48 protein-coding genes (2 of these 48 only partly in view) are annotated in these 57671 nt (G+C 58.7%); 29 read left to right on the top strand and 19 right to left on the bottom strand.

What is annotated here, in order from left to right:
* A protein-coding gene (gene acnA / locus D8U69_RS10355; protein WP_130903715.1) for an aconitate hydratase AcnA crosses the window boundary here: on the bottom strand, nucleotides 1-2279 show its 5' portion. Its footprint begins 463 nt before the window's first position; only the first 2279 of its 2742 coding nucleotides appear in the window; the start codon lies at nucleotides 2277-2279; the stop codon falls past the left edge of the window.
* 222 nt (nucleotides 2280-2501) lie between these two features.
* Between acnA and rlmM the strand changes: the two genes are divergently transcribed.
* Nucleotides 2502-3575, top strand: coding sequence for a 23S rRNA (cytidine(2498)-2'-O)-methyltransferase RlmM (rlmM, locus tag D8U69_RS10350; RefSeq protein WP_130907250.1), 1074 nt, complete (start codon nucleotides 2502-2504; stop codon nucleotides 3573-3575).
* Between the two features lie 194 nt (nucleotides 3576-3769).
* Nucleotides 3770-4021: a sulfurtransferase TusA gene (gene tusA / locus D8U69_RS10340; RefSeq protein WP_056857100.1), complete on the top strand. Its 252-nt coding sequence runs from the start codon at nucleotides 3770-3772 to the stop codon at nucleotides 4019-4021.
* Between the two features lie 43 nt (nucleotides 4022-4064).
* Here the strand turns inward: tusA and D8U69_RS10335 are convergent, their stop codons facing one another.
* Entirely contained in the window at nucleotides 4065-5414 is a 1350-nt protein-coding gene (locus D8U69_RS10335) for an MATE family efflux transporter (protein ID WP_130907252.1), read from the bottom strand.
* Nucleotides 5415-5639: 225 nt separating this feature from the next.
* On the opposite strand from D8U69_RS10335, the gene pdxB reads away from it, so the two are divergent.
* Entirely contained in the window at nucleotides 5640-6782 is a 1143-nt protein-coding gene (gene pdxB / locus D8U69_RS10330) for a 4-phosphoerythronate dehydrogenase PdxB (protein WP_130907249.1), read from the top strand.
* 83 nt (nucleotides 6783-6865) lie between these two features.
* Here pdxB and D8U69_RS10325 read toward each other — a convergent pair whose 3' ends face one another.
* Nucleotides 6866-7045, bottom strand: a complete 180-nt coding sequence (locus D8U69_RS10325) for a PA1571 family protein (protein WP_056857010.1) — start codon at nucleotides 7043-7045, stop codon at nucleotides 6866-6868.
* A gap of 251 nt (nucleotides 7046-7296) precedes the next feature.
* On the opposite strand from D8U69_RS10325, the gene D8U69_RS10320 reads away from it, so the two are divergent.
* Complete coding sequence (locus D8U69_RS10320; protein ID WP_177434560.1) at nucleotides 7297-9099, top strand: ABC transporter transmembrane domain-containing protein; 1803 nt, start codon at nucleotides 7297-7299, stop codon at nucleotides 9097-9099.
* A gap of 126 nt (nucleotides 9100-9225) precedes the next feature.
* Here the strand turns inward: D8U69_RS10320 and D8U69_RS10315 are convergent, their stop codons facing one another.
* Complete coding sequence (locus D8U69_RS10315; protein ID WP_056857101.1) at nucleotides 9226-11154, bottom strand: transglycosylase SLT domain-containing protein; 1929 nt, start codon at nucleotides 11152-11154, stop codon at nucleotides 9226-9228.
* 215 nt (nucleotides 11155-11369) lie between these two features.
* Between D8U69_RS10315 and D8U69_RS10310 the strand changes: the two genes are divergently transcribed.
* On the top strand, nucleotides 11370-13286 hold the full coding sequence (locus D8U69_RS10310) for an ATP-binding cassette domain-containing protein (RefSeq protein ID WP_130907247.1): 1917 nt from the start codon (nucleotides 11370-11372) through the stop codon (nucleotides 13284-13286).
* Between the two features lie 95 nt (nucleotides 13287-13381).
* Here the strand turns inward: D8U69_RS10310 and D8U69_RS10305 are convergent, their stop codons facing one another.
* Nucleotides 13382-13822, bottom strand: a complete 441-nt coding sequence (locus tag D8U69_RS10305; protein ID WP_056857013.1) for a universal stress protein — start codon at nucleotides 13820-13822, stop codon at nucleotides 13382-13384.
* A gap of 104 nt (nucleotides 13823-13926) precedes the next feature.
* Here D8U69_RS10305 and D8U69_RS10300 point away from each other — a divergent pair, with 104 nt between their 5' ends.
* The 7 genes from D8U69_RS10300 to D8U69_RS10270 all read left to right on the top strand — a co-directional run bounded on the left by D8U69_RS10300 (nucleotide 13927) and on the right by D8U69_RS10270 (nucleotide 22304).
* A complete protein-coding gene (locus tag D8U69_RS10300) occupies nucleotides 13927-14364 on the top strand; it encodes a hypothetical protein (protein WP_056857014.1) in 438 nt (145 codons plus the stop codon).
* 516 nt (nucleotides 14365-14880) lie between these two features.
* A complete protein-coding gene (gene fadB, locus D8U69_RS10295; RefSeq protein ID WP_056857015.1) occupies nucleotides 14881-17028 on the top strand; it encodes a fatty acid oxidation complex subunit alpha FadB in 2148 nt (715 codons plus the stop codon).
* Between the two features lie 29 nt (nucleotides 17029-17057).
* Complete coding sequence (gene fadA / locus D8U69_RS10290; RefSeq protein WP_056857016.1) at nucleotides 17058-18233, top strand: acetyl-CoA C-acyltransferase FadA; 1176 nt, start codon at nucleotides 17058-17060, stop codon at nucleotides 18231-18233.
* Between the two features lie 98 nt (nucleotides 18234-18331).
* Nucleotides 18332-18568, top strand: coding sequence for a DUF1653 domain-containing protein (locus D8U69_RS10285; protein WP_007986363.1), 237 nt, complete (start codon nucleotides 18332-18334; stop codon nucleotides 18566-18568).
* A gap of 114 nt (nucleotides 18569-18682) precedes the next feature.
* Nucleotides 18683-21310, top strand: coding sequence for a type I DNA topoisomerase (topA, locus tag D8U69_RS10280; protein ID WP_056857017.1), 2628 nt, complete (start codon nucleotides 18683-18685; stop codon nucleotides 21308-21310).
* Between the two features lie 141 nt (nucleotides 21311-21451).
* Nucleotides 21452-21976: a DUF6586 family protein gene (locus D8U69_RS10275; RefSeq protein ID WP_056857018.1), complete on the top strand. Its 525-nt coding sequence runs from the start codon at nucleotides 21452-21454 to the stop codon at nucleotides 21974-21976.
* Between the two features lie 94 nt (nucleotides 21977-22070).
* A complete protein-coding gene (locus D8U69_RS10270; protein WP_046041430.1) occupies nucleotides 22071-22304 on the top strand; it encodes a hypothetical protein in 234 nt (77 codons plus the stop codon).
* 91 nt (nucleotides 22305-22395) lie between these two features.
* Here the strand turns inward: D8U69_RS10270 and sulA are convergent, their stop codons facing one another.
* Together sulA and lexA are read right to left on the bottom strand one after the other, a co-directional pair.
* Entirely contained in the window at nucleotides 22396-22872 is a 477-nt protein-coding gene (gene sulA, locus D8U69_RS10265) for an SOS-induced cell division inhibitor SulA (protein ID WP_130907246.1), read from the bottom strand.
* Between the two features lie 10 nt (nucleotides 22873-22882).
* Nucleotides 22883-23491 carry a transcriptional repressor LexA gene (gene lexA / locus D8U69_RS10260; protein ID WP_056857020.1) on the bottom strand — a complete coding sequence of 203 codons (609 nt, stop codon included), beginning with the start codon at nucleotides 23489-23491 and terminating at the stop codon, nucleotides 22883-22885.
* Nucleotides 23492-23720: 229 nt separating this feature from the next.
* Between lexA and D8U69_RS10255 the strand changes: the two genes are divergently transcribed.
* Together D8U69_RS10255 and nagZ are read left to right on the top strand one after the other, a co-directional pair.
* Nucleotides 23721-24428, top strand: coding sequence for a TetR/AcrR family transcriptional regulator (locus D8U69_RS10255; RefSeq protein ID WP_056857021.1), 708 nt, complete (start codon nucleotides 23721-23723; stop codon nucleotides 24426-24428).
* A 158-nt stretch (nucleotides 24429-24586) separates the two neighbouring features.
* Entirely contained in the window at nucleotides 24587-25597 is a 1011-nt protein-coding gene (gene nagZ, locus D8U69_RS10250) for a beta-N-acetylhexosaminidase (protein ID WP_130907245.1), read from the top strand.
* A gap of 141 nt (nucleotides 25598-25738) precedes the next feature.
* Here nagZ and D8U69_RS10245 read toward each other — a convergent pair whose 3' ends face one another.
* From D8U69_RS10245 to mfd, 3 genes are read right to left on the bottom strand one after another with little or no spacing between them, the layout of a single operon-like run.
* Nucleotides 25739-28432, bottom strand: coding sequence for a DEAD/DEAH box helicase (locus D8U69_RS10245; protein WP_130907244.1), 2694 nt, complete (start codon nucleotides 28430-28432; stop codon nucleotides 25739-25741).
* Between the two features lie 11 nt (nucleotides 28433-28443).
* Nucleotides 28444-29010 (bottom strand): CsiV family protein, encoded by a 567-nt coding sequence (locus tag D8U69_RS10240; protein WP_056857024.1) that lies wholly within the window; start codon nucleotides 29008-29010, stop codon nucleotides 28444-28446.
* Nucleotides 29011-29020: 10 nt separating this feature from the next.
* On the bottom strand, nucleotides 29021-32470 hold the full coding sequence (gene mfd / locus D8U69_RS10235; RefSeq protein ID WP_130907243.1) for a transcription-repair coupling factor: 3450 nt from the start codon (nucleotides 32468-32470) through the stop codon (nucleotides 29021-29023).
* Between the two features lie 363 nt (nucleotides 32471-32833).
* On the opposite strand from mfd, the gene D8U69_RS10230 reads away from it, so the two are divergent.
* From D8U69_RS10230 to sthA, 3 genes are all read left to right on the top strand, one after another.
* On the top strand, nucleotides 32834-34297 hold the full coding sequence (locus D8U69_RS10230; protein ID WP_056857026.1) for a glyceraldehyde-3-phosphate dehydrogenase: 1464 nt from the start codon (nucleotides 32834-32836) through the stop codon (nucleotides 34295-34297).
* A 222-nt stretch (nucleotides 34298-34519) separates the two neighbouring features.
* Entirely contained in the window at nucleotides 34520-35464 is a 945-nt protein-coding gene (locus tag D8U69_RS10225) for an FAD:protein FMN transferase (RefSeq protein WP_241668648.1), read from the top strand.
* Between the two features lie 207 nt (nucleotides 35465-35671).
* Nucleotides 35672-37066 carry a Si-specific NAD(P)(+) transhydrogenase gene (gene sthA, locus D8U69_RS10220; RefSeq protein ID WP_053161582.1) on the top strand — a complete coding sequence of 465 codons (1395 nt, stop codon included), beginning with the start codon at nucleotides 35672-35674 and terminating at the stop codon, nucleotides 37064-37066.
* 42 nt (nucleotides 37067-37108) lie between these two features.
* Here the strand turns inward: sthA and D8U69_RS10215 are convergent, their stop codons facing one another.
* Nucleotides 37109-37831 (bottom strand): glycerophosphodiester phosphodiesterase family protein, encoded by a 723-nt coding sequence (locus D8U69_RS10215; RefSeq protein WP_056857028.1) that lies wholly within the window; start codon nucleotides 37829-37831, stop codon nucleotides 37109-37111.
* Nucleotides 37832-37845: 14 nt separating this feature from the next.
* Nucleotides 37846-38427 carry a PilZ domain-containing protein gene (locus tag D8U69_RS10210; RefSeq protein ID WP_056857029.1) on the bottom strand — a complete coding sequence of 194 codons (582 nt, stop codon included), beginning with the start codon at nucleotides 38425-38427 and terminating at the stop codon, nucleotides 37846-37848.
* A 94-nt stretch (nucleotides 38428-38521) separates the two neighbouring features.
* On the opposite strand from D8U69_RS10210, the gene D8U69_RS10205 reads away from it, so the two are divergent.
* The 3 genes from D8U69_RS10205 to D8U69_RS10195 all read left to right on the top strand — a co-directional run bounded on the left by D8U69_RS10205 (nucleotide 38522) and on the right by D8U69_RS10195 (nucleotide 41771).
* Nucleotides 38522-39772: a lipoprotein-releasing ABC transporter permease subunit gene (locus D8U69_RS10205; RefSeq protein ID WP_056857030.1), complete on the top strand. Its 1251-nt coding sequence runs from the start codon at nucleotides 38522-38524 to the stop codon at nucleotides 39770-39772.
* A 7-nt stretch (nucleotides 39773-39779) separates the two neighbouring features.
* Nucleotides 39780-40463, top strand: coding sequence for a lipoprotein-releasing ABC transporter ATP-binding protein LolD (gene lolD, locus D8U69_RS10200; RefSeq protein WP_177336614.1), 684 nt, complete (start codon nucleotides 39780-39782; stop codon nucleotides 40461-40463).
* A gap of 63 nt (nucleotides 40464-40526) precedes the next feature.
* The gene (locus tag D8U69_RS10195) at nucleotides 40527-41771 is read left to right on the top strand and encodes a lipoprotein-releasing ABC transporter permease subunit (protein ID WP_056857032.1); all 1245 of its coding nucleotides are present in this window, start codon (nucleotides 40527-40529) and stop codon (nucleotides 41769-41771) included.
* A 61-nt stretch (nucleotides 41772-41832) separates the two neighbouring features.
* Here D8U69_RS10195 and D8U69_RS10190 read toward each other — a convergent pair whose 3' ends face one another.
* The 3 genes from D8U69_RS10190 to D8U69_RS10180 all read right to left on the bottom strand — a co-directional run bounded on the left by D8U69_RS10190 (nucleotide 41833) and on the right by D8U69_RS10180 (nucleotide 44438).
* Nucleotides 41833-42276 (bottom strand): hypothetical protein, encoded by a 444-nt coding sequence (locus D8U69_RS10190; protein ID WP_130903724.1) that lies wholly within the window; start codon nucleotides 42274-42276, stop codon nucleotides 41833-41835.
* A 132-nt stretch (nucleotides 42277-42408) separates the two neighbouring features.
* Nucleotides 42409-43758 (bottom strand): heavy metal sensor histidine kinase, encoded by a 1350-nt coding sequence (locus tag D8U69_RS10185; protein ID WP_130907241.1) that lies wholly within the window; start codon nucleotides 43756-43758, stop codon nucleotides 42409-42411.
* Complete coding sequence (locus D8U69_RS10180; protein ID WP_056857035.1) at nucleotides 43758-44438, bottom strand: heavy metal response regulator transcription factor; 681 nt, start codon at nucleotides 44436-44438, stop codon at nucleotides 43758-43760. The genes D8U69_RS10185 and D8U69_RS10180 overlap by 1 nt, the downstream gene beginning before the upstream one ends.
* Before the next feature lie 152 nt (nucleotides 44439-44590).
* Here D8U69_RS10180 and D8U69_RS10175 point away from each other — a divergent pair, with 152 nt between their 5' ends.
* Nucleotides 44591-45139 carry a cupredoxin family protein gene (locus D8U69_RS10175; protein WP_130907240.1) on the top strand — a complete coding sequence of 183 codons (549 nt, stop codon included), beginning with the start codon at nucleotides 44591-44593 and terminating at the stop codon, nucleotides 45137-45139.
* 61 nt (nucleotides 45140-45200) lie between these two features.
* The gene (gene queF / locus D8U69_RS10170; protein ID WP_056857037.1) at nucleotides 45201-46031 is read left to right on the top strand and encodes an NADPH-dependent 7-cyano-7-deazaguanine reductase QueF; all 831 of its coding nucleotides are present in this window, start codon (nucleotides 45201-45203) and stop codon (nucleotides 46029-46031) included.
* Between the two features lie 170 nt (nucleotides 46032-46201).
* Here queF and D8U69_RS10165 read toward each other — a convergent pair whose 3' ends face one another.
* Both D8U69_RS10165 and D8U69_RS10160 read right to left on the bottom strand, forming a co-directional pair.
* Entirely contained in the window at nucleotides 46202-46465 is a 264-nt protein-coding gene (locus D8U69_RS10165; protein ID WP_056857038.1) for a DUF4404 family protein, read from the bottom strand.
* A 118-nt stretch (nucleotides 46466-46583) separates the two neighbouring features.
* Complete coding sequence (locus D8U69_RS10160) at nucleotides 46584-47204, bottom strand: phosphatase (RefSeq protein WP_056857039.1); 621 nt, start codon at nucleotides 47202-47204, stop codon at nucleotides 46584-46586.
* A 197-nt stretch (nucleotides 47205-47401) separates the two neighbouring features.
* On the opposite strand from D8U69_RS10160, the gene D8U69_RS10155 reads away from it, so the two are divergent.
* The 3 genes from D8U69_RS10155 (at nucleotide 47402) to rssC (ending at nucleotide 50084) form a co-directional block, all read left to right on the top strand.
* Complete coding sequence (locus D8U69_RS10155; RefSeq protein WP_056857040.1) at nucleotides 47402-48091, top strand: VacJ family lipoprotein; 690 nt, start codon at nucleotides 47402-47404, stop codon at nucleotides 48089-48091.
* Between the two features lie 329 nt (nucleotides 48092-48420).
* Nucleotides 48421-49605 carry a two-component system response regulator RssB gene (rssB, locus tag D8U69_RS10150; RefSeq protein ID WP_056857041.1) on the top strand — a complete coding sequence of 395 codons (1185 nt, stop codon included), beginning with the start codon at nucleotides 48421-48423 and terminating at the stop codon, nucleotides 49603-49605.
* Nucleotides 49602-50084, top strand: coding sequence for an anti-sigma factor antagonist RssC (gene rssC / locus D8U69_RS10145; RefSeq protein ID WP_056857042.1), 483 nt, complete (start codon nucleotides 49602-49604; stop codon nucleotides 50082-50084). The genes rssB and rssC overlap by 4 nt, the downstream gene beginning before the upstream one ends.
* A gap of 241 nt (nucleotides 50085-50325) precedes the next feature.
* Here rssC and tal read toward each other — a convergent pair whose 3' ends face one another.
* Nucleotides 50326-51252 carry a transaldolase gene (gene tal, locus D8U69_RS10140; protein ID WP_056857043.1) on the bottom strand — a complete coding sequence of 309 codons (927 nt, stop codon included), beginning with the start codon at nucleotides 51250-51252 and terminating at the stop codon, nucleotides 50326-50328.
* A gap of 208 nt (nucleotides 51253-51460) precedes the next feature.
* Complete coding sequence (locus tag D8U69_RS10135; protein WP_056857044.1) at nucleotides 51461-52423, bottom strand: glycosyl hydrolase family 5; 963 nt, start codon at nucleotides 52421-52423, stop codon at nucleotides 51461-51463.
* 292 nt (nucleotides 52424-52715) lie between these two features.
* Between D8U69_RS10135 and D8U69_RS10130 the strand changes: the two genes are divergently transcribed.
* The 4 genes in view from D8U69_RS10130 to D8U69_RS10115 are tightly spaced (at most 40 nt apart) and all read left to right on the top strand, a layout consistent with a single transcriptional unit that may run on beyond the window.
* Complete coding sequence (locus D8U69_RS10130; RefSeq protein ID WP_056857102.1) at nucleotides 52716-53156, top strand: low molecular weight protein-tyrosine-phosphatase; 441 nt, start codon at nucleotides 52716-52718, stop codon at nucleotides 53154-53156.
* 39 nt (nucleotides 53157-53195) lie between these two features.
* The gene (locus tag D8U69_RS10125) at nucleotides 53196-55424 is read left to right on the top strand and encodes a polysaccharide biosynthesis tyrosine autokinase (protein WP_130907239.1); all 2229 of its coding nucleotides are present in this window, start codon (nucleotides 53196-53198) and stop codon (nucleotides 55422-55424) included.
* A gap of 40 nt (nucleotides 55425-55464) precedes the next feature.
* Nucleotides 55465-56547, top strand: a complete 1083-nt coding sequence (locus D8U69_RS10120; protein ID WP_056857046.1) for a glycosyltransferase — start codon at nucleotides 55465-55467, stop codon at nucleotides 56545-56547.
* Between the two features lie 15 nt (nucleotides 56548-56562).
* Nucleotides 56563-57671, top strand: partial view of a polysaccharide pyruvyl transferase family protein gene (locus D8U69_RS10115; protein WP_130907238.1) — the 5' portion only. 4 nt of this gene lie beyond the right edge of the window; only the first 1109 of its 1113 coding nucleotides appear in the window; the start codon lies at nucleotides 56563-56565; its stop codon lies beyond the right edge, outside the window.

Raw genomic sequence — 57671 nt, 5'->3', positions numbered from 1 at the left:
TAGAGGGTGTTGCCACCTTCTTCACCACCCAGCATTTCATTGCGAATACGGATGTTGGCGAAGGTGCCGCGCATCATCACTTCATGATTGCCGCGGCGCGAACCGTAGGAGTTGAAGTCCCGTGGCTCCACGCCTTTTTCGCGCAGGTAGCGGCCCGCCGGGCTGTCAGCCTTGATGTTGCCGGCCGGGGAAATGTGGTCGGTGGTCACCGAGTCGCCGAGCAGCGCAAGCACGCGCGCGCCGTTGACGTCCTTCACCACTGGCGGCGGTCCGCCGATGTCATCGAAGAACGGCGGGTGCTGGATATAAGTCGAATCGTCCTGCCAGACGTAGGTCGCCGCTTGCGGCACTTCAATGGCTTGCCACTGTTCATCGCCAGCAAAGACTTCGGCGTACTCCTTGTGGAACATGGCGGTGTTGACCTGCTCCACCGCGTCGGCGATTTCCTGTGTACTTGGCCAAATGTCCCGCAGATAAACCAGATTGCCGCTCTGGTCTTCGCCCAAGGGTTCGCGGCTGAGGTCGATGCGCACGGTGCCGGCCAGTGCATAAGCGACCACCAGTGGCGGCGAGGCCAGCCAGTTGGTTTTCACCAGCGGATGGACCCGGCCTTCGAAGTTACGGTTGCCCGACAGCACCGAGGCTACGGTCAGGTCAGCTTTCTGGATGGCTTTTTCGATCGGTTCCGGCAACGGGCCAGAGTTGCCGATGCAAGTGGTGCAGCCATACCCCACCAGAGCGAAACCCAGTTCATCGAGGTACTGCGTCAGGCCGGCAGCCTTGTAATAGTCGGTGACCACTTTCGAGCCGGGGGCAAGGGAGCTTTTCACCCAGGGCTTGCGGCGTAGGCCTTTTTCCACGGCTTTCTTCGCCACCAGACCGGCAGCCATCATCACGCTCGGGTTGGAGGTGTTGGTGCAGGAGGTGATCGCGGCAATCACCACCGCGCCGTTTTTCAGCCGCACCGTTTGCCCTTCAAAGTCGTAGTCCACTTCACCGGCCAGATCGGCGTTACCCACCGCCACACCGCCGCCGCCCTCGCTTTCCAGGCGACCTTCTTCCTTGCTGGTAGGTTTTATTTGCAGGCCGAGGAAGTCGCTGAACGCTTGCGCGACATTCGGCAGTGAAACCCGGTCTTGTGGGCGTTTTGGTCCGGCGAGGCTGGCTTCGACACTGGCCATGTCCAGCGCCAGGCTGTCAGTGAACACCGGTTCCTTGCCCGGCAGGCGCCACAACCCTTGCGCCTTGCTGTAGGCCTCGACCAGTTTTACGGTCTCAATCGGGCGCCCGGACAGGCGCAGGTATTCCAGCGTCACGTCGTCCACCGGGAAGAAGCCGCAAGTGGCGCCGTACTCCGGGGCCATGTTGGCAATGGTCGCGCGGTCGGCCAGCGGCAGGTCGGCGAGTCCGTCACCGTAGAACTCGACGAATTTCCCCACAACGCCTTTCTTGCGCAGCATCTGGGTCACGGTCAGCACCAGGTCAGTGGCGGTGATGCCTTCCTTGAGTTTGCCGGTGAGTTTGAAGCCAATCACTTCCGGGATCAGCATCGACACCGGTTGCCCGAGCATCGCCGCTTCCGCTTCAATGCCGCCTACCCCCCAGCCGAGGACGCCGAGGCCGTTGATCATGGTGGTGTGGGAGTCGGTGCCCACCAGCGTATCCGGGAAGGCGTACGTGCGGCCGTCCTCGTCTTTGGTCCAGACGGTGCGGCCCAGGTATTCCAGGTTGACCTGGTGACAAATGCCGGTGCCCGGCGGCACCACGCTAAAGTTATCAAAGGCGCTTTGGCCCCAGCGCAGGAACGCGTAGCGCTCGCCGTTGCGTTGCATTTCGATATCGACGTTCTGTTCGAAAGCGCTGCTGGTGGCGAATTTGTCGACCATCACCGAATGGTCGATCACCAGGTCGACGGGGGAGAGCGGGTTGATCCGCTGCGGATCGCCACCGGCCTTGGCCATCGCCGCGCGCATGGCGGCCAGGTCGACCACCGCAGGTACACCGGTGAAGTCTTGCATCAGCACGCGCGCCGGGCGGTACTGGATTTCGCGGTCGGAACGGCGCTCCTTGAGCCAGGCGGCAATCGCCTTGAGATCGGCGCCGGTTACGGTTTTTTCATCTTCCCAGCGCAGCAGGTTTTCCAGCAGCACTTTCAACGACATGGGCAGCTTGTCCAGATCACCCAGGCTTTTGGCGGCATCGGGCAGGCTGAAATAGTGGTAGGTCTTGTCGTCGACTTGCAGGGTTTTCAAAGTCTTCAGGCTATCGAGGGACGGCATTACGATCACTCCTTTAAGTCCGCACGGCTGCAGACTGAGGGGACGGGCAGAGCATTAAACCTAGCCCTGTTTCAAGTAGCTGGCTAATAACTGGACTCTATGGACAGACCCCAGGTTCCGATCTCGGCTATCATGCGCCGGTTTTCGTGACAGGCTTTGCTGCAGAGCAAGCCTGGGCATCGCGCAGTGGTTGAATGTCTCGCCATCTGCCCAGGAGTAAGAATGAACACCCTATTCATGCATTGCCGGCCGGGCTTCGAAGGCGAAGTCTGTTCGGAGATTTCCGACCTTGCCGCACAACTGAACGTGGCCGGTTATGCCAAGGCCAAGGCCGCCAGCGCCTGCGCCGAATTTGTCTGCACCGAAGAAGACGGCGCCGAGCGCCTGATGCGTGGTCAGCGTTTTGAACGACTGATCTTCCCGCGCCAATGGGCACGGGGTATTTTCATTGATCTGCCGGAAACCGACCGCATCAGCGTAATCCTCGCACACATGGCGGATTTTCCCGTGTGCGGCAGCCTTTGGCTGGAAATGGTCGATACCAACGATGGCAAGGAACTGTCGAACTTCTGCAAAAAGTTCGAAGTGCATTTGCGCAAATCGCTGATGGCGGCTGGCAAACTGGTAGATGATGCCAATAAACCGCGCCTGCTACTGACGTTCAAGAGCGGGCGTGAAGTGTTCGTCGGCCTGGCCGAGTCGAATAATTCGGCGATGTGGCCGATGGGCATTCCGCGTCTGAAGTTCCCTCGCGAGGCGCCGAGCCGTTCGACCTTGAAGCTGGAGGAGGCCTGGCACCACTTTATCCCGCGTGATCAGTGGGACGAACGCTTGCACAGTGACATGACTGGCGTCGACCTCGGTGCCGCACCGGGTGGCTGGACCTGGCAACTGGTCAACCGCGGCATGCTGGTGACCGCGATTGACAACGGGCCGATGGCCGAAAGCCTGATGGACACCGGCCTGGTGCAGCACTTGATGGCCGACGGTTTCACCTTCAAGCCCAAGCAACCGGTGGACTGGATGGTCTGCGACATCGTCGAGAAACCGGCGCGCAACGCCGCGATGCTCGAGGAGTGGATCGGCGAGGGGCATTGCCGCGAAGCAGTGGTCAACCTCAAGCTGCCGATGAAACAGCGCTATGCCGAGGTGAAGCGCCTGCTGGAGCGGATTGCCGATGGCTTCAAGGCCCGGGGCATCAAGGTCGAGATCGGCTGCAAGCAGCTGTACCACGACCGTGAAGAAGTGACCTGTCATTTGCGTCGGATCGACGTGAAGAAACCCAAGTCCCGCTGATTTACGCCGATGGCTTTGTGGCGAGGGAGCTTGCTCCCGCTGGGCTGCGAAGCGGCCCTGAGTTCAGTGGCCTCACGATATCAGGTACACCTCATACACAGGTTTTGCGACGGCTTCGCCGCCGAGCGGGAGCAAGCTCCCTCGCCACAAACCCGGCAATGGGCGACAATGCCGGCAAGTTTCAGGAGTTGATCATGAGTGAAATGCTTGATACGCCGGTTGACGGCACCCTCGACGCCACCGGCCTCAACTGTCCGGAACCGGTGATGATGCTGCACCAGCACATCCGTGACCTGGTCCCCGGCGGTTTGCTCAAGGTGATCGCCACCGATCCGTCGACTCGTCGCGATATTCCCAAGTTCTGCGTGTTTCTCGACCACGAACTGGTGGGCCAACATGAAGATGCAGGGACTTACCTGTACTGGATTCGCAAAAAGTCCGTTTGACGGACAAAAAAAGACCTGCAAAAGCAGGTCTTTTTTTGGGTAATCAGCCCACCGAGCGGCTGAGGCGAATGCGTTTGCGCGCACTGCGGGTCAGCCGTATCGACAGCATCAATGCCGCACAACTCAAACCGGCGATCAGGCCTTCCCACAGCCCGCTCGGGCCGCTGGCCGGGCCGAGCCAATCGGTCAGCCCCAGCACATACCCAACCGGCAGCCCGATGCCCCAATAGGCGAACAACGTCAGGATCATCGTCACCCGCGTGTCCTGGTAGCCACGCAGCGCTCCGGCGCAGATCACCTGAATGGCATCCGAGAACTGATACAGCGCGGCGTAGACGATCAGCATCGACGCAATCTGGATCACTGCCTTGTCGGGCGTGTAGATCGAAGCGATAGGTTCGCGCAGGCAGAGGATCAGTGTCGCCGAAAATGCAGCGAACACCAGCGCTGCACCGAGCCCGACTTTCGCCGCGAACCGCGCCTGCCACGGGTTGCCTGCGCCCAATGCCTGGCCGACCCGCACGGTTACTGCCATGCCCAGCGAGTAAGGAATCATGAACAGTAGCGAGCTGATGTTCAGGGCGATCTGGTGGCCGGCCACGACGGTGGAGCCGAGGCTACCGATCAACAGGGCGATGACCGCGAAGATGCTCGACTCGGCGAAGACTGCGATACCGATTGGCAGGCCAATGCCGACCAGGCGCTTGATCACCGCCCATTGCGGGCGATCGAAGCGCACCAATACGCGAGTACGCGCATAGAACGGCGCCCAGAAAGTCCAGCCGGCCATGCTCAGCGCCATGAACCACATCACGATGCCGCTGGCCCAGCCGCAACCGACGCCACCCAGGGCCGGGGCGCCGAAATGGCCGTAGATCAGCGCATAGTTCAGCGGGATATTCAGTAACAGGCCGCACAAGCCAATGACCATGCTCGGACGAGTCCGGCCCATGCCGTCGCTGTAGCAGCGCAGCACATAATAAAAGGCCATGCCCGGCAAGCCGAAAGCGATGCCATGCAGGTAACCCATGCTGGGTTCGATCAACTGTGCATCGACTTTCATCCAGTGCAGGATCGGCTCGGCCGCGAGCAACAGACCACTGCCGATCAACCCGACACACAGTGCGAGCCACAATGCCTGGCGTACCAGAGGACCAATCTGGTCAAACTGCCCGGCGCCAAAACGTTGCGCGACCTTGGGAGTGGTGGCCAACAGAACGCCGGACATCAGCAGGTAGACCGGAATCCAGATCGAGTTGCCCAGCGCCACCGAGGCCAGATCCCGCGGGCTGACGCGGCCGGCCATCACCGCATCGACAAAGCCCATGGCGGTGGTGGCCAATTGCGCGACCATGATCGGCATAGCCAGGCTGAGCAAGCCTTTGAGCTCCATGCGTACGGGAGTCGTCCGCGCAGGAGCCGCGGCGACGGTGTTTTCAATGACAGGGTTCAATAGCGAAGCGTCCAAAAGGGTTTTGATGCACAGGCGCGCATTCTACGCGTTGACGCAGCGGTCAGGAAAAGACCAGTGTTAGGGATTTGTAAACACTTGCCAGCAGCGTGCTAGGCGCGATGTGCCATCTACGCCTACACTGCCGATCCGCCAAAGGAGCCTGCCATGCTGATTGTTGCCGACGAAAACATCCCCCTGCTCGATGCCTTCTTCGAAGGTTTCGGTGAAATCCGCCGGGTGCCGGGTCGATCCATTGACCGCGCCACCGTCGAACAGGCCGACGTGCTGCTGGTGCGCTCAGTGACCAACGTCAACCGCGCGTTGCTCGACGGCAGCAAAGTGCGCTTTGTCGGCACCTGCACCATCGGCACCGATCACCTGGACCTCGATTACTTCCGGCAGGCCGGTATCACCTGGTCCAGTGCGCCGGGTTGCAACGCCCGGGGCGTGGTCGACTATGTGCTCGGCAGCTTGTTGACCCTGGCCGAAATCGAAGGCGTCGATCTGACGCAGCGCACCTACGGCGTAGTCGGGGCCGGCGAAGTGGGCGGGCGATTGGTCAAGGTCCTGCAGGGGCTGGGCTGGAAGGTGCTGGTCTGCGACCCGCCACGTCAAGCTGTTGAAGGTGGTGATTACGTCAGTGTCGAGGACATCATCGCGCAGTGCGACGTGATCAGCCTGCACACACCGCTAACCAAGCAAGGCCCGCAGTCGACCTGGCATCTGTTTGATAAAAAACGCTTGAACCAGCTCAAGCCCGGTGCCTGGCTGATCAATGCCAGTCGTGGTCCGGTGGTCAACAATGCTGCCTTGCGCGATGTGTTGCTGGAGCGCGAAGACCTGCAGGCGGTGCTGGATGTCTGGGAAGGGGAGCCGGAAGTCGATGTGGCGCTGGCCGAGCTTTGCGTTCTGGCAACGCCGCACATTGCCGGCTATAGCCTTGATGGCAAGCAGCGCGGTACCGCGCAAATCTACCAGGCGTACTGCGATTTCCTCGGGCAACCCGCCCAGGTCCGCTTGAGTGATTTGTTGCCGGCGCCGTGGTTGTCGCAAGTGACCTTGAACGCGCAAAGCGATCCGGCCTGGGCATTGGCGATGTTGTGCCGTGGCGTGTACGACCCGCGCCGCGACGATGCGGATTTTCGCCGCAGCCTTGTAGGCAGCGTGAGCGAGCAGCGTGCGGCATTCGATGTGTTACGCAAGAATTATCCGTCGCGTCGTGAGATCGATGGCTTGCAGGTGCGGATCGAAGGGGATGCACCGGTACTGCGGCAGATTGTGGCGGCGTTGGGCGCGACAATTATTTAAAGATCATCGCTGTAGAGCTGCCACAACAGGCAGGCATAAAAAACCCGGCCAACCAGGGCCGGGTCAAGAAGACGGTGGCTATATCACTTTTTTTCGGCAGGCTTGACCAATCGCTTGTCCAGATCGCGGCAAGCTTTCTGGATCATGTCTTCAGTGATCGGTACTTCGCGGCCCTGTTCATCGATAATCGAGCAACCCAGAGACTGGTCTGGCTGCGTGCGGATCACTTGAATCTTGTCATCGCTGCTGTTTTGCAAGGACATGGCCTGTCTCCTCATCAGGTTGTGTACCCACTCTAAAACCGCCAGGTGACCAGGCTGTGACATCTCCCTGCGATCACTCCCGGACGGCAATATCAGTCCACCAGAAATATCGTGGTGTTGCCACCCGAACTTTAGACCGATAGCGTCTAGCCCCTAGTCTTGATGGACATAATTAACCTGACTCATTGTGATTTACCAAGTTCCACCCCATTGATCGGTGTAAGTTGCTTTTCTCAGTTGCTCTCGCCTGGATGATGCCGATGCTCACTGTTCGCCACCGCCGTGCCATTCGTCTGGCCAGCCGTTTCATCGCGCCCTATCGCTGGCATGCATTGGGTGCCTTGCTGGCGTTGGTCGTCACGGCGGGCATTACCCTGTCCATGGGGCAGGGCATACGCATGCTGGTGGATCAGGGCTTCATGACCCAGTCACCGCATTTGCTCAACCAGTCCATCGGCGTGTTCATGCTGCTGGTATTGGGGCTGGCGGTCGGCACCTTCGCCCGGTTTTATCTGGTGTCGTGGATCGGCGAGCGCTGTGTCGCCGATATTCGCCGGCAGGTTTTCAACCATTTGATCTATCTGCATCCAGGGTTTTATGAAAACAACCGCAGCTCGGAAATTCAATCGCGACTGACTGCCGATACCACACTGCTGCAATCGGTGATCGGCTCTTCGCTGTCGATGTTCCTGCGGAACCTGTTGATGGTCATCGGCGGGATCGTCCTGCTGTTCATTACCAATCCCAAACTCACCAGCATCGTTGTCGTCGCCTTGCCATTGGTGATTGCGCCGATCCTGATTTTTGGCCGACGCGTGCGCAACCTGTCGCGCTTGAGCCAGGACCGCATCGCCGATATCGGCAGTTATGTCTCCGAGACCCTCAGCCAGATCAAAACCGTGCAGGCCTACAACCACCAGGCCCAGGACCAGCAGCGGTTTGCCGTAACCGTTGAAGACGCATTCAACACCGCGCGCAGACGCATCTTTCAGCGGGCCTGGCTGATTACCCTGGTCATCGTCCTGGTTCTGGGTGCAGTCGGGGTCATGCTCTGGGTCGGCGGCATGGACGTGATTGCCGGGCGCATTTCAGCGGGGGAGCTGGCGGCGTTCGTTTTTTACAGCCTGATCGTTGGCAGTGCATTCGGCACCTTGAGCGAAGTGATTGGCGAATTGCAACGTGCGGCCGGCGCAGCGGAGCGGATCGCCGAATTGTTGCGCTCGGAAAATATCATCCGGCCACCGACGACTGGTCTGGTGGCCTTGCCTGCGCGGGTGAAGGGCGAGCTGCTGCTTGAGGATGTGCGTTTTTCCTACCCGTCGCGTCCCGAAAGCTATGCGGTCGATGGCTTGAGCCTGAGCATCCGCTCGGGCGAAACCCTGGCATTGGTCGGGCCTTCGGGGGCAGGCAAGTCGACCGTGTATGACTTGCTGCTGCGCTTCTACGACCCCTCCGAGGGACGCATCCTGCTTGATGGCACTGAATTGACCCGGCTCGATCCTTTGGATTTGCGTCGTTGTTTCGCCCTGGTCTCGCAGTCCCCAGCACTGTTTTTCGGCAGCATCGAAGAGAACATCCGCTACGGCAATCCGACGGCGACGCTCGCCGAGGTCCAGGAGGCGGCAAAAATCGCCTACGCCCACGACTTTATCGAAGCCATGCCCAACGGTTACCAGACGCATCTGGGCGATGGCGGCCTCGGCTTGTCCGGTGGCCAACGCCAGCGTCTGGCGATCGCCCGGGCGCTGCTGGTGGACGCGCCGATCCTCTTGCTTGACGAAGCCACCAGCGCCCTCGATGCGCAAAGCGAGCATCTGATCCAGCAAGCCCTGCCGAGCCTGATGAAAAACCGCACGACCCTGGTCATCGCCCATCGGCTGGCCACGGTAAAAAACGCCGACCGTATCGCCGTGATGGACCAAGGGAAAGTGGTGGCGGTGGGCACGCATCAAGAACTCATTGCCAGCAATGCGCTGTATGCGCGGTTGGCGGCGTTGCAGTTCAGTGATGGCCAGGCAGAACTCGAACTTCCCCCGGTAAGAGCCGTCGAGTGAAGCAAGGCTGCGATCTTTTGATCTTGATTTAACAAAAATGCCCGCATCAATCGATGCGGGCATTTTTGTGTCCAAAGGAGAAGCACGGATCAAAAGATCGCAGCCTCGCCAGCTCCAACAGGGCTATTACTGATCGTCGAAATAACGCTCATGCCAATCCACGATCGGCTGTGGCGAGTTGAGTTTCTGGCCGTAGATCACCGAGTACGACAACACGTTTTGCACGTACTGGCGGGTTTCGTCGAACGGAATGCTTTCCACCCACACGTCGAAGCTCAGGTGGTCGGCACCGCGCAGCCACTGACGAACACGCCCGGGGCCGGCGTTATAGGCGGCGGAGGCGAGGACGCGGTTGCCGTTGAACTGGCTGTGCACCTGGCTCAGGTAGGCGGCACCGAGCTGAATATTCTTGTCCGGGTCGAACAGCTGCTGCGGCGACGCGTACGGAATGCTGAACTTGCGTGCGGTTTCCTTGGCCGTGGCGGGCATCAACTGCATCAGGCCCGACGCGCCGACGCCGGAACGGGCGTCTTCCATGAAGGCACTTTCCTGACGGGTGATGGCGAATGCCCAGCTTGGATGTAAGCCGCGATTCTTCGCTTCACGTACCAGCGTGTTGCGGTGGGCCATCGGGAATCGTATATCCAGATCGTCCCAATACTGCGCTTGGCTGATCGTGCGAATGGCCGGGAAATACCATTTGAGGTCGTAGGCCAGCTTGGCCTGGGCAACCATTTCGTCGCGGTTGAAGTGGCGACTGACGTGGTACCACTCACGACGACCGTCGACAATTTGCCCGCGAGCATGAAATTCCAGAGCCCGGCGTATACCGGGGGTGTTGCGAACCTTGTTGATCAGCGCCTGGCTCATCACCAGCGGTTTGTTGTTCAACGAATAGGCGGATTGCGAACGATCTGCCGCGAGAAATCCGTAGAAGTCACGTTCGCGAGCAAGATTTTTGTAGAGGTTTTGCGGTTCTGGGCTTTGCGGTTGTGCCAGCTCCAGGCTACGGGCCTGCCAGTAACGCCAGCGGTTAGTGGTGGCGAGGTCCTGGGGCAGGCGGCGGGTCAACTGATAAGCGTCGTCCCAGCGAGCCAGGCGCAATAACAGGCGCATACGCCATTCGGACACGGTGTTGTCGCGCAGTTCCGGGTCGTACCTGGTCATCATGTCCAGCGCGCGGCTGTCGAAGCGTTTGGCGAGGGTCAATCCGATTTCCCGGGCGATCGCGACTTTTTCATCCCGGGAGAAATGCATGCTGCTGGCATACCCGTCGAGCAGGTTCATGGCCCTGTCCGGGTCCTGGCGGGCGAGACGGCGCAGGCCGAGGCTGACCACGTCGGACATCGGTTCGTCAGCTGGCGTGAAGCGTGAGGGCTGATTCAACAATTCCGGGTTTTGCGCCACATCGATCAGCAAGCGGCCGCGAGGGGCGAGGGTGGTGAGGCCGTTCACCAGGCTGGTGGCCAGTGGATAGTTGCGCGCCTGAGCGGCGAGCTTGGTGCGTTCCCAACGTTTCTGTTCGGTTAACTGGCCGTCGGCGGCCCACATGCCGAACAGCGCATCACACGCCGCCGGTTGCGATTTCCCGGACAGCCACAGCTTGTTGGCGTTGGCGTAACCCTCGGACTTGAGGTTGTGGCTGATCTGATACTGCGCATTCAGGCAGTCCAACTCAGTGAAGTTGAGCTTGGGGTCGTAATACTTGATGAAAGTCGCCCAATCACCCCGTTCGGCCAGCCAGCGCAACCAGCGCAGTTTCATCCAGTTGGCCTGCGGCAGGTCGCCATGCTCGGCGAGAAATTTTTCGATCTCGGCGTTGCTCGCGGTTTTCAGACGTGCGGTCAGCTCATCGTAGGCGAGATAGGGTTCCAGCGGATAATCGGCCAAGGCCTGGCTGTAACGGAAATACGGGCCGCTATCGCCCTTGGCCAGGGCGCGTTTGGCTTCATCGTAATACTGGCGTTGGGTGGAGAGGTCTACGGCCTGGGCGGATTGAACGGCAGCGGCAGACAGTAAAAAACACGACAAAAAATTGAAAAGGCGACTGCGCATGAGACGTCCGGACAGATAAACCATGACAAGAGTGCTGGCGATGCCCGCACTGAATTATCCGTAGCTTAGCCTTTTGCCAGCAGCGGGTGAAAGCTTTGCGGACCTGTCTGCATCAGTTCGCAACATTTGTTGTGCAGAGTGCTTCGACAGTGAAATTGCCGGCCTTCTGAAGCCTCGATTCAGGTAGAATGCGCGCCCGGTTTTTGGAGAAGCTCATGACCCTGCTCAAATTCAGCGATGTGTCCCTTGCTTTCGGCGCTATGCCGTTGTTGGACAAGGTGTCCTGGCAGATCGCCCGTGGAGAGCGGGTGTGCATCATCGGCCGCAACGGCACTGGCAAGTCCAGCATGATGAAGCTCGTCAAGGGCGACCAGAAGCCCGATGATGGCTCGGTTTGGCGCGCACCCGGCCTCAAGATTGGTGAATTGCCGCAAGAATTGCCAGTAGCCGACGAGCGGACCGTGTTCGATGTGGTAGCCGAAGGCCTGGACGGTGTCGGTGCCTTGCTGGCCGAGTATCACCACCTGAGCCAGAACATCGTCACCGATGCCGACCTGGACAAGCTGATGCACGTCCAGCACGACCTCGAAGCCCGCGATGGCTGGCGTTTGCAGACGCTGGTCGACAGCACGCTGAGCCGCCTGCAGCTACCGGCAGACAAGACGCTGGCCGAGTTGTCCGGTGGTTGGCGCCGCCGCGTCCTGCTGGCCCAGGCCCTGGTTTCCGAACCGGATCTGCTGCTGCTCGATGAGCCAACCAACCACCTGGACATCGGTGCGATCGCCTGGCTCGAAGAGGCGCTGAAGGATTTCCAGGGCGCCGTGCTGTTCATCACGCACGACCGTTCTTTCCTACAGAACCTGGCAACCCGCATCCTCGAACTGGATCGTGGCGGCCTGATCGACTGGAACGGCGACTACGCCAGTTTCCTCGTGCATAAAGAAGCCGAGCTAGCCGCCGAGGCCACTGCCAATGCGCTGTTCGACAAACGCCTGGCTCAGGAAGAGGTGTGGATCCGCCAAGGCATCAAGGCTCGCCGGACCCGTAACGAGGGCCGCGTGCGTGCCTTGAAAGCGTTGCGCGTCGAGCGCAGCGAACGTCGCGAGCGCACCGGTAAGGCCAATATCCAGCTGGAAATCGCCGACAAATCCGGCAAGCAGGTGATGGTGCTCGAGAACGTGAGCTTTGCTCATCCGGGCGGGCCGTTCCTGATCAAGGATTTCTCCATGGTGTTGCAGCGCGGCGACCGTATCGGCCTGCTCGGCGCCAACGGTACCGGCAAGACCACGCTGCTCAAGCTGATGCTCAGCGGTCTGCAACCTACCAGTGGCAAAGTGGAAGAGGGCACGAAGATCGACGTCGCCTACTTCGACCAGTTGCGCCACCAGCTGGATCTGGAAAAGACCGTGATCGATAACGTCGCCGAAGGTCGCGATTTCATCGATATCGACGGCCAGAGTCGTCACGTGCTGAGCTATCTCGGCGACTTCCTGTTCAGCCCGCAGCGTGCCCGCACGCCGGTCAAGGCGCTGTCCGGTGGCGAGCGTGCCCGTCTGTTGCTGGCCAAGCTGTTCAGCAAACCGGCGAACCTGCTGGTACTCGACGAACCGACCAACGACCTCGACGTCGAAACCCTTGAACTGCTGGAAGAGGTCTTGCTGACCTTCAATGGCACCGTGCTGATGGTCAGCCACGACCGGGCATTCCTCGACAACGTAGTCACCAGCACCCTGGTCTTCGAGGGCGAAGGCAAGGTTCGCGAGTACGTCGGTGGTTACCAGGACTGGCTGCGTCAGGGCGGCTCGCCGCGCCTGCTGGGCGTGACCGAGAGCAAGTCTGGCAAGGCCGACTTGAACTCCGCGGTGGTCAAGGCTGAGCCCGCGCCAGTGGTGGCAGCGGTCGAAGCACCAGCGAAGAAAAAACTCAGCTACAAGTTGCAGCGCGAGTTGGAAGCGTTGCCGGGCCAGATCGATGCCATGGAGCAGCAGATTGCTGCTGTTGAAGCCCAGATGGCGGATGCCGGGTTCTATCTGCGGCCGGCGGCTGAAACCGCGGCGGTGATCGCTCAGTTGGCGCAGTTGCAGGCTGAGCTCGACGTGATGGTCGAGCGCTGGGCCGAACTGGATGCCTGATTGATCGTGTAATAAAAAAGCCCGACCTCGGTAACGCGAGTGTCGGGCTTTTCATATGCCATTGAATTGAATCAGTTTCCTGTCTGAGCGAGCTATCAGGATTTGCTTTGCAGGCGTACCGCAAGCACATCGCAAGGCGCGCCGTGGAGCACGTCATTGGCAGTGGACCCCAGCAGCAATGCAAGGCCATGTCGGCCATGGCTGCCCACCACGATCATGTCGCATCCTTGTTCCTTGGCCAGATGGTGAATTTCCTGGCGTGGCTGGCCGTAGGTCAGATGGCTGTACTCCCGGGAAAGCTCCGGATACTTGACGATCAGCCGCTCCAGACGTTCCTTGGCCTGATCGAACTGCTGTTGTTGCAGTTGTGACAGGTCCATCGGCACATCGCCGCCGAAGGCCATGGCCATCGGTTCGACGATATGCACCAGGGACAGCTTCGCACCGTTGCTCACCGACAGCTCGCGAGCGCGGTGGATTACAGGGTCGCACTCTTCGGTTAGATCTACAGCGACCAGAATATGGTTGTAGGGCATGAGGTGCTCCTCCTGAGGGATGCAATATTGGTAAGTATGGCTGGTTTCAAGCGCAGTGGTTCCAAAGTGGCTCAATGCGCTCATTCAAAATCGGGAGTACAGATATGACGGTCTGGATAGTGGTGTCAATCCTGCTGGTGGTACTCAGCCCTCTGGCATGGTTGCGACCATCACGTCATCAGAGCGGTCGGATGGCCCTGCGCATGGAGGCGCGGCGCATTGGCCTGGCCATGCAACTGGCGCCCCAGGAGTGGCCGCACTGGCTCGCTCAGGAACCGCCGAACCCCTGTGCCCAGTACCATCGACCGCGGCGCGGCAGTCAGCCAGCCTGCTGGAGTTATTGGCAGAAAACGCCGGGGGTGTGGGTGAACCAGTGGCAGGAGCTCTGTGAAGATCCTGCGTTGCTGATTCATTTCGAAAAGTTGCCAGGCAACGTTTTCAAGATCGAAGCCGACAAACAAATGATCACTTTGTATTGGGGAGAAAAGGGCGAAACCGAAGTTTTGCAACAAATCGATGCGACCCTCAAGGCGCTCGCCTGACCCCAGGCCCCCGCAGGAGCGATGAGGCAATAAAAAGCCCGACAACATCATCGGGCGGGGGTGGCCAGGCAGGCCGGTAATTTGGTTTGCGCAGATCTTACGCTGGGTATTCACCGCAGCGTTCAAAAATTTTCTATCGAGTCCCGCCAGCGTAGCTTGTTAAACACAGGCTGCGGCGAATTAGGGCGACTTTTCTAATGATTGATCCTATGAATGGCAGCACATGCACCCGCGTGTTAGAGAGCTTCGTCTTACAGAAATGACCGCAAAGTCGAGTTTCAACCCGCATTTTGGGCGATTGACAATTGTCGGAAATTCCGTGAAGGTGGCGTACCCAAATCAAACGGGCGTATGAATTGAGCGTTTGTATTTCAGATCGCTCCTACAGAATCCCGACTATCGCGTTGGCGGGTGTGCCGGGGGAATGGGCGTAGCATCGACGTTTAACGTCCCTGCCGAGCCATTCGCCTGCGTCCGACGTGTACTGTTCAGCTTCCATATCGTGGAGATCAGTTGATGATTTACGAAGGTAAAGCCATCACGGTTAAGGCTCTTGAAAGTGGCATCGTCGAATTGAAATTCGACCTCAAGGGTGAGTCCGTCAACAAGTTCAACCGTCTAACCCTGAACGAACTCCGTCAGGCCGTAGACACCATCAAGGCAGATGCTTCGATCAAGGGTGTGATCGTCAGCAGTGGCAAGGACGTTTTCATCGTCGGCGCCGACATCACCGAATTTGTCGACAACTTCAAGCTGCCGGATGCAGAGCTTGTTGCAGGCAACCTCGAAGCCAACAAGATTTTCAGCGATTTCGAAGACCTCAACGTCCCGACAGTGGTTGCCATCAACGGCATCGCATTGGGTGGTGGTCTGGAAATGTGCCTGGCGGCGGATTACCGCGTCATGTCCACCAAGGCCAAGATCGGTCTGCCGGAAGTCAAGCTGGGCATCTACCCGGGCTTCGGCGGCACTGTGCGTCTGCCGCGCCTGATCGGTGCCGACAACGCCATCGAGTGGATTGCCGCTGGCAAGGAAAACCGTCCGGAAGACGCGCTCAAAGTCGGCGCAGTGGACGCAGTAGTTGCCCCTGAGAAGCTGCAGGAAGCCGCACTTGAAATGATCAAGCGCGCCATTTCCGGCGAGTTCGACTACAAGGCCAAGCGCCAGCCGAAGCTTGAAAAGCTCAAGCTGAACGCCATTGAACAAATGATGGCTTTCGAAACCGCCAAAGGTTTCGTGGCAGGTCAAGCCGGCCCGAACTACCCGGCGCCGGTTGAGGCGATCAAGACTATCCAGAAAGCCGCGAACTTCGGTCGCGAAAAGGCGCTGGAAGTCGAGGCTGCTGGTTTCGTCAAACTGGCCAAGACCTCTGCCGCGCAGAGCTTGATCGGTCTGTTCCTGAACGATCAGGAACTGAAGAAAAAGGCCAAGGCCTACGACGAAATCGCCAAGGACGTGAAGCAGGCCGCCGTTCTGGGCGCCGGCATCATGGGTGGCGGTATCGCCTATCAATCGGCGTCCAAAGGCACGCCGATCCTGATGAAAGACATCAACGAAGCCGGGATCGAGCAAGGTCTGGCCGAAGCCGCCAAGCTGCTGGTTGGCCGTGTTGATAAAGGCCGCATGACCGCTGCGAAAATGGCTGAAGTGCTCAACGGCATCCGTCCAACCCTGTCTTACGGCGACTTCGGTCACGTGGATCTGGTGGTGGAAGCGGTTGTCGAGAACCCTAAAGTCAAGCAAGCCGTTCTGGCGGAAGTTGAAGACAAGGTCAAAGAGGACACCATCCTCGCCTCGAACACGTCGACCATTTCCATCACCTTGCTGGCCAAAGCCCTCAAGCGCCCGGAAAACTTCGTCGGCATGCACTTCTTCAACCCGGTGCACATGATGCCGCTGGTTGAAGTGATCCGTGGCGAGAAGTCCAGCGAGCTGGCTGTTGCCACCACCGTTGCCTACGCCAAGAAAATGGGCAAGAACCCGATCGTCGTCAATGACTGCCCGGGCTTCCTGGTCAACCGTGTACTGTTCCCGTACTTCGGCGGTTTCGCCAAGCTGGTCAGCGCTGGTGTGGACTTCGTGCGTATCGACAAAGTCATGGAAAAATTCGGTTGGCCAATGGGCCCGGCGTACCTGATGGACGTGGTTGGCATCGACACTGGCCACCACGGTCGCGACGTCATGGCTGAAGGCTTCCCGGACCGCATGAAAGACGACCGTCGCTCGGCCGTTGACGTGCTCTACGAAGCCAAGCGCCTGGGCCAGAAGAACGGCAAGGGCTTCTACGCCTACGAGACCGACAAGAAGGGCAAGCAGAAGAAGGTGGCCGACCCGTCGGTGCTGGAAGTGCTCAAGCCAATCGTTTTCGAACAGCGTGAAGTCACTGACGAAGACATCATCAACTGGATGATGATCCCGTTGTGCCTGGAAACCGTGCGTTGCCTGGAAGACGGCATTGTCGAAACCGCCGCCGAAGCCGACATGGGTCTGGTCTACGGTATTGGTTTCCCTCCATTCCGTGGCGGTGCATTGCGCTACATCGACTCGATCGGTGTTGCACAGTTCGTAGCCCTGGCTGACCAGTACGCTGATTTGGGCGCGCTGTACCACCCGACCGCGAAGCTGCGCGAAATGGCCAAAAACGGCCAGAGCTTCTTCGGTTAAGCGCCCCCAACTAGAGTGAGAGTGAACTTATGAGCTTGAATCCTAGAGACGTCGTGATTGTCGACTTCGGTCGTACTCCGATGGGCCGCTCCAAGGGCGGCATGCACCGTAACACCCGCGCCGAAGACATGTCGGCGCACCTGATCAGCAAACTGCTGGAACGTAACGTCAAGGTTGACCCGAGCGAAGTCGAAGACGTGATCTGGGGCTGTGTGAACCAGACGCTGGAGCAGGGCTGGAACATCGCGCGCATGGCGTCGCTGATGACCCAGATCCCGCACACGTCGGCCGGCCAGACGGTCAGCCGTCTGTGTGGTTCGTCGATGAGCGCGCTGCACACCGCCGCGCAAGCGATCATGACCGGCAATGGTGACGTGTTCGTCGTCGGCGGCGTCGAGCACATGGGCCACGTGAGCATGATGCACGGTGTCGATCCGAACCCGCACATGTCGCTGTACGCGGCGAAAGCCTCGGGCATGATGGGCCTGACCGCTGAAATGCTGGGCAAAATGCACGGCATCACTCGCGAGCAACAGGACGCTTTCGGCGTGCGCTCCCACCAACTCGCCCATAAGGCGACCGTGGAAGGCAAGTTCAAAGACGAAATCATCCCGATGCAGGGCTACGACGAGAACGGTTTCCTGAAAACCTTCGACTACGACGAAACCATTCGTCCGGAAACCACCCTGGAAAGCCTGGCGGCTCTCAAGCCAGCGTTCAATCCGAAGGGCGGCACCGTGACAGCCGGTACTTCGTCGCAGATCACCGACGGTGCCTCGTGCATGATCGTGATGTCGGCGCAACGTGCTCAGGACCTGGGCATTCAGCCTTTGGCTGTGATTCGTTCGATGGCAGTGGCAGGTGTGGACCCGGCGATCATGGGCTATGGTCCAGTACCGGCCACACAGAAAGCACTGAAGCGCGCGGGCCTTGGCATCAACGATATCGACTTCTTCGAGCTCAACGAAGCTTTCGCCGCACAGGCCTTGCCAGTGTTGAAAGATCTGAAAGTGCTCGACAAGATGAACGAGAAGGTTAACCTGCACGGCGGCGCGATCGCCCTGGGTCACCCGTTTGGTTGCTCCGGTGCGCGTATCTCCGGCACTTTGCTCAACGTGATGAAGCAAAATGGCGGCAACCTCGGGGTCGCCACCATGTGCATTGGTCTCGGCCAAGGCATCTCCACCGTCTTCGAACGCGTTTAAGCGTCTCGTTGATGGAAGCCGGGGCCAAGTGCCCCGGTTTTTGTTTTTCCGGATTTATTTTGTTTTTATTTTGAAAAAATTTGAGTGAGGGCCAAAGCATGCCGATACAACCAGGGCTCTACCAACATTACAAAGGTCCGCAGTACCGCGTTTTCAGTGTTGCGCGGCATTCGGAAACCGAAGAAGAAGTGGTCTTCTACCAAGCCCTGTATGGCGATTACGGCTTTTGGGTGCGTCCCTTGAGCATGTTCCTGGAGTCCGTCGAGGTTGACGGCGAACAGGTGCCACGCTTTGCTTTGGTGCAGGCCGAAGAAAGCCTTTTTACCAAGCCATAAGCTGAGTGCGCGCAAAACCCTGCGCTTGACCTCACCTTGTTGCCACTATATATAGCGGTGCCGCGTCAGGCGCCAACCGCCTTTCACTTCTCGAATTCAGGAATTTTCTGATCCATGGGCAAATCGCTGGTCATTGTGGAATCCCCGGCTAAGGCCAAGACCATCAACAAGTATTTGGGCAACGAATACGTGGTGAAGTCGAGTATCGGCCATATCCGAGACCTGCCCACCAGCGGTTCGGCTAGCGCCAGCAAAGAGCCCGCCGCCAAGCGCGGCAAGGCTGCTGCAGGCGAAGCGCCGGCCTTGTCGCCCAAAGAAAAGGCGCGCAAGCAGCTGGTTGCCCGCATGGGGGTCGATCCCGAGCATGGCTGGAAAGCCAAGTACGAGATCCTTCCGGGCAAGGAAAAGGTCATCGAAGAGCTGCGCAGGCTCGCCAAGGATGCTGACACCATCTATCTCGCAACCGACTTGGATCGCGAGGGGGAAGCCATTGCCTGGCACCTGCGCGAAGCCATCGGTGGTGACGACAGCCGCTACAAGCGTGTGGTGTTCAACGAAATCACCAAGAAGGCGATTCAGGAAGCTTTCTCCCAGCCGGGTGAACTCGACATCGACCGTGTCAACGCCCAGCAGGCGCGTCGTTTCCTCGATCGCGTCGTGGGTTACATGGTTTCGCCGCTGCTGTGGGCCAAGATCGCCCGTGGTCTGTCGGCCGGTCGTGTGCAATCGGTTGCGGTGAAACTGGTGGTTGAGCGTGAGCGCGAGATCCGTGCGTTCATCCCGGAAGAGTACTGGGAAGTTCACGCCGACCTCGGCACCGCCAAAGGCGCCACTGTGCGTTTCGACGTCGCTCGCGAAAAGGGCGAAGCCTTCAAGCCGCTCAACGAAGCCCAGGCCATGGCCGCGCTGGAGAAGCTCAAGGCGTCCAGCTACAGCATCGTCAAGCGCGAAGACAAGCCGACCAGCAGCAAGCCGTCGGCACCGTTCATCACGTCCACCCTGCAGCAGGCCGCAAGCAACCGGCTGGGCTTCGGCGTGAAGAAAACCATGATGATGGCCCAGCGTCTGTACGAAGCCGGCTACATCACTTACATGCGTACCGACTCCACCAACCTGTCGACCGATGCCGTGGCGATGGCGCGGACCTACATTGAAGGTGAGTTCGGCAAGAAGTATCTGCCGGAAACTCCGAACGTCTACAGCAGCAAGGAAGGCGCACAAGAGGCTCACGAAGCGATTCGTCCATCTGACGCCAATACCGAGCCAAGCAAGCTGTCGGGCATGGAGCGTGACGCTGAGCGTCTCTACGAGCTGATCTGGCGCCAGTTCCTCGCTTGCCAGATGCTCCCGGCGCAGTACCTGTCCACCACCGTGACTGTCGGGGCTGGCGATTTCGAATTGCGCGCCAAGGGCCGTATTCTCAAGTTCGACGGTTACACCCGCGTCATGCCACAAATCGCCAAGCCAGGTGATGACGATGTGCTGCCGGACATGGCCCAGGGTGATGCGATGAAGCTGATCAAGCTTGATCCGACCCAGCACTTCACCAAGCCACCGGCGCGTTACTCGGAAGCCAGCCTGGTTAAAGAAATGGAAAAACGCGGCATCGGTCGTCCTTCGACCTACGCTGCGATCATTTCGACCATCCAGGACCGCGGCTACGTGGCGCTGCACAACCGTCGCTTCTACTCGGAAAAGATGGGTGACATCGTCACCGAGCGTCTGGCCGAGAGCTTCTCCAACCTGATGGACTACGGCTTCACCGCCGGCATGGAAGAGCATCTCGATGACGTGGCCCAGGGCGAACGCGACTGGAAAAACGTGCTCGACGAGTTCTACGGTGACTTCAAGAAAAAACTCGAAGTGGCTGAAAGTCCGGAAAGCGGCATGCGTGCCAACCAGCCGGTGATGACTGACATTCCGTGCACCACCTGCGGCCGTCCGATGCAGATTCGTACCGCGTCGACCGGTGTATTCCTCGGTTGCTCGGGCTACAGCCTGCCGCCGAAAGAGCGCTGCAAGGCCACCGTCAACCTGGTGCCGGGCGACGAAATCGCTGCGGACGACGAGGGTGAGTCGGAATCGCTGGTCCTGCGCGGCAAGCATCGCTGCCCGATCTGCAGCACTGCGATGGATGCCTACCTGCTCGATGAAAAGCGCAAGTTGCACATCTGCGGTAACAACCCGGATTGCGATGGTTACGAAATCGAAGAGGGCACCTATCGCATCAAGGGCTACGAAGGTCCGAGCCTGGAATGCGATAAATGCGGCAGTGAGATGCAACTCAAGACCGGCCGTTTCGGCAAGTTCTTCGGTTGCACCAATCCGACCTGCAAGAACACTCGCAAACTGCTGAAGAGTGGTGATGCGGCGCCGCCGAAGATGGATCCGGTGAAGATGCCTGAGCTGAAATGCGAAAAGGTCAACGACACCTACATCCTGCGCGACGGTGCTTCCGGGTTGTTCCTGGCGGCCAGTCAGTTCCCGAAAAACCGCGAGACCCGTGCTCCTCTGGTCATGGAAATTATCCCGCACAAGGATGAGATCGATCCGAAGTACCACTTCCTGTGCGAAGCACCGAAGAAAGACCCGGACGGTCTGCCAGCGGTAATCCGCTACAGCCGCAAGACCAAGGAGCAATACGTCCAGACCGAAGTCGACGGCAAACCGACGGGCTGGAAAGCGTTCTACGACGGCGGCAAGTGGAAAGTCGAAGACAAGCGTCCGACTGCGAAGGCGTAAATCGTCGGGTACTGAAAAGGCCGCATGACAAACCTAGGGTTTTCATGCGGCCTTTTTGTTTTGTGCTTGCGGTCGGATCGAGTGATCCACGACACTGTCCGACCTGCATCAAGCAATTATTTCGTTGTGGAGGCTGCCGTCATGGCCCACGAACTCTATACCCGTACCAACCAGAAAATTTACTTCGCCGGCCTGTCGCTGGAAGCTCTCGCCAAGGCAGAAGAGGGACGAGCGATGAACTCCCTGGCGCTGATTCAGGCCGGACGCGAATCGGCGCTGTTTCACTTGTATGGGGCGCTGTTGGGGTTGTGCCATGAGATTGCCGGGTTCTATCGCTTGCCTCAAGCCAATGCTTCCCGGGCCGAGTCGTTGCTGACTCGCGAAGTGCTGGACAGCATTGCCATCCCGGAAATGGCCGAGATGGTTGAACTGGCCAACAACCCGGAAACCTGGTTGGCCAAGCTGCTGGCGGCCCACGCGGCGCTGTTTCAACCCCCGCGTGCACCGCACAAGCCTAAAGGCGACGTGACTCAGCCTTTGATCCTGGCGGTAAATCTCGATGAAGAGCAAGCGCCTCAAGAGCTGAGTCGTGAGGAGTTGGAGAGCTGGCGTCAGAATCTGAAGGGGTTGGCGATCCGCTTTCGTGAAGGCCTGAACGAGTGCTGACAGAAACAGTTTCGGGATGGCATCTGGTCAAGATCCCGAGCGAAGCATGGCCGATGCCTATATAATCCCCGCCTTTCGTGGAGAACAAACCTTTATGCCAACGTCCTTTCTAGAAATTGTTGAGTTACCAGACGGCCGTATCGAGCTGCGAAGGGCTGAGGACGAGGGTTCTCTGGTTACTTTGGATTTCTCCGAGGATGCCAAGGCGTTCCTGCAAGGCCAGCATGTAGAAGTTGCCAAGGCGATGTTGAGTGTTGGCGTGCAGATGGCTGGACGCCTGGTGGAAGGTGAATTCGACAAGGAAGAGGGTTCGCGGGTCCTTCATTGATCCCGTCTGTCGGTTTTTCACATTTCGATTCATATCGGCTTCTCTGTCCTTGGAGAAGCCCGGCGCGGCCCGAGTGGGCGCCACTTTCCAGTTAACCCAATCGAATATTCAAACTTTGCGCATCCCCGGTTCGAGCAGCGCTGATCAACTGATGTCGTGACGCTGTACTCAGTGGGTTCAACCAACTGACAACCGTATGACTGCGACCAAGGCGAAGGGCCTCGCAGGTCAGTTGCTGGGCGCTCTGTGTGCCACGTGGTTGCAACAGCAGAATGCGTTCGCGATTAAGTCCGGCATCCCGTAACCAGGCCTGGGTCAGGCTGGCAGGCGGAGCAATCAGTGTGAGCCAGCGGGCATCCTGTTCCTCGCTCAACTCCCTGAGAATCGGCGCCAGAAGGTTCAGGCAGTTCCCGGCAGCACCACGCAGAGACAATTCACTGAAGACTTCAGGGTCGGTGCTCCACGGCGACTCGACCACTTCTTTCAGTATTGGCTCCAGCGGCGGCGCCATGAACGCTTCGAACAGCAGAGGCAGTTGGGCTTGCTGTGGTGTGTGTGGGAACTGCATAAAGCCTCCTTTAGCGGCGAATGACGCCAACACTCAAGCCTTCGATCACCAGTTCCTGATCTTTAAGGTTCACTTCGATAGGCGCAAATTCCGGGTTTTCTGCAATCAGCCAGACCTTGCTGCCATCGCGCTTGAAGCGTTTGACGGTCACTTCGTCACCGATCCGCGCAACCACGATCTGGCCGTTGCGGGCTTCGCGAGTGGTATGCACCGCCAGCAAGTCACCGTCGAAAATGCCGACGTCTTTCATGCTCATGCCATGAACCCGCAGCAGATAATCAGCCCGGGGGTGGAAGAACGCCGGGTTGATGTTGCAGGATTCTTCGACGTGCTGTTGGGCAAGGATTGGCGCTCCGGCTGCAACCCGGCCAATGATTGGCAGGGTAGAATCGTCGGCCTTGGCTTCGAAACCGGGAATGCGAATGCCGCGGGAAGCACCGGGGGTCATCTCGATAGCGCCTTTGCGAGCCAGCGCCTTGAGGTGTTCTTCCGCCGCGTTGGGCGATTTGAAACCCAGCTCCTGAGCGATTTCCGCGCGGGTTGGCGGGTAGCCGTTGTCTTCAAGGCAGCGTTTGATGAAGGCCAGAATCTCGGCTTGGCGTGGCGTCAGCTTTAGCATATTGATCGCTCTGTCTTTTTATACAGTGACTGGGATTATATACAGTGAAACGGTCTTGGCAATGCCCCTTTTTTTACTGCCCGCCAGACGGTCGATAAGCCAATGGATTGAAGCTTTGCCGTTGTATGGTTAAATATCTGACTGACCGTTCCCAAAACGGACTGCCAGGCTTGACAAGGCACAGGCTGAAACGTATGTTTCAAACAAGTGTTTGTCAGGCGGAGTAGCCATGGCCCAGTCGGAAACCGTTGAACGCATCCTTGATGCTGCCGAGCAGTTGTTCGCGGAAAAAGGTTTCGCTGAAACCTCGTTGCGTCTGATCACCAGCAAGGCCGGTGTCAATCTGGCGGCGGTGAACTATCACTTCGGATCGAAGAAGGCGCTGATCCAAGCGGTTTTCTCACGATTCCTCGGGCCGTTCTGCATCAGTCTCGATAAAGAGCTTGAGCGTCGTCAGGCCAAGCCTGAAAACAAGCCGACGCTCGAAGAACTCCTGGAAATCCTCGTCGAGCAAGCGCTGGTGGTCCAGCCTCGCAGCGGTAACGATCTGTCCATCTTCATGCGTTTGCTGGGTCTGGCGTTCAGTCAGAGCCAGGGGCATTTGCGTCGCTACCTGGAAGACATGTACGGCAAGGTGTTCCGCCGTTACATGATGCTGGTCAATGAAGCTGCGCCGCGTATCCCACCGATCGAGCTGTTCTGGCGCGTGCACTTCATGCTGGGTGCGGCAGCCTTCAGCATGTCCGGGATCAAGGCCTTGCGCGCCATTGCCGAGACCGATTTTGGTGTGAACACCTCCATCGAGCAGGTCATGCGCCTGATGGTGCCGTTCCTCGCCGCCGGCATGCGTGCCGAATCAGGTGTCACCGACACCGCCATGGCTACCGCACAATTGCGTCCGCGCAGCAAATCGACACCGGTTGCCGCCAAGGTTTGACCGCTTACGGGTGGGCGCGGCTGCTTACATCCGCTAAGCTAGCCGCCCATGCCGACTCTCGTTCTGCTCCCGCTGCCAAATAATGTCGCCGATCAACCGGGCACTGCCTGCGGTGGCGATTTGGCGCGAGCCGGGTTTATCGTTATCAAGGAATCTCTATGACTGCTGGCCTGCAAGGCTCGTTGATGGTGGACGTCGCCGGTACCTGGCTGACGGCTGAAGATCGCCAACTGTTGCGTCAACCTGAAGTGGGTGGCCTGATCATTTTTGCCCGCAACATCGAGCATCCGCGCCAGGTGCGGGAACTGAGCGCAGCGATTCGTGCCGTTCGTCCTGACCTGCTTTTGGCGGTGGATCAGGAGGGCGGACGAGTTCAGCGACTGCGTCAGGGATTCGTTCGGTTGCCCGCCATGCGTGCGATCGCCGATAACCCGAATGCCGAATTCCTGGCCGAACAGTGCGGCTGGATCATGGCCACCGAAGTCCTTGCCGTTGGCCTGGACTTGAGCTTTGCACCGGTGCTTGACCTTGATTACCAGCGCAGTGCAGTAGTGGGTACACGCTCGTTCGAAGGTGATCCCGAGCGTGCAGCGCTGTTGGCTGGCGCGTTCATTCGCGGTATGAACAGCGCCGGCATGGCGGCCACCGGCAAGCATTTCCCTGGCCACGGTTGGGCTGAGGCGGACTCCCATGTCGCAATTCCGAACGATGAACGCAGTCTTGACGACATCCGTGCCAACGACCTGGTGCCGTTCGCCAGATTGAGCAAGCAATTGGCCGCTGTCATGCCCGCCCACGTGATTTACCCGCAAGTCGATTCCCAGCCTGCGGGCTTCTCCCGTCGCTGGTTGCAGGACATCCTGCGCGGTGAGTTGCAGTTCGATGGTGTGATTTTCAGCGACGACCTGTCCATGGCAGGCGCCCATGTGGTGGGCGATGCCGCGAGTCGCATTGAGGCGGCGCTGACGGCGGGTTGCGACATGGGCCTGGTGTGCAACGATCGTGCTGCGGCCGAGTTGGCCCTGAGTGCCGCGCAAAGGCTGAAGGTCAAGCCCTCCGCACGCATCGCTCGGATGCGCGGGCAATCGTTCGCGAGCACTGAATATCGTCAGGATCCACGCTGGCTGGCTGCCGTCGGAGCGCTCAAAGAAGCTCAATTGATTGGTTGACGACTGAATCGAATAGCCCCCCATCGCTAGCGGGCTCGCTCCCACATTTTGATTTTTGCTTGGCTTTGATATTGAAGCCGACATGAATCACTGTTGGCGCGAACCTTCTCGCGAAGAGGGGGAGTTGAGCTGCTGAAAATCTCAGCGCTTCTCCAGCTTATCCGGCAACGGCGCAAACAACGCTTCGATATCATCGCTCTGCAGTTTCCAGTCCCCAGCCTGACGCCCGTCCAGCACCCCCGCCGCAAGGTCGGATTTTTCCTTCTGCAGGTGCTGAATTTTCTCTTCGACCGTGCCGCGTGCAATCAGCTTGTAGACGAAAACCGGCTTTTCCTGGCCGATACGATAGGCGCGGTCAGTTGCCTGATTTTCCGTCGCCGGGTTCCACCACGGATCGTAATGAATCACGGTGTCCGCTTCCGTCAGGTTCAAGCCGACCCCACCTGCTTTCAAGCTGATCAGAAAAATCTGACGCTTGCCGTTTTGAAAATCTTTCACGGGTGTCCGTCGGTCGCGGGTCTGGCCCGTCAATAACGCATAGTCCACCCCGCGTTTTTTCAGTTCGTCTTCGATGAGCGACAACATTGAAGTGAACTGCGAGAACAGCAGAATCCTTCGGCCTTCCTCAAACAATTCTTCGAGCATTTCCATCAGGCTGTCGAGCTTGCCTGACGTGCTGCCGCGCGTCGGTAGGGTGGCGTCGTTGACCAGGCGCAAATCACAGCACACCTGGCGCAGCTTCAACAGCGCCTCAAGAATGATGATCTGGCTGCGAGCCACGCCTTTGCGGGTGATCTCGTCGCGGACTTTCTTGTCCATGGCCAGGCGCATGGTTTCGTACATGTCGCGCTGGGCTTCGTTGAGTTCGACCCAGTGGATGATTTCGGTTTTCGGCGGCAGCTCGGTAGCAACCTGTTCCTTGGTTCGGCGTAACAGAAAAGGTTTGATCCGACCGTTGAGGTGCTGAAGTCTTACTTCGCTGGTGCGCTTTTCTATCGGTACGCGGTAATCACGATTGAAACTTTTCACGTCGCCGAGCCAGCCTGGCAACAGGAAGTGAAACAGCGACCACAGCTCACCCAAGTGGTTTTCCAGCGGGGTGCCACTCAGGCACAAGCGCTGACGGGCGTTCAGTTCCCGGGCCGCTTGTGCAGCCTTGCTGTTCGGGTTCTTGATGTATTGCGCTTCGTCCAGCACCAGTACATGCAGCGGCTGTGCGGCTAGACGTTCAACATCCTTGGGCAGCAGGGCGTAGGTGGTCAGGATCAGGTCGTAATTCGCCAGATGCTCGAAATGCTTTTTGCGGCTGGCGCCATACAAAGCCAGGACCTTGAGCTGCGGCGTAAAGTGCGCCGCCTCGTCGAGCCAGTTGGGAATCAGGCTGGTTGGCATCACCACCATGCACGGGCGGTCGAGGCGGCCGGCAATTTTTTCGGTGAGCACATGCGCCAGGGTTTGCAGGGTTTTACCCAGGCCCATGTCGTCCGCGAGAATCCCGCCAACCTCCAGCTGCCGCAGCGATTGCATCCAGCTCAAGCCTTCAAGCTGATAGGGGCGCAACGTTGCGTTCAGGCCTTCGGGGACGGTGGCGGTGTAATCCTTGATGTCGCGCAGACGCTGGGCAAAGGTGCGGATCTGCTCGCCACCTTCCCAGAGCAGCGGCAGGTCCTCCAGCGGATTCAGGCGCGTGGCGTCGGCCTTGCTCAGGCGTAAGGTGGTTTCGCCCGGCTCTTGCAGATAGAACTCGCCGAGCGTTGCCAGCACCGGTTTCAAGCGACCGAAAGGCAGGGCGACTTGCAGGGGGCCGTACTCGGAATTCGGCCGGTTTGGAATGTTCACCAGGATCAGTTCGTCGTCACGACGCCGAGCCAGACGTTCCGGGTTGAGAAGCTCGGTGTGCGAGCGCATCAGGTTCAGCAGGATGGGCAGCAGGCTCAGTCGCTCGCCGTTGACGATGATGCCCAGTTCCAGGTCGAACCAGTCCCGTTCCGGTGTTTGCTCGACCGTGGCGTACCAGTCATCCACGGCCGTCAGGTCGAAGCCGAAGTCCTCGTTGATCTGCAGCTCCCAGCCCTGGGTTCGAAGCTTGGGCAGATCGTTGAGGGTGAAGGTCAGCCAGGCGCTGTCATTGACCATCTCGAACAGCTCGCCGGCACTTTCCGGCAGGGCCTTGCTCTGCCGGGTGGCGATTTTGAAGCCGAGGATCCGTAGCTGTTCGCGGTAGGACTGTTCCACTTCCGGCTGACGTTTTATCCGTAGCGTCTGTGTTTCCTGGCGAATCAGGATGTCAGTGTTTTTCTGCCCGCTAACGTATTCGTCCAGATAGCTGAAAGACAGCGCAGCGCGATGCTGGATGTAGCGCTGCATCCGTCCATTGCGCGGCTCGAAGGCACTGAACTCTATGCTCGCCAGCCACAGGCGCGGCACTGGCTGCACGTTGTCCACCATGACTTGCGGCGGGGCCTTGGGGCTACGGTTTTCCAGCACGGCTTGAAGTTTTTCCAGGAGTTCGGCGTCTTTGGCGGCAGCGGGGTAGGCGAGGGTCTCCTGTACTTGCAGCAGTACCGCAGCGCAGTGTTTGCAGTTGCTGTGAACCGGGCAGGAGCAGATGGCATCGACCATCAGCAGGGTGCCTTTGGCCGACTCACGCAGGCGAATGGTCTGACGGTAAACGTTACCGCCAGAGCCTTCGCAAGCCGCGATGATGGTGGCGTCGCCGGCTTCGACGATCCTGACGCGATTTTCCAGTGCGTAGCGGCGGCCACGCTCCAGGCTCTGTTCCTTGAATCGGCTGACCCAGGAAGGTGCCAGGGGTTTGCTCAGGGTCGCGGACATGGGGACTTCAATCAGTCAGGGACGACTTCAGGGGCTTCCCGCGGGGCGGGCGCCGTCAATGAAGTGATCTTGATCAGCAGGCCGAGGTGGCCGGCGTCGAGGAAGTTCAGTTGGCCGTTTTTGGTATGACTTTCCTGTTTCAGGCGTTCGCTGGCGGTCACCAGGCCATCGGCGTTGAACTGATTGACCCAGAAGTCGGCGTCAACATCGGTGAAACGCCCCAGTTTTAGATCGAGGGTGCCTTCGATAGGGAACTGACCGAACTGCTCCTTGCCATCGCTGATCGCCACCTTGACCGGTGTTTCTCCCAGCGTCTGCTGCCATGCTTTATGCATCAGGACGCTGTAGTCGTTACTGGCGGTGAGCTTTTCCACTTCTGGATTGAGGCTCGGCGTGCGAAAGCTGTCAGGGTCGATGCGCTTGGCGCCGGCATCCCAGTCTTCCGGTGCGGCACGGCTGACAATCGCCGGCACGGCGTTTTGACGGACCAGAATCATTTCGACCTGATACAGGTCATCGGCAAACGCCGTAGGTGCGACCAAAGTCATCAGCAGGGTCAGTGAGCGAAACAGGCGCATGCGGCGTCCTTCAAGCAGTTTTCGGAATGAGGCGCTCGAACAGCGCCTCTACAGTATTAAAGCGCTCTTCCGGGCGCTCCATCGGAACCTGGAACTTGAACATCGTGGCTCCTTCGAACTTGTAGCGTTTTGGCTGGCTCTGGATCAGTTTGATCAGGGTCAGCGGGTCCACCGGCGTTTGTGCCGCGAATTCAATGCGCCCCCCTTGTGGGCCGCCATCGACTTTCTTGATGCCCAACAACTCGGCTTGCAATTTCAGGGCGGTGATGCGCATCAGGTTCTTGGTGGGTTCCGGCAGCAAACCGAAACGATCGATCATTTCCACCTGCAAATCCTTGAGACCTTCCTCGTCGGTGGCCGAGGCAATGCGCTTGTAGAGAATCAGGCGGGCGTGAACGTCCGGCAGATAGTCTTCGGGAATCAACGCCGGTACGCGCAAGTTGACTTCCGGGCCACCACCCAAAGGTTGATCGAGGTTCGGCTGCTCGCCCTTGCGGATCGACTTCACCGCGCGTTCGAGCATTTCCATGTACAGCGTGAAACCGACTGCCTGGATCTGCCCGCTTTGTCCGTCGCCGAGCAGTTCGCCGGCGCCACGGATCTCCAGGTCGTTGGTGGCGAGCACGAAGCCCGCGCCGAGGTCTTGGGTGTTGGCGATCGCTTCCAGGCGCTTTTCCGCGTCCGCGGTGATTTGCTGGCGCGGCGGCGTCAGCAGGTAGGCGTACGCCTGGTGGTGACTGCGACCGACCCGGCCGCGCAACTGGTGCAGCTGGGCCAGGCCGAACTTGTCGGCACGCTCGATGATGATGGTGTTGGCGCTCGGCACGTCGATGCCGGTCTCGATGATGGTCGAGGCGATCAGCACGTTGAAGCGCTTGTGGTAGAAGTCGCTCATCACCTGTTCGAGTTCGCGTTCGCGCATCTGCCCGTGACCGATGCCGATCCTTGCTTCCGGCACCAGCTCAGCCAGTTCGGCGGCGCATTTTTCAATGGTTTTCACGTCGTTGTGCAGGTAATAGACCTGGCCGCCACGCAGCAGCTCACGCAGCAGGGCTTCTTTGACCGTGCTCTTGTTCTGCTCCATGACAAACGTTCGCACCGACAGGCGTCGGGCCGGTGGCGTGGCAATGATCGACAGGTCGCGCATGCCCGATACCGCCATGTTCAGCGTGCGCGGAATCGGCGTGGCGGTCAGCGTGAGAATGTCGACTTCGCTGCGCAGGGCCTTGAGCTGTTCTTTCTGGCGCACACCGAATCGGTGTTCCTCGTCGATGATCACCAGCCCCAGGTTTTTGATTTTTACATCGTCGGACAGCAGCTTGTGTGTGCCGATGACGATGTCGATCTTGCCTTCGGCGAGATCCGCCACTGCCGCGTTCACTTCCTTGGCCGACTTGAAGCGGCTCATGACTTCCACGGTCACCGGCCAGTCGGCGAAGCGGTCGCGGAAGCTGTTGTAATGCTGTTGGGCGAGCAGGGTGGTCGGCACCAGAATCGCTACCTGGCGACCGCCATGCACGGCGATGAACGCGGCGCGCATCGCCACTTCGGTCTTGCCGAAACCCACGTCACCGCAGACCAGTCGGTCCATCGGTTTTGGTGCGAGCATGTCTTCGCGCACGGCTTCGATGGTGGTTTGCTGGTCGGGGGTTTCTTCGAAAGGGAAACCGGCGCTGAAGGTGGCGTAATCGGCTTTCGGGTCAGCAAAGGCGTAGCCTTCGCGGGCGGCACGACGGGCATAGATGTCGAGCAGCTCGGCTGCGACATCGCGTACTTGCTCGGCAGCCTTGCGCTTGGCTTTCTGCCAGGTCTCGGAGCCGAGGCGATGCAGCGGGGCGAGGGCGTCGTCGCTGCCGGTGTAGCGGGCGATCAAGTGCAGGTTGGCCACCGGCACGTAGAGCTTGGCGCCCTCGGCGTACTCCAGAGCGAGGAATTCGGCGGCCTGGCTGTCGATTTCCAGTGTCGCGAGCCCGAGATAGCGCCCGACGCCGTGGTCGATATGCACTACAGGGGCGCCTTCACGCAGCTCGGTGAGGTTCTTGATGACGGCGTCGTTGTTGGCGTCGGCGCGCTTTTCGCGGCGCCGACGCTGCATTACTCGCTGACCGAACAGCGGGCTTTCGGCCACCAGCGCCAAGGCTGGATCGTCCAGCAACAAACCTTCATCCAGCGGTGCGATGGTGATTGCCAGGCGTTCTTTACCGGCGACGAAGTCCGGCCAGCTATCGACGGTTTTTGGTCGCAGCTTCAAACGCTCAAGCAGTTCCAGCAGCACTTCGCGACGGCCGGCGGATTCCGCGGTAAACAGCACACGGCCCGGGAACTGATCGAGGAAGCCCGCCAGTGCCGCCAGCGGTTGGGTTGCCTTGGCTTCGATCGCCAGGTTCGGCAACTCCCGGGCGGGGAAGCGTTCGCGGCCAGCGCCGCTTTCTACATCCTGTTGACTGGCCACTACGCGCGGCCAGTTTTTCAGGCGTGCGAAGCAATCTTCAACCGGCAGGAACAGTTCAGCGGGCGGTAATAAAGGACGGGACGGGTCGACGCGGCGTTCTTCATAGCGATTGCGTACGTCGTTCCAGAAGTTCTCCGCGGCTTGTTCGATGCCGGGCAGCGAGAACACTTGCGTGTCCTGGGGCAGGTAATCGAACAGGGTCGAGGTTTCTTCAAAAAACAGTGGCAGGTAATACTCGATACCGGCGGGAGTGATACCGCTGCTCAGGTCCTGGAAGATCGGGCAGCGCCGGAAATCGACATCGAAGCGTTCGCGAAAGCGCGCCTTGAAGCGAGTGACCGCTTCTTTTTGCAGCGGGAATTCCTTGGCCGGCAGCAGCTTGACCGAATCGACCTTGTCGATGGAGCGTTGGTTCTCCGGGTCAAAGGTGCGCAGGGTTTCGATTTCATCGTCGAACAGGTCGATGCGGTACGGCAGTTTGCTGCCCATCGGGAATAAATCGATCAGCGAACCGCGCACGGTGAATTCGCCGTGTTCGTACACCGTATCGACATAGCGATAACCGCTGGCTTCAAGTCGGGTGCGCATTTGCTCGACGTCGAGCTTTTGCCCGACATCCAGCACCAGGCTGCTGCCCAGCAGGAAGGTGGTCGGCGCCAGGCGATGCAGGGCCGTGGTGATCGGCACCACCAGCACGCCATGGCTCAGTTCCGGAAGCCGGTACAGGCTGGCGATGCGCTGGGAAATGATGTCCTGGTGCGGCGAGAACAGATCGTAGGGCAACGTTTCCCAATCGGGGAAATGCAGCACAGGTAAATCCGGGGCGAAGAACCCCAGCTCCTGTTCCAGTCGTTCGGCACTTTGGCTGTCGGCTGTAAGCAGCAGGGTGAAGCGCTTGGCAGCGCTGGCGGCCTCGGCAATGGCCAGGCTCAGGGCGGCACCGGGCAGGTTGCCCCAGTGCTGTTTACCTGCCGCGGCAGGGAGAAGCGGTAGACGCAGAACGGGCACGGAAGGTTGAGCTCCAAGCGTTGCGACAAAGTCGGTAATTGTAGCGGCCCGGAGTGCCGCCTGTCAGTTGCAGACTGTGTCTATTACGCAGGTTTGGTGAAATGTAGTGGTAAAGACAAAATACCGTGGTTTTTTAACGGAAAAATCCAATTATGTAGTGGTAAAACGTCAGGGTGTTACGGAGGGTTACGGACAAGGTAACGATATCTCCAAAAAATTGACTCTTCTGAAAGCCCCGGTTTTACTGGGCTTTAGCGCTGCGCAATTTTTTTGAACAGGAAAATGTTACGGGTCGCACGACAGGCGCGCATTGCTACACGCGTCACTCGGCGGCATAATGTAGCCCCTTTTTTCTGCCCCTACATGTGGAAGGTTCCCGTGACTCAGAAGCCCGACCAGTGTCTTGGTGAATGGATCGACCGTGAAGCACTCGCAGAAGCGATGATTCCGCTTATCGGTCAGCTCTACCGCAATAACAACGTGGTGAGCTCGATCTATGGCCGCAGCCTGATCAATCGTTCAGTCATTGCGATTCTCAAAGCTCACCGCTTTGCTCGTCACCGTCAGTCCGACGATTCCGAGCTGTCCGTCCACGAAACATTCCCGCTGATCAAAGCGATGAGCGAGCTCAAGCTCGGCGCCGCTTCGGTTGACCTGGGCAAGCTGGCGGCCAAATTCAAGGCCGAAGGCAAAGACCGTACTGCCGAGCAGTTCGTTCGTGAAGAACTGGCTGACGTGGTTGGCCAGCAGAACGCTTCCGCCCGCAAAGGCACTGACGTTGTCCTGTACGGCTTCGGTCGTATCGGCCGTCTGCTGGCGCGCATCCTGATCGAGAAAACCGGTGGTGGCGACGGCCTGCGCCTGCGCGCCATCGTTGTCCGCAAGGGCGCCGAGAACGATCTGGTCAAGCGTGCCAGCCTGCTGCGTCGTGACTCGGTTCATGGCCCGTTCGATGGCACCATCACCATTGATGAAGCCAACAACACCATCACCGCCAACGGCAACCTGATCCAGGTTATCTACGCCAAGAGCCCGGCCGAAGTCGATTACACCCAGTACGGCATCGAAAACGCGCTGATCGTCGACAACACCGGTGTATGGCGTGACGCCGATGGCCTGGGCCAGCACCTGGCCTGCCCGGGCGCTGCCCGCGTGATCCTCACCGCACCTGGCAAGGGCGCGCTGAAGAACATCGTGCACGGCATCAACCATGGCGACATCACCCCTGATGACAAGATCATCTCGGCGGCTTCCTGCACCACCAACGCCATCGTGCCGGTGCTCAAGGCAGTCAACGACAAGTTTGGCATCGTCAATGGCCACGTCGAAACCGTTCACTCGTTCACCAACGACCAGAACCTGATCGACAACTTCCACAAGGGCAGCCGTCGTGGCCGCGCCGCGCCGCTGAACATGGTTATCACCGAGACCGGTGCTGCCACAGCGGCTGCCAAGGCATTGCCTGTGTTGAAGGGCAAGCTGACCGGTAACGCGATTCGCGTTCCTACGCCAAACGTGTCGATGGCGATCCTGAACCTGAATCTGGAAAAAGCCACCACGCGCGAAGAGATCAACGAATACCTGCGCCAGATGGCCATGCATTCGGATCTGCACAAGCAGATCGACTACGTCAGCTCTCAGGAAGTGGTTTCCACCGACTTCGTTGGCTCTCGCCACGCAGGCGTTGTGGACGCTGAAGCGACCATCACCCAAGACAACCGCGTTGTACTGTACGTTTGGTACGACAACGAATTCGGTTACAGCTGCCAGGTGGTTCGCGTGATGGAAGACATGGCCGGTGTAAACCCGCCAGCATTCCCGCGCTAAGCTTTAGCTGCAGATGAAAACGCCCCGGCTTTGGTCGGGGCGTTTTTGTTTGTGCAGTGTCTGGAAGGGCAGGCAGGGCAGCCCTTGCAGGGACATGCATAATGATGGGCTCTGGCGCGGTGTCAGGGGATGTCTTCGGGAGTGTCGGGCTTGTTGACAGGTTGGCATTGGGTGCATCTGCTGTTGTTCGGGGCATTAGCGGGCTGCGGTCATGGCGACGCCATGGAAAGCTTTGGCGGCCAGACCATGGGTAGCTCGTATTCGATCAAATACGTTCGTCACGTCGGTATTCCCGCTCCGGCAGAGGTTCGGGTCGAAGTCGAAAAGATCCTGGCCGAAGTGGATCGGCAAATGTCGACTTACCGAAGCGACTCCGATATCGAACGCTTCAACCGGTTGCCCGTCGACAGTTGTCAGAAAATGCCCGCGCCGGTTCTCGAATTGGTTCGCGTCGGCGAGCAGCTGTCAGCGCAAAGTGAAGGTTCGTTCGATTTGACCGTGGAGCCGCTGCTCAATCTCTGGGGCTTCGGCCCTCAGGCTCGCGAGGAAAAAGTTCCAACCGCCCAAGCGCTTGCCGAAGTGCGGCAGCGCGTGGGATATGCCCATCTGCGTATCGACGGCGACCAGTTGTGCAAGGACGCCGCCGTCGAGGTCGACTTCAACAGCATCGCCGCCGGTTATGCGGTGGACACGATTGCCGCAAGGCTCGAGGCGATGGGCATCCACGACTATCTCGCCGAGGTCACGGGTGAACTCAAAGCCTCCGGCAACAAGGCCGACGGTTCGCCATGGCGTATCGCACTGGAAGAACCACGAGATGATCTGCAGGTGGCGGAGCGCATTGTCTCCATCGACGGTTACGGCCTGTCCACTTCCGGCGACTACCGCCATTATTTCGAGCAGGATGGAAAGCGTTATTCCCACACCTTCGATGCCCGCACCGGTACACCGGTCGCACACACACTGGCGTCGGTCACAGTGATTCATCCTTCGGCGTTGATGGCCGATGGCTTATCGACGCTGTTGTTGATACTCGGCCCGGAGCGCGGTTGGGATTACGCGGAAAAACACGGTATCGGCGCATTTTTTGTGATCCGTGCCGATACAGGATTCGTCACACGTACCAGTCACGCTTTTGAACGCATCAACGCTGGAAAAACCGAATGACTGCGGCGCTTCAAGCACTGAAAAGTGGCGTTGTAGTGCAGGCAAAACTAGCCTACGACGCGACCAAGGGTTAATGTGCGCGGCGTTGACGCTTCTATAGACTGTGTCCGGGTTCTGCACTGGCCCCAAATTGTTCCTTCATGCCACAGATTGGCGTGATTTAGCCGCAGGTGCCGATGGCGCCACGGCCTGTTCTGAGGAGTACGCATGGCTGTCTACAACTACGACGTGGTGGTGTTGGGTTCCGGCCCGGCGGGAGAAGGCGCGGCAATGAACGCCGCCAAAGCAGGGCGCAAGGTGGCGATGGTTGATAGCCGTCGCCAGGTCGGCGGCAACTGCACTCACTTGGGCACCATCCCGTCCAAGGCACTGCGTCACTCGGTCCGGCAGATCATGCAGTTCAACACCAACCCGATGTTCCGGGCCATTGGTGAGCCGCGCTGGTTCTCGTTCCCGGACGTGCTGAAAAGCGCCGAAAAAGTCATCTCCAAACAAGTCGCCTCGCGCACCGGCTACTACGCCCGTAATCGCGTCGACGTGTTCTTCGGCACCGGCAGCTTCGCCGACGAGCAAACCATCGAAGTGGTCTGCGCCAATGGAGTGGTCGAGAAACTGGTGGCCAAGCACATCATCATCGCCACCGGCTCGCGTCCGTATCGCCCGGCGGACATCGATTTCCACCACCCGCGTATCTACGATAGCGACACCATCCTCAGCCTCGGCCACACCCCGCGCAAACTCATCGTTTATGGCGCCGGCGTGATCGGTTGCGAATACGCCTCGATCTTCAGTGGTCTGGGTGTATTGGTTGAACTGGTGGACAACCGTGGCCAGTTGTTGAGCTTCCTCGACTCGGAAATTTCCCAGGCGTTGAGCTACCACTTCAGCAACAACAACATCACGGTTCGCCACAACGAAGACTACGACCGCGTCGAAGGCGTGGACAACGGCGTGATCCTGCACCTCAAGTCCGGCAAGAAGATCAAGGCCGATGCCTTGCTCTGGTGCAATGGCCGTACTGGCAACACCGATCAGCTCGGTCTGGAAAACATTGGCGTGAAGGTCAATGGCCGTGGCCAGATCGAAGTCGATGAAAATTACCGCACCGGCATCCAGAACATTTATGGCGCCGGTGACGTGATCGGCTGGCCGAGCCTGGCCAGTGCTGCCCATGACCAGGGCCGTTCCGCTGCGGGCAGTATCGTCGACAATGGCAGCTGGCGTTTCGTCAACGACGTGCCGACCGGCATCTACACCATTCCGGAGATCAGCTCGATCGGCAAGAACGAGCAAGAGCTGACCCAGGCCAAGGTGCCGTACGAAGTGGGCAAGGCGTTTTTCAAGAGCATGGCGCGTGCGCAGATCGCCGGCGAGCCGCAAGGCATGCTGAAGATCCTGTTCCACCGCGAAACCCTGGAAGTGCTGGGCGTGCACTGCTTCGGTTATCAGGCCTCGGAGATCGTGCACATCGGCCAGGCGATCATGAACCAGCCGGGCGAACTCAATACCCTGAAGTATTTCGTCAACACCACGTTCAACTACCCGACCATGGCCGAAGCCTATCGGGTCGCGGCGTACGATGGCCTCAACCGGCTTTTTTGAGCGGCTCCGGCCGGTGGCCTGAGCCGGCCGGGGAGACCGATTTCAGCAATTCTCGAGCGTGGCAGTGGCCAAACCGGGAAAGTCTGTAATCAGGCTGTCAACGCCGAAGTCGGCGAGTCTGCGCATCAGCGCGGGCTCGTTGACTGTCCATACCGACACATGCAGCCCCTGGCGCTGCGCCTTTTGCAGGCGTTCCGGCGTACACAGGGTCCAGTTCAGCGCCAGAATCTCGCAGCCATAGCTTGCCGCGACCTTCAACGGGTCGAGCCAGGCGTACTCGGCCACCAGGCCACGGGAAACGTCCGGCACCAGGTCCAGCGCGGCCTTGAGCACTTCACGGGAGCTTGAGGTGATTGTCACCTTGTCCAGCAAACCATGACGTTGCGCCATTTCGCGGATCGCCAGAACGGTGGTCGCGGCGCGGGTGCGTGAGGCGCTTTTGACTTCCAGTTGCCAATGCTCGAAATCGCATTTTTCGAACAGCTCTTCCAGGGTCGGGATCGGGCACGGCTTGATCCAGCCAGGGCCACCCTTGCGCGCGTCATACGTCACCAGTTCGGCGGCCGTGTGCTCGGCGACCTTGCCGCGCCGGTCGGTGGTGCGTTTGAGCGTCGGGTCGTGGATGACCATCAGCTCGCCGTCCTTGGACAGGTGCAAGTCCAGTTCGCAGCGGCGCACGCCGTGCTTGAGACATTCCTGAAAACTGGTCAGGGTATTTTCCGGTGCTTCGCCCTTGGCGCCGCGATGGCCGTAGATGAGGGTCACGGTTCTTCCTTAAATTAATTGCCTGATTCGAGTTGTTCGCGGGCCAGGCGTCGTTCCTGGGCCTGCTTTTGCAAGATATGCCGGGCCAACAGTTGCCGCTGGGCGTCGGTCAGGTGTTCGAATTCGGTGCCGACGTCAAAACCATCGCCCTTGCGGTCGCAATGAGTGACCCGAGCGCGCAGCAACAAACCCAAGGCTTGTGGCATCAGTACCAGCTTGACCGACAGGCGAGAGCCGGCGGCGATTGGCGTGGGGTGCTGGAAGTCGATGCCACCCTCGGAGATGATCACCGGCTGCGGTTCGCCAATTTGCCCGAGCACCGTCAGGGCGATGACCTGGCTCAGCAAATCGATGCGTTTGTTCTGGGACTTCAGGAACGCGGCGATGTTGCGGTCGCGCTCATTGATCTGGCGCAACAGGTGCTGCGACTCGAATTCGCTCAGGTGCAATTCGCTGAGCAGGTTGAAGAGTGGGGAAGCATCCTGCAACACTTCCTGGCCTGTGGCTTCGGTAGCGGACAGGGGCCGAATTTCCAGTGCGATCGTGTCCTCGATACGGTAGTATTCGCGGCGATCTTCTTCATCTAATGTCGACATGGCGAACCCATGGTAGCGGCGGTGGTCTGAGTGTAAAGCTGGTTATCGACCCCCGCCACAAGGACGTTCCTTTTCCCTCCGAACAAGCCCCGACATGTTCAGACCTCTCTTCGTATTTATCGGCACGCGTTACACCCGTGCAAAGCGTCGCAATCATTTTGTGTCATTCATTTCCCTGACTTCGATGATCGGGCTCGCCCTCGGCGTGGTCGTGATGATCGTCGTGCTGTCGGTCATGAACGGCTTCGATCATGAGATGCGCACCCGCGTGCTGGGCATGGTGCCCCACGCGACCATCGAATCCGGTGAAGCCATCAGCGACTGGCAAAGCCTGGCCGCCAAGGTCAAGCAGAACCCGCAGGTGACGGCCGTAGCGCCATTTACACAAATGCAGGGTTTGCTGACCAACAACGGCAAGGTCTCGAAAGTACTGCTCAATGCCATTGACCCGGCGCTGGAGCGTCAGGTGTCGATCATCGATCACTTCATGCAGCAGGGCAAACTCGACGACCTGGTGCCAGGCGAGTTCGGCATTGTCATCGGTGACAAGGCCGCGGCGAAACTCGGTGCGGCGGTTGGCGACAAGCTGACGTTCGTGGCGCCCGAAGTCACGGTGACCCCGGCCGGGATGTTCCCGCGCATGAAGCGCTTTACCGTGGTGGGCATCTTCCACGTTGGCGCGGGCGAACTCGATGGTTACCTGGGCATCACCAACCTTCAGGACCTGGCGCGCTTGCATCGCTGGAAACCGGATCAGGTCCAGGGCCTGCGCCTGAAGTTCGATGATCTGTTCCAGGCACCGCGTACCGCGTGGAATATTGCCCGGGAGCTCGGCGAGGATCATTTCTACGCCCGCGACTGGACGCGCACCCACGGCAACCTGTATCAGGCGATCCGCATGGAAAAAGCCATGATCGGCCTGTTGCTGCTGCTGATCGTTGCCGTCGCCGCTTTCAACATCATTTCCACCCTGGTGATGGTGGTGAACGACAAGAAGGGCGACATCGCGATCCTTCGCACGCTGGGTGCCACGCCGGGCACGATCATGCGCACTTTCATGGTGCAAGGCACGGTCATCGGTGTGGTCGGCACGGCGATCGGCGCGGTGGTCGGGATCTTCGCTGCGTTGAACGTCAGTGCCGCGATCTCCGCCCTCGAAGGCTTGATCGGGCACAAGTTTCTCAACGCCGACGTGTACTTCATTGATTACCTGCCGTCGCAGGTGCAGAGCCAGGACGTTGTGATGGTCTGCTCTGCGGCGTTGGTCCTGAGTTTTCTCGCCACCCTGTATCCAGCCTGGCGTGCCGCGCGCACCCAGCCTGCGGAGGCGCTACGTTATGAGTGAGTCGGGCATGAGTGAAAAAGCAATCTTGAGCTGCCGCAGCCTGGGCAAGTCCTACGAGGAAGGCCCGGAGTCGGTTGAGGTACTGGCCGGTCTGCAACTGGAGTTGCACCCGGGTGAGCGTGTAGCGATTGTCGGCAAGTCGGGTTCGGGCAAGAGTACCTTGCTCAATTTGCTGGGTGGTCTGGATACGCCGTCAACGGGCAGCGTCTGGCTCGACGGTGAAGAACTCTCGGCGCTGAGCGAGAAGAAGCGCGGTTTGCTGCGTAACCGCGCGCTTGGCTTTGTGTACCAGTTTCACCACTTGCTCCCGGAATTCACCGCGCTGGAAAACGTCTGCATGCCGCTGCTGATCGGCAAGACTGCGATCCCCGAAGCGCGCCAGCGTGCCACGGCGTTGCTGGAGCGGGTGGGGCTGGGGCATCGCCTGGAGCACAAACCGGCCGAGTTGTCCGGTGGCGAGCGGCAGCGCGTGGCGATTGCCCGGGCTCTGGTGAACAATCCGGGTCTGGTGATGCTCGATGAGCCGACCGGCAACCTCGATTCACACACCGCCGAAGGCATTCAGGATTTGATGCTGGAACTCAGCACCTCGATGCGCACAGCGTTCCTGGTGGTGACCCACGACATGAACCTCGCCCGCCAGATGGACCGCGTCCTGCACTTGCAGGAAGGTTGCCTGACGCCCATCTGACGGATTGAAACCCGAGGCCTGAACAGGCCTCGGGTCTTTTATTTTTATACGGTGCCCCAGCGAATGTTCAGACCGTTATCGATCTTTATCGGCACGCGCTATACCCGCGCCAAGCGCCGCAATCGCTTCGTTTCCTTCATCTCGATGACTTCGATGATCGGCCTCGCCCTGGGGGTGCTGGCGATGATCGTGGTGCTGTCGGTGATGAACGGCTTCCAGCGTGAAATGAGCTCGCGCATCCTCGGCATGGTGCCGCACGCCACCATCGTCGGTGTAAACCCGATCGACGATTGGCAGCCGGTCGCGGCGGCCGCGATGAAAAACCCGGAAGTGACCGCAGCCGTGCCGTTCACCGAGATGGAAGGCATGCTGTCCTACAAGGGCACGATGCAGCCGATCCAGGTCAGCGGCGTTGATCCGGCGCTGGAAGGCCAGGTGTCGATCGTCGCCAAGCACATCGTCCAGGGGCGTCTCGATGCCTTGAAGCCGGGTGAGTTCGGCGTCGTGATCGGCGAGATCACGGCGCGGCGCTTTCGCCTGAACGTCGGCGACAAAATCACCCTGATCGTACCGGAAGTCAGCACTGCACCGGGTGGGATTACCCCGCGCATGCAGCGTCTGAATGTAGTCGGTGTGTTCAAGGTCGGTGCCGAGCTGGATGGCTCGATGGCGCTGATCCACCTTGCCGATGCCGCGCAGATGCAGCATTGGGAGCCGAACCAGGTACAAAGCGTGCGTCTGGCGGTGAAGGATTTGTACGCTGCGCCAAAAGTCTCGGGCGATATCGCCACCGGGCTCGGTGCCGCCTACAAGGCCGATGACTGGACTCACACCCAGGGCAGCCTGTTCAGCGCGATGAAAATGGAAAAAACCATGATCGGCCTGCTGTTGCTGATGATCGTTGCGGTGGCGGCGTTCAACATCATCGCCACCCTGATCATGGTGGTGAACGACAAGGGCGCGGACATCGCGATCCTGCGCACCATCGGTGCCACGCCACGGCAGATCATGGCGATCTTCATGGTGCAGGGCACGGTTATCGGTATCGTCGGCACCCTGATTGGCGGTGTGCTCGGCGTGATCGCGGCGTTGAACGTCAGCGAGATGGTTGGCTGGGTAGAGCGGGTAACCGGGCAGCACATCTTCAGTTCCGATGTGTACTTCGTCAGCAACTTGCCGTCCGAGTTGCAAGGTGCTGATGTTGCGTTGATCTGCACCGCGGGGTTTGTCCTGAGCTTCCTGGCCACGGTTTACCCGGCGTGGCGAGCGGCGAAGATCGAGCCGGCGCATGCGTTGCGGTATTCATAAGGATTACCAGTGCAAGCGACGCTCCGGCAGGAGCGTCGCTTGCTGCAAAAGTGTTGCTCAATCAGATTGCTGTTGGCCACTCGCTAATATAAACATCCATGTTGGCAACACCCTCAATTGATTCGTTGATGTTTTTAACAGTAAACGAGCATGTCGCTTTAAAACGTTTACGCACTTGATCCAGTTCCAGTGTCATTGAACCCTCTATGGCACCGAACGACGTCCACTGACTTTCCTTTCTTTCTTGATAGACCAGGCTTGTTATCATTGGCCCAGGAATCGTGTGGGTGCCACTACGAATGTTTGGATTCAAGCCGAAATAAAACAACTGGGCATGCGGGGACGTGGCGTTGTTTTGCGCGGCGGTCAGTATCAACGCGCCTCCAGCAATGATCGTGATGCGAGGTCTGTCGTCTGCGAAAGCACCTCGGTTGCCAAGTTGTGCGTTAAAGTCACTGGCGAGCATTGTCTGAGCTACCAGTGTTGCGGTTGTTTTTTCTTCCATGGTTTTATTCTCGCAATAGGTATTCGTGAACTCTTGGTAAGGAGTGAAAAAACTATATAGCGAGGATGATTTAATGAGGAGCTATCGAGTGGAGTTGTTTGTAATGAACTATGTGTTGGCTGTGCGCAGGCACTATGCGCGCTTGTTGAACTGAATTATGAATGAAGTCGATTGTTGCCTGGATGTGCAGGAGATTTCACCATCGTGCGCATGGACAATTGACTGGGTAATTGCCAGACCCAGTCCTGCGTGTTCACTGTCGTCTTTTCGCCGCGCTGGATCCGCACGATAGAAACGATCGAACAAGCGTGGAAGCAGGGTATCGGGAATACGATCACCGGTGTTTTCAAAACGTAGAATCGAACTGTCAGCCGAGTCGACGATAACCACTCGGATCTGACCGTCTGGCGGTGTAAAACGTAGCGCATTGTCCAGTAGGTTGGAGAATGCCCTGCGCAGCATATTGCGATCCCCCATTATGAGGGCGCGGCCTTCGCGACTTAAACTGATCTGCGCGTCTTCGGCCAACGGCGCAAAAAAATCCAGCAAGAAATCGACTTCGTCGGCCAATTCCAACGGTTCGCACTGGGGCATCAGCAGGCCATGATCGGCTTTCGCCAGATACAACATGTCATTGACCAGTTGCGCCATCCATTGCAGTTCTTCGAGGTTGCTGTGCAGTGCTTCTCGATAATCTTCGATGGGCCGGGGGCGGGTGAGGGTGACTTGAGTGTGAGTCAACAGGTTCGACAGTGGAGTGCGCAGTTCATGGGCGATGTCAGCGGAGAACGCCGATAGCCGCTGAAAGGCGTCGTCGAGGCGCCCGAGCATGGCGTTGAAGTGGTGGGCCAGTTCCGCCAGTTCCGGCGGCATGTTCGCTTCGGGCAGGCGTGCGTTGAGCGATTGTGCCGAAACACCCTTGGCGACCGCACTCATGCGCCGCAACGGCCGCAAACCGCTTTGTGCGGCCCAGGCGCCGAGTAGTGCAGTGGCGAGGGCCGATAGACCCACCGTCAGCCAGATCAGGTGCTGCATGCGTTGCAGGAAATGCTGGTGGTGAGTGATGTCCAGCAACAGAGTCAACTGCGGCGAGTCGGGCTTGTCGGTAAATAGTGGCGCATTCAGGACGCGGTAATCGGTACCGTCGTTGTTGATTGTCGACAGCCCCGATTGTTGCGGGAGATTGTCGGGCAGGCTTGCCGAACTGTCGTACCAGCGCTTGCCATCGCTTCCGGTGATGCGCAGTGACAGGTCAGCCTGGCGGCTCAACTCATCGGCCAGTTTGATTTTGCTGTCACTCGATTGAATTTCGTGTAGCGCGCGGCGCAGGCCAATCAGCTTGCCATCCAGCAATTGCTGGTCGAGTTCAATGAAGTGCGTTTCGCTGGCACGACTGAACAACACCCCGGCGAACAGCGAAACCACAGCCGTGCATGCCGCGAACAACAACGCCAGACGACTGCTCAAGGATAGTCGACGCATCAGGCAGGGCGCTCCTCGAGCACATAACCCATGCCGCGCACGGTGTGGATGAGTTTGTTGGGGAATTCATCGTCGACCTTCAGGCGTAATCGGCGGATCGCCACCTCGATGACATTGGTGTCACTGTCGAAATTCATGTCCCAGACCTGGGAAGCGATCAGCGATTTGGGCAAGACTTCACCCTGGCGACGCAGGAGCATTTCCAGCAGGGCGAACTCCTTGGCCGTCAGATCGATGCGCTGGCCGTTGCGTTCTACCCGACGGCGTATCAGGTCCAGGCGCAGATCGGCCAGTTGCAGGCTGGTTTCCTGGGGCGATGCGCTGCCACGGCGCAACAGGCTGCGTACCCGTGCCAACAGTTCGGAGAAAGCGAAGGGCTTCACCAGATAGTCGTCGGCGCCCAGCTCCAGGCCATGGACCCGGTCTTCCACCGCATCCCGCGCGGTCAGGAACAGGACCGGTGTATCAAGACCCGCACTGCGCACGGCTTGCAAAATCTGCCAGCCATCGCGACCTGGCAGCATCACGTCGAGAATCAACAAGGCGTAATCGCCGCTCAATGCCAATTGCTGGCCTGTGTTGCCGTCGGCCACCAGTTCGGTGTTGAACCCGGCTTCGGCCAGGCCTTGGCGCAGGTAGTGGCCGGTTTTCGGTTGGTCTTCGACGATCAGCAGTTTCATGGGTGGCTCGGGTCAATTGAGAAGGCTTTATACCGTGGGCGTCAACGGCGCGGGCCCACCTGACAAAGTTGTAATCTGGCTGTCAGGTTGCGGGCAGTGATCGCCGTTTAGAGTTTTGCACAGGCTGAACCTTACCTGGTTGGAGTATGACTATGTTTTTGCGCAAAACGCTGGCGGCAGTCGCGGGTTTGATGGCGCTGACTTCGCCCGCATGGGCTGCGCCGGCGCACCCTTACGATTTTGGCCAGCCGGCCTCTGCCGCCAAGGCGACCCGTAGCATTGAAGTGGTAATGGGTGACATGTCGTTCACCCCCGGGAGCATTGCGATCAAATCTGGCGAGACCGTGCGTTTCGTGCTGGTGAATAAAGGCCAATTGCTGCACGAATTCAACCTGGGTGACGCGTCGATGCATGCCAAGCACCAGCAGGAAATGGTGCAAATGCAGCAAAGTGGCATGTTCACGCCTACTGGGGTGAAAGAAATGGACCACGGTGCAATGGCCAGTATGGATCACAGTTCGATGGGACATGACATGAAGGGCGGCATGAAACACGACGATCCCAACAGTGTGTTGGTGGAGCCGGGGAAAACAGCCGAACTGACCTGGACCTTCAACAAGGCCACTCACCTCGAATTTGCCTGCAATATCCCCGGTCATTACCAGGCCGGCATGGTCGGCAAATTGACTGTCAGTCAGTAAGCACTCAAAGGCGCAAGCAAAGGCTGATAGAATCCGCTGATTCTTCAGTCAGGTTTCCGCCATGCATCCCGCAGCCGAACACTCGCCGCTGGGTAAATCCAGCGAATACATCGCCACTTACACGCCGTCCTTGCTGTTCCCGATCCCGCGTACCGCGAAGTGGGCCGAACTCGGCTTGACGGCTGAAACCTTGCCTTACAAAGGCGTCGACTTCTGGAACTGTTTCGAGCTGTCGTGGTTGTTGCCCTCGGGTAAACCCGTGGTGGCGATCGGTGAGTTCAGTATTCCGGCGGATTCGCCGAACATCATCGAGTCGAAATCCTTCAAGCTCTATCTCAACTCGTTGAACCAGACGCCGTTCGCCGACACCGCAACCCTCGAAGCGACGCTGGTCAAAGACCTGTCGGCCGCTGCCGGCAAACCGGTTGGCGTGCGCGTTCGCAGTCTCAAGGATGTCGAAGCCGAAGGCGTCGTGGCGCTGCCCGGCGTGTGCATCGACGAACTGGATATCAGCGTCAGCAACTACGAGCATCCGCGCCCGGAACTGCTGCGGTGTGATGACTCGCGCACTGTTGAAGAGAGCGTGCACAGCCATTTGCTCAAATCCAATTGCCCGGTCACCAGCCAGCCGGATTGGGGCAGCGTGGTGGTGGATTACCGTGGCGCGGCGCTGGATCACGCGAGTTTGCTTGAATACATCGTCAGCTTCCGCCAGCACTCGGACTTCCACGAACAGTGCGTAGAGCGCATTTTCCTCGATCTGCAGCGCTTGCTGAAGCCGGAAAAACTGACGGTGTATGCGCGTTATGTGCGCCGTGGCGGGCTGGACATCAACCCGTACCGCAGCACTGAAGAGGTTCAATTGCCGAACCATCGCCTGGTCCGTCAGTAACGAAACCCTGTAGGAGTGAGCCTGCTCGCGATAGCGGTATGTCAGACACCATTGATGTCGACTGACACGCCGTCATCGCGAGCAGGCTCGCTGCTACAGTGGACTGCATTTCAGGCAGCAGACATTAAAAAGCCCCGCTATCGCTAGCGGGGCTTTTTGCGTTTGGCGGGTCAGATCCCCATGTTGGCCAGGGCCTGGCCGATATTGCGCAAGGTGCCGGCAAGGGTAGGGTGTTCGAGTTCGAAGCGATCGATGGCCAGGTTGACACCGTCGGCGAGGCTGGCGTCCTGGGTCTTGGTCTCGAGTTCGAGCTTGAGTTCGATCTGTTGCATCAGTTCGTGCAGGTTTTCGCGCTCGGATTCGGACAGCGGAGGATTCTGTTCCAATTGCTCGCGCAGGGCATTGAGCTGTTCTTGCAGTTCGCGGGCAGGCATGGCGTTCTTCCTTCTCTCAAATGGCACTGGCATAGACCGCAGCGATGCGCCAAAGGTCTATGGCTGACCTTAAGATTAATCCACTCCTGCGTAACCTGCATGCTTCATAGGGTCGCAATCAGGGCTTTTCGCCTTTGAGCCGGCGCAAGCTGATATCTGCCAGGCAGGTGTCGAGTTCACCGAGATGATCGATCACCGAATGCACCCCCAGGCTAAACAGTTGCAGGGTCGCCTTGCCGCGCCTGATATCCCGTTCCTGCTGGGACAGGGCTTGCCATTGTGCGGGTGACAAGCCGCAGAGCGAACCGCAGGACGCCAGCCCGATGGTCCACAATCCGGCGTTCAGCCCCGATTGCAGAAGACGCGGTTCGCCACTGACCAGCACGCAGCCGTCCAGTCTCTCGACATTCAGTGCCATCAATGCTCGCCAGCAGGCATCTGGAGCCGGCCAGGGGTTGTTTGTTGCAGAGTGTTGCGAAGATTTGATCCATGCCGGCAACGCAATCGCCAGGGATCGGCTGATGGCCGGCGAAAGCTCATCAAGCCATGCGCACGGTATTTGTTGGCGCTGCAAACTGTGCAGGCTTTCGAGGGCGCCCGGAGTGGCTTCGGTGTGCTCGACTGAATGACTGCCGTTCAGACGCGTATGAGCGCCGAAATCCACCAGGCAACCACTGAGCCCGAACAGCACGGCCGTCAGGTTTGGCGCAGATTGAGGCTTGGTTTCGGCGTGCGGCATGTCGACGACCCTGAAATAGCCTCGAGGCTAGCGGGCAGCGATGACAGTTGAGTGACACGGAGGTGAATCGATGACAGCCACACGAATCCCGAGCGCACCCAAGGGGGATGCTGCCTAAAGTAGCCTTTACATCTTATACTAGCGGTCTTTGCGCCCGGCTCAGTCCTAGGCGACGGTACAATCCAAGGAGTTTTTATATGCGCTGGAGCAACCATTTCGCTCAGCTTTGTGTGTGTGCCAGCGCGTTGCTGGTTCCGTTCGTTGCCCAGGCAGCGTCGGAAGACGACCCTTGGGAAAGCATCAACCGTCCGATCTACAAATTCAACGACGTGCTCGACACTTATGCCCTGAAGCCTTTGGCCCAGGGGTACCAGTTCGTGACGCCTCAGTTCCTTGAAGACGGCATCCACAACATGTTCCGCAACGTCGGTGAAGTGACCAACCTCGCCAACGATATCTTGCAGGCCAAACCTGCGGCGGCCGGTGTCGACACCGCTCGTTTGATCTTCAACACCACTTTCGGCCTTCTCGGTTTCTTCGACGTCGGTACCAAGATGGGCCTGCAACGCAACGACGAAGACTTCGGCCAGACGCTTGGTTACTGGGGTGTCGGCAGTGGTCCATACGTGATGCTGCCGCTGCTGGGGCCGAGCACATTGCGTGATGCGCCGTCGAAGTATGTCGACGGTTACACCGGCCCGTACCGCTATATCAACGATGTGCCGGTGCGTAACTCGATCTTCGGTCTGAACATCGTCGATACTCGCGCGAACCTGTTGTCGTCCGAGAAGCTGATCACGGGTGACAAGTACACCTTCATTCGTAATGCGTACTTGCAGAACCGTGAATTCAAGGTGAAAGACGGTCAGGTTGAAGACGATTTTTGATCTTTACCGGTTAAGACAGAAGGCGGCCATCGAGCCGCCTTCTGCGTTTTTGAGCGACTGCGGTCCTTACATTGAGTTTCGGTTCTGGCGGTTTTTATAACTCCCGGTGATTTGACATGGATGGATGTCAAGCGACCATCGGCGTGAGCTTGAAACGCCTCGCGGATGGGAGTACCGTCTGCGCCTTAGAAGGGCACCTCTGGTGTACATGCGAATAGGGCGAATGCTCGAAAACAGTGCAACAGAGAGGCTAGAAGCGAATCCAGTAGTGTGAGCCGGGCTAAAATCCGAGCCGCTACGCCAACCTAATTCTGGCGCCGTTTGCCCACATGCCAAAAACCAGTGCCACGCTGCTGATAATCGATGATGACGAAGTAGTGCGCGCGAGCCTCGCCGCCTATTTGGAAGACAGTGGTTTCAGCGTCTTGCAGGCCAGCAATGGCCAGCAGGGTCTTCAGGTATTCGAGCAAGACAAGCCCGACTTGGTCATCTGCGATCTGCGCATGCCACAGATGGGCGGACTCGAACTCATTCGCCAGGTCACCGAACTCGCGCCGCAGACGCCAGTGATCGTTGTATCCGGTGCCGGTGTGATGAACGATGCGGTCGAGGCTTTGCGCCTCGGTGCGGCGGATTACCTGATCAAGCCTCTCGAAGATCTGGCCGTGCTCGAGCACTCTGTGCGTCGAGCCCTGGATCGAGCGCGTCTGCTGCTGGAAAACCAGCGCTACCGCGAGAAGCTGGAGAAGGCCAACCGCGAACTCGCCGCCAGCCTTAACCTGCTCCAGGAAGACCAGAACGCCGGTCGCCAGGTACAGATGAACATGCTGCCGGTCAGCCCCTGGACCATTGACGAGTTCAAGTTCGCCCACCAGATCATCCCGTCTCTGTATCTGTCGGGTGATTTTGTCGACTATTTCCGGGTGGACGAGCGTCGAGTCGCGTTCTATCTGGCCGACGTTTCCGGTCATGGCGCCTCTTCAGCCTTCGTTACGGTGTTGCTGAAGTTCATGACCACGCGCCTGCTGTTCGAATCGAAGCGCAGCGGCACATTGCCGGAATTCAAGCCTTCAGAAGTCCTTGGTCATATCAACCGGGGGCTGATCAGTTGTAAGCTGGGTAAGCACGTCACAATGGTCGGTGGAGTCATCGACGAGGAGACAGGTTTGTTGACCTATAGCATCGGCGGTCATTTGCCGTTGCCAGTGTTGTACACACCCGACAGTGTTCGTTATCTGGAAGGGCGTGGTTTGCCGGTTGGCCTCTTCAACGAGGCCACCTACGAAGACCACGTGCTGGAACTGCCGCCGACGTTCAGCCTGACGCTGATGTCTGATGGCATTCTGGACCTTTTGCCAGAACCCACACTCAAAGAAAAAGAAGCTGCGTTGCCCCAACGGGTCAAGGCAGCGGGCGGCAGCCTGGATGGTCTGCGGCAGGTTTTTGGATTGGCCACGCTAGGGGAGATGCCGGATGATATCGCCCTGTTGGTGTTGAGCAGGAATCTTCAATGAGTACCGGTAGAATCCAGTTCGCCGAGCAGGACGGCACCTTTGTCCTGAAGTTCGTCGGTGAAGTTCGCCTGACCCTGTGTTCGGCGTTGGATGCGACTATTGATCGGATCTTCACGGCGTTGAACTTCAACGCCATCGTGATCGACCTGACCGAAACCCGCAGCATCGACAGCACCACCCTGGGCCTTTTGGCCAAGCTGTCGATCCTTTCGCGGCAAAAGGTCGGCCTGCTGCCGACCGTCGTCACCACCCACGAAGACATTACCCGTCTTTTGCAATCCATGGGCTTCGAGCAGGTGTTCAACATCGTTGACAAGCCTGTGCCGTGCCCGGAATGCCTGGATGACCTGCCAGATCAGGATCAGTCTGAAGAAGTGGTGCGTATCAAAGTGCTCGAAGCGCACAAGATCCTCATGGGCCTGAACGATTCCAACCGTGAAGCGTTCCATGACCTGGTGAATGCGCTGGAGCGGCACTGATTCCCTGTAAACCTTCAGAACACCGCTGAACTGTGGCGAGGGAGCTTGCTCCCGCTCGGTTGCGCAGCAGCCGTAAAACCTTCGACTATTGTATGCCTGATGCTACTCGGTTGTGGCCTTTGGGGCCGCTTCGCAGCCCAGCGGGAGCAAGCTCCCTCGCCACACATCTCATTTGCCACAGCACCATAAAAAAGGGCGAACCCACCAGGGTTCGCCCTTTTTTGCATTACGCCAACTCAGATCACAGCTTGGCTTGCAGCAGTGCCTCGAGTTTTTCCTGGTCACGAGCAAACTGACGAATGCCCTCAGCCAGTTTTTCGGTCGCCATGGCGTCTTCGTTGGACAGCCAGCGGAACTGTGCTTCGTTGAGGTTCAGGCGTGCTTCACCGGCGTGACCCGGCGCCAGTTTGCGCTCCAGCTTGCCGGTGTCCGCCGCCAGCTTGTCGATCAGGTCCGGGCTGATGGTCAGACGATCGCAGCCGGCCAGTTGTTCGATCTGGCTCAGGTTGCGGAAGCTGGCGCCCATGACCACGGTTTTGTAGTCATTGGCCTTGTAGTAGTTGTAGATACGCGTCACCGATTGCACGCCCGGATCATCCGCGCCGGTGAACTCGTTACCGGTGGCTTTCTTGTACCAGTCGTAGATGCGGCCCACGAACGGCGAAATCAGGAACACCCCGGCGTCGGCACAAGCCGCGGCCTGGGCGAAAGAGAACAGCAGGGTCAGGTTGGTCTGGATGCCTTCCTTTTCCAGGATCTCGGCAGCGCGGATGCCTTCCCAGGTGGAGGCGATCTTGATCAGCACGCGGTCGCGGCCAATGCCGGCCTTTTCGTACAGTTCGATCAGGCGGTGCGCACGCTTGAGCACGGCATCGGTGTCGAACGACAGGCGTGCATCCACTTCGGTGGAAATACGGCCCGGAATGACCTTGAGGATTTCTTGCCCCACCGCGACGCCGAATCGGTCGCTGGCCAGGCCTACATCGCCCTTGCAGTCATTGACGCAAGCGTTCAGCAGTTCGGCATAAGCGGGGATGGCCGCAGCCTTGAGCAGCAGGGAAGGGTTGGTGGTGGCGTCTACCGGCTTAACGCGAGCGATCGCTTCGAAGTCGCCGGTGTCGGCAACCACGGTGGTCATTTGTTTGAGTTGTTCCAGCTTGGAAGTCATGGGCGTGCTCTGTCCTGTGGGTCTGATGACATTACCCGAGCGCTGACAGCCACTCAAGGGTGTGTACGTGTATCGATGGCCCCTGCGGCAACAACCAGACAACGATTGTTTTAAAGGCGGGGCGAGGTATCGATGAATACGATGCCAAAACAGCTCACAGGTTCAAAGCAACCGACCTGCGAACAGACCGGTCGCGATTGCACGGTGGCTACTCGGCGTTCAGGTGGGTTTCGACTGTGATTTTCGCCGGTTTGGGTTGGCCGTCGGAGGTCAGCAGGCCGAAATTCTTCTCCCGGTCATTGCTGCCCGATTCAGTGTTTCTCCATTCGTAGATGGAGGTCAGCGGGATATTCAGCCGTTTCACATCGGCAATGAACGAAGCGATTTTGCTGGCTTGTCCTTCAGCACCACCATTGGAAGTGAGCGCCGAAACACCCCATTCACTGATGACGCCCGGCAAATGGAAGTTTTGCTGGATAAACGTCTGTGCGTTGCTGATCTGGGTGCTCGTCATGCCATAGGGGTGGTAGGAGATGGCATTCAGGCATTTCGGGTATTCGCTGACGATGCGGTTCAGCGCGACCGTCGAGGCGGAGCCCGCAGTCGGTGGGCGGGCGAAGCCGAAGCCGACCCGTGGCGCCGATTGCGGTTTGTCTTGCAGCGACTTGCACATGGCGCTCATGAACGGCACGAATGTCGTGTCGAAATTGCGTGTCGGCCAATAGGTCTCAAGATCGGGTTCATTCCAGATTTCAATCGCCACCAGCTGCGTGCTGTAGGAGGTTTCCAGTCTCGACACCGTGTTGGCAAACGATTCGCCAGCCGTTGTCAGCTCACTGATATTGCCTGTCGCGGCCATCAACGGCTTGATGGCGCGTACGGTGAGCAAAACCGGCAGGCCAGCGGACCTGGCCGCCGCAAAGGCATCGCTGACCTGTTTCTGATAGGCCGCAGCAGTCAGGCTGTCGCTCCATACACCGAAGCGTACAAAGCTGAACCCCGCTGCTTTGATCTGCGCGGCGTCGGCAGCGGAAAAGCTCTGGATCTTGACCTGCACACCAATGGTCTTGGTAGGCAGGTTAGGGAACAGTTCGCTGGCTTGAACCTGAGTCGTTGCACCCAGCGCGATCAGGCTTAGCGCGCCGAGTCGTTTGAGATGTGCTGATTTCATGTCTGCTCTCCTGATGAGAAGTGACAACTTCGAATAGATATCTCTTTACTCATGTTTCGATAATGAAGCAGGTATGAAGTGCGTGAATGTTATTTTTTGTCGGAAATCTATCAGCTGAAAATCACAGTTATTTTTAGTCCGCTAATTGTGGTTGGGTGCCTTTTAAGTGCTGTGGTACTTAATGCTTCGGTACTAACAGGTGAATCTATTTCTGAGTTCAGGAAGATTCGTGGGGTTCATTAAAACCCTCGCGACATGTTGGCCGTTTGACATTACTCGGGAAAGTAAAATCTTGTTCAAAAAGATCCTGGTCGTCTGCGTGGGCAATATATGCCGAAGTCCGACAGCAGAGCTTTTGCTGCGTGACGCGCTGGCCTCTACAACGATCGCAGTGGCCTCCGCAGGGCTGTCCGCAAGGGTGGGCGAGTCCATGGAAGCGTCAGCCCGGCAGATTCTCGAAGACCGTGGGCACTGTGCCGAAGCCTTCAAGGCGCGGCAATTGACGCCCGACATCGTCAATGAGTCAGACCTGATTCTGGTCATGGAAAAACAGCATGTAAAACAAGTATTGAATATTGCCTCTCACGCCAGAGGCAAAGTCTTTCTGCTCGGTAAATGGCAGAGCGAGCGCGAAATACAAGATCCATATCGTCAAGGCAAGGCCGCTTTTATTCATGCCCATGCATTGATTGAAGATGCTGTTAGCTCATGGGCGCAACGCCTCGCGCGTTGATGAATATTCTTCAGATCAATGAATGGTAAGAACAGACTTATGCAGTTACCGTCCGTAATCGGCACCCGCGACAACGATCAAGACAGCATTGATCTTCTCGGTATATTTGGCAGTTTGATCGATCAGAAATGGTTGATCGGCGCGCTCACCGGAGCCTTTATGGTGACCGGCGTTGCCTATGCGGTTTTGGCGACACCGGTGTACCTGGCGAACGCGCTGGTGCAGGTCGAGCCGAAGAAGAACGACATGCTCGGGTTTTCCGATCTCAACAGCATGCTCGGCGGGCAATCGCCCTCGGTGACCGAAATCGGCATCATCAAGTCCCGCGCGGTGATCGGCAAAACGGTCGATGACCTGCGCCTGGATATCGATGTCACCCCCAATACCTTCCCGGTCATCGGCGGTTTTCTTGCCCGACGTTATCGCGGCGAAACCGAGTTCAGTGTCGCGGCCCCGCGTTTCGGTCTCAACAGCTACGCCTGGGGTGGTGAGCGACTGGAGATCAGCCGGCTCAATCTGCCAAAAGAACTGCTCGGCAAGAAACTCACGCTGGTCGCCGGTGAGCAGCAACGGTTCCAGTTGTTCGATGAAAACGACAACCTGCTGGTCGACGGCGTCGCTGGCCAAGCGTTCAAACAGGACGACGTGGAAGGCTTGATCGCTCAGCTGTCGGCAAACCCCGGCACGCGTTTCGAAGTAGTGCGCAATCCGCGGATCGTGACCATTCAGGGTTACCAGGATGCGCTGGATATTTCCGAGCAAGGCAAGGAATCGGGAATCATCCGTTTGGCCCTGGCCAGCACCGATGCGGCCGAGGCCGTGAAAATCCTCAACAAGATCTCTTCGTTGTATGTGCAGCAGAACGTGCAACGCACCTCGGCGGAAGCGGCGCAGAGCCTGGAGTTCCTGCAAGGCCAATTGCCGCAGGTCAAGCGTGATCTGGCCAAGGCCAGCGATGCACTCAACGGTTATCAAACCCGTGGCAAGACGGTCAATATTTCCCTCGAAACCCAATCGGTGCTGGAACAGGTTGTCAGCCTCGACACGCGGATCTCCGAACTGAAAATGCAACAGGCGGAGCTGGACCGCAAGTTCACCAAACAGCATCCAGCGTACCGCGCGCTGATGACCCAGCTCGGCGAGCTGACCCAGCAACAGAAGGCACTGGAGAGCAAGGCCCAGGACCTGCCCGCCACGCAACAGGAATTGCTCAACCTGACCCGCGATGTGGAAGTGGCGTCGCAGATTTATACGCAACTGCTGAACAAATCCCAGGAACTGGACATTGTCCGGGCAGGGGCGGTGGGCAACGTGCGGTTGATCGACACTGCGGATGTCGACATGACCAATCCGGTCAAGCCGCGCAAACCCTTGATCGTGCTGATTGCAACCTTCCTTGGCGCCTTCTTCGGGGTGGCGCTGGTGTTGCTGCGAAAATCCTTGAGTCGCGGACTGGAAGGGCCGGAAGCCATCGAACAACTCGGCCTGCCGGTTTACGCGTCGATTCCCTACAGCGCATTGCAGCAGGAAGAGGACAGCAAAAAAGGTCGTGCCCGGGACGGCGTGGACAAACCGGCCTACCTGCTGGCCCTGCGCAACCCGACGGATCTGTCGATCGAGTCGATTCGCAGCTTGCGTACCTGCCTGCATTTTGCCGGGCTCGATTCGACCAACAACCGCATCATGATTTCCGGCCCGAGCCCGCAGGTCGGCAAGACGTTCGTGTCCTCCAACCTCGCAGCGGTGATGGCGCAAAGCGGGCAGCGCGTGGTGCTGATCGATGCCGACATGCGCAAAGGTCATTTGCACAAAACCCTGAACACACCGATCACCAATGGTTTGTCGGACCTGCTGGTCAAGCGCTGCAGCATCGAGCAGGCGATCAACAAAGTCGAAGTCGACAACCTGCATTTCATCAGTCGTGGCCAGGTCCCGCCCAATCCTTCCGAGCTGTTGATGCACGCCAACTTTCGCGAACTGCTGGCGCAACTCAGCGAGCTTTACGACCTGGTGATCATCGATACGCCGCCGCTGTTGGCCGTGACCGATGCGGCGATTGTCGGTCGTGAAGCGGGCATCAGCCTGATTGTCACGCGCTTCGGGGTGAACCCGGCCAAAGAAATCGAACTGACGATTCGCCGCTTCGCGCAGAACGGCATCGAGTTGAAAGGTGCGGTGTTCAACGGCGTCGAAAAACGTGCGGCCAGCTATTACGGCAACGGCGGTTACGGCTACTACAGCTACGAATACGCGTCCGACAAGTCCTGAGTTTTGACGATTGTCCTTTCATGTTTGAAGTGGGTGAACTGTGAAAAAAATACTGCACGTGGCAGAGACGATCAAAGGTGGCGTCGCGACCGTTATCCGCACTATTTCGGCTTCGCCGGACGATGACGTCGCGAACTACGAACTGGTGTATCTGGTCCCGCAGGATCAGGAAAAAGAACTGCACGGCATCCAAGCGCAGCAGATCCGCACCTTTGCCCGCTCCGGGCGCAATGTGCCGTCGTTGCTGCGCTTCGCCTGGCGTCTGACCCAGGTGATGCTCAAGGAAAAGCCCGATGTGGTGCATTTGCACAGCACGTTTTCCGGGGTGATCGGCCGTTGTGTCTGCGTGCTGTTGCGACCGTGGCGCAAGCCGAAAATCGTCTACTGCCCGCATGCGTTTTCGTTCCTGATGGAAAGCTCGCCGATCAAGCAGAAGGTCTATGCATCGATCGAGCGGATGTTGCAGAAAGTCACCGACGTGATCATTTGCGTCAGCCAGTACGAGCTGGACAAAGCCGCGCGGTTTGGCATCGAGCGCAAACGCATGAAGCTGATCTACAACGGCATTCACCGCAAGGATGACGCGCCGAAAACCAGCAGCCCCGAGCCGATTCATTTGCTCTTCGTCGGTCGGCTCGACTATCAGAAAGGCTTCGATGTGTTGCTCAAGGCCTTCGCCAAGGTGCAGCGCAACGACTTGAAACTGACGGTGGTTGGCAGTGCGGTCAACGAGGATTCGGTCGAGTGTCCGCCGATGGACGCCGTTGAATACCTGCCTTGGGTCACGCCGAACGAAGTGCAGGTGCTGTATCAGAAAGCCGATGCGCTGATTGTGCCCAGTCGTTGGGAAGGCTTCGCCATGGTGCCGCTGGAAGGCATGGCCATGGGCTTGCCGGTGATCGCCAGCAATTGCACGTCGCTGCCCGAACTCGTCACTGATGAGGTGTCCGGCTACGTCTTTCCCAGCGGCGACCACCACGCGTTGGCCGATGTGTTGAAGAAAATCCAGAAGCCGCGCTTGCTCGACCTTGGCAGCGAAGGGCGCAGCATCGTGCGCGAGCGTTTCAGCGCCGCCTTGATGATTCGCCAGACCTATGACCTGTATCGCGCTCCCTCTTTTTAAGTAGAACTCAAGCATATGAACGTAACGATTTTGCATGGCTACAGTGCGTCCAACTCCGGTGACGGGCTGCTCGTCGATTTGGCCATTGAGTTGGTGCAGCGAAACTTCGGCGAAGACACTTCGATCAGCGTGGTGGCCTCCGATCCGCAGTCCTTCAGCTACTTGCCACACCCGCGCTTTGAGGCCCCGGTGATGGCGGCCAAAGGCTTGGGTCGGGTCAAGCAAGCGGTGTTCCTCAACCAGTCCTACGCAGGCCTGGCGGATCTGTTGGAAAAAACCGACCTGATCGTCGGTGTCGGCGGCGGCTACATGCGCTCCAAAAGTGCCTTCGAACACATCAAGCTGAAACTGGGGCACGCCAAGCAACTGGAAACGGCAATCCTCAGCAAAGTGCCGTCGGTTTACCTGCCGCAAAGCATTGGGCCGTTCCACGGCGAGAGCCGCAGGATCGTCGAGCATTACGCCAGCGCCGACGCGGTGTTCGTGCGGGACAATCGCTCCTCGGCGATCTTTGATGCTTACGAAAATGTCTACCGTGCGCCGGACCTGGCAGTCCAGTCCCTGGCGAGCAAAATCCTCGCGCAACCCAAGTTCACCCGTTGCGCATCGTCGCCGGCAACGGTGTGCGTGGTGCTGCGCAAGCCGCCGGAGTGGAGCAAGGAAAAGAAGCTCGCCTATGTGGCCAACCTGAAGTTGCTGCTGCAGCGCCTGAAGAACAAAAGCAAGGTGGTGTGCGCCGTGCAAAGCGCGGTACGCGGCAACGATGACGGCGCGTTTTATCGCGAGTTGGGCATTACCGAAGACCTGCTGCCATTGAAGGCGACACTGGCCAAATACCAGCCGGACCTGGTGATTTCCGTGCGCCTGCACGGCGCCATCGAATCGCTGCTTTCCGGTGTCCCGGCGTACCACATCAGTTACGAGCGCAAAGGCTTCGGCGCCTATCAGGACATGGGCGTGGAAGACTGGGTGATCAATGGCGGCGACATTGATGTCGATACCATCATCAACACGGTCTACGCACCGAATGCACTGTCGAATTTCGGCAAACGCCTGACCGATACCTGCCGCGAGATCGAAGCGAAAACCGTGGCCATGGACGAGATCATCAAAGGTATCGTTCG

It is taken from the genome of Pseudomonas sp. Sample_16, from assembly GCF_004307665.1.
In the GTDB taxonomy this organism is placed as follows: domain Bacteria; phylum Pseudomonadota; class Gammaproteobacteria; order Pseudomonadales; family Pseudomonadaceae; genus Aquipseudomonas.
The sequence above is the reverse complement of the archived record's forward strand: the minus strand, read 5'-3'. Positions and strand labels throughout refer to the sequence as shown.

Coding starts and splice junctions, on each gene's coding strand:
- rlmM (WP_130907250.1), top strand. CDS start 2,502: ATGAACACCCTATTCATGCATTGCCGGCCGGGCTTCGAAGGCGAAGTC.
- tusA (WP_056857100.1), top strand. CDS start 3,770: ATGAGTGAAATGCTTGATACGCCGGTTGACGGCACCCTCGACGCCACC.
- D8U69_RS10335 (WP_130907252.1), bottom strand. CDS start 5,414: ATGGAGCTCAAAGGCTTGCTCAGCCTGGCTATGCCGATCATGGTCGCG.
- pdxB (WP_130907249.1), top strand. CDS start 5,640: ATGCTGATTGTTGCCGACGAAAACATCCCCCTGCTCGATGCCTTCTTC.
- D8U69_RS10325 (WP_056857010.1), bottom strand. CDS start 7,045: ATGTCCTTGCAAAACAGCAGCGATGACAAGATTCAAGTGATCCGCACG.
- D8U69_RS10320 (WP_177434560.1), top strand. CDS start 7,297: ATGATGCCGATGCTCACTGTTCGCCACCGCCGTGCCATTCGTCTGGCC.
- D8U69_RS10315 (WP_056857101.1), bottom strand. CDS start 11,154: ATGCGCAGTCGCCTTTTCAATTTTTTGTCGTGTTTTTTACTGTCTGCC.
- D8U69_RS10310 (WP_130907247.1), top strand. CDS start 11,370: ATGACCCTGCTCAAATTCAGCGATGTGTCCCTTGCTTTCGGCGCTATG.
- D8U69_RS10305 (WP_056857013.1), bottom strand. CDS start 13,822: ATGCCCTACAACCATATTCTGGTCGCTGTAGATCTAACCGAAGAGTGC.
- D8U69_RS10300 (WP_056857014.1), top strand. CDS start 13,927: ATGACGGTCTGGATAGTGGTGTCAATCCTGCTGGTGGTACTCAGCCCT.
- fadB (WP_056857015.1), top strand. CDS start 14,881: ATGATTTACGAAGGTAAAGCCATCACGGTTAAGGCTCTTGAAAGTGGC.
- fadA (WP_056857016.1), top strand. CDS start 17,058: ATGAGCTTGAATCCTAGAGACGTCGTGATTGTCGACTTCGGTCGTACT.
- D8U69_RS10285 (WP_007986363.1), top strand. CDS start 18,332: ATGCCGATACAACCAGGGCTCTACCAACATTACAAAGGTCCGCAGTAC.
- topA (WP_056857017.1), top strand. CDS start 18,683: ATGGGCAAATCGCTGGTCATTGTGGAATCCCCGGCTAAGGCCAAGACC.
- D8U69_RS10275 (WP_056857018.1), top strand. CDS start 21,452: ATGGCCCACGAACTCTATACCCGTACCAACCAGAAAATTTACTTCGCC.
- D8U69_RS10270 (WP_046041430.1), top strand. CDS start 22,071: ATGCCAACGTCCTTTCTAGAAATTGTTGAGTTACCAGACGGCCGTATC.
- sulA (WP_130907246.1), bottom strand. CDS start 22,872: ATGCAGTTCCCACACACACCACAGCAAGCCCAACTGCCTCTGCTGTTC.
- lexA (WP_056857020.1), bottom strand. CDS start 23,491: ATGCTAAAGCTGACGCCACGCCAAGCCGAGATTCTGGCCTTCATCAAA.
- D8U69_RS10255 (WP_056857021.1), top strand. CDS start 23,721: ATGGCCCAGTCGGAAACCGTTGAACGCATCCTTGATGCTGCCGAGCAG.
- nagZ (WP_130907245.1), top strand. CDS start 24,587: ATGACTGCTGGCCTGCAAGGCTCGTTGATGGTGGACGTCGCCGGTACC.
- D8U69_RS10245 (WP_130907244.1), bottom strand. CDS start 28,432: ATGTCCGCGACCCTGAGCAAACCCCTGGCACCTTCCTGGGTCAGCCGA.
- D8U69_RS10240 (WP_056857024.1), bottom strand. CDS start 29,010: ATGCGCCTGTTTCGCTCACTGACCCTGCTGATGACTTTGGTCGCACCT.
- D8U69_RS10230 (WP_056857026.1), top strand. CDS start 32,834: ATGTGGAAGGTTCCCGTGACTCAGAAGCCCGACCAGTGTCTTGGTGAA.
- D8U69_RS10225 (WP_241668648.1), top strand. CDS start 34,520: ATGGAAAGCTTTGGCGGCCAGACCATGGGTAGCTCGTATTCGATCAAA.
- sthA (WP_053161582.1), top strand. CDS start 35,672: ATGGCTGTCTACAACTACGACGTGGTGGTGTTGGGTTCCGGCCCGGCG.
- D8U69_RS10210 (WP_056857029.1), bottom strand. CDS start 38,427: ATGTCGACATTAGATGAAGAAGATCGCCGCGAATACTACCGTATCGAG.
- D8U69_RS10205 (WP_056857030.1), top strand. CDS start 38,522: ATGTTCAGACCTCTCTTCGTATTTATCGGCACGCGTTACACCCGTGCA.
- lolD (WP_177336614.1), top strand. CDS start 39,780: ATGAGTGAAAAAGCAATCTTGAGCTGCCGCAGCCTGGGCAAGTCCTAC.
- D8U69_RS10195 (WP_056857032.1), top strand. CDS start 40,527: ATGTTCAGACCGTTATCGATCTTTATCGGCACGCGCTATACCCGCGCC.
- D8U69_RS10190 (WP_130903724.1), bottom strand. CDS start 42,276: ATGGAAGAAAAAACAACCGCAACACTGGTAGCTCAGACAATGCTCGCC.
- D8U69_RS10185 (WP_130907241.1), bottom strand. CDS start 43,758: ATGCGTCGACTATCCTTGAGCAGTCGTCTGGCGTTGTTGTTCGCGGCA.
- D8U69_RS10180 (WP_056857035.1), bottom strand. CDS start 44,438: ATGAAACTGCTGATCGTCGAAGACCAACCGAAAACCGGCCACTACCTG.
- D8U69_RS10175 (WP_130907240.1), top strand. CDS start 44,591: ATGTTTTTGCGCAAAACGCTGGCGGCAGTCGCGGGTTTGATGGCGCTG.
- queF (WP_056857037.1), top strand. CDS start 45,201: ATGCATCCCGCAGCCGAACACTCGCCGCTGGGTAAATCCAGCGAATAC.
- D8U69_RS10165 (WP_056857038.1), bottom strand. CDS start 46,465: ATGCCTGCCCGCGAACTGCAAGAACAGCTCAATGCCCTGCGCGAGCAA.
- D8U69_RS10160 (WP_056857039.1), bottom strand. CDS start 47,204: ATGCCGCACGCCGAAACCAAGCCTCAATCTGCGCCAAACCTGACGGCC.
- D8U69_RS10155 (WP_056857040.1), top strand. CDS start 47,402: ATGCGCTGGAGCAACCATTTCGCTCAGCTTTGTGTGTGTGCCAGCGCG.
- rssB (WP_056857041.1), top strand. CDS start 48,421: ATGCCAAAAACCAGTGCCACGCTGCTGATAATCGATGATGACGAAGTA.
- rssC (WP_056857042.1), top strand. CDS start 49,602: ATGAGTACCGGTAGAATCCAGTTCGCCGAGCAGGACGGCACCTTTGTC.
- tal (WP_056857043.1), bottom strand. CDS start 51,252: ATGACTTCCAAGCTGGAACAACTCAAACAAATGACCACCGTGGTTGCC.
- D8U69_RS10135 (WP_056857044.1), bottom strand. CDS start 52,423: ATGAAATCAGCACATCTCAAACGACTCGGCGCGCTAAGCCTGATCGCG.
- D8U69_RS10125 (WP_130907239.1), top strand. CDS start 53,196: ATGCAGTTACCGTCCGTAATCGGCACCCGCGACAACGATCAAGACAGC.